This window comes from Streptomyces sp. NPDC093089, from assembly GCF_044754405.1.
Classification (GTDB): domain Bacteria; phylum Actinomycetota; class Actinomycetes; order Streptomycetales; family Streptomycetaceae; genus Streptomyces.
Map to the genome: position 1 here is coordinate 395,899 of NZ_JBIVPA010000007.1, position 55,135 is coordinate 451,033.

The following is a 55,135-nucleotide window of genomic DNA, read 5'->3' on the forward strand; positions in this document are numbered from 1 at the left end:
GACGTCCTCGCCCGCCTCGGACTCGCCGCGGCCGCCGCGCAGGACGTCGACGGTGAGGAGGACGGCGACGACGAGCAGGCCGCAGCCGACCACGACCGGGACGGTGGCGGGGCCGACGGGGCCGCGGCCGGTGACGCCCGCGTCGAGGGTGACGGCGTCGGTGAGGACGAGGACGCCGAGGAGGAGGAGCAGGGCGCCGACGCCGAGCTCGGAACGCCCGCGCAGCAGGCTCTTGAGCGTGGCGGTCACAGGCCGAGCTCCTTCAGGACGGAGCCGACCCGCCGGTCCTGCTCCGTGAGGAAGGCACCGAACTCCGCGCCGGGCAGGAAGGCGTCGTTCCAGCCGTGGGTCTTCAGCGACTCGCGCCACTGCGGGGAGTCGTGCAGCTCCGTCACCAGGCCGACGAGCTTCTCCCGCTCGGCGTCGGACAGGCCGGGCGGGGCGACGACGCCCCGCCAGTTGGTGAACTCGGTGTCGAGGCCCGCCTCGCGGAGCGTGGGGGCGTCGAGGCCGGGGACCCGCTGCGGGCCGGTGACGGCGAGGAGGCGCAGCTCCCCCGCCTTGATCTGGTCCAGGTACTCGCCGACGCCGGAGACGCCGAAGCCGACCTTGTTGCCGAGGATGGAGGCGAGGAGCTCGCCGCCGCCGTCGAAGGGCACGTAGTTGACGTCCTTCGGCGCGATCCCGGCGGCCTGCGCCATCAGCATCGGCGCGAGGTGGTCCGGCCCGCCGGGCGAGGAACCGCCCCCGACGGGCACCTTGCCGGGATCCTTCTTCCAGGCCGCGAGCAGCTCCTGGATCGTCCCGTACGGGGAGTCCTTGCCGACCACGACGATGTCCTGCTCCTCGGTGAGCCGGGCGATCGGGGTGGTGTCGGCGAGGGTCCTGGGCGTCTTGTTGGTGTGGACGGCGCCGACGACACCGAGGCCCATGGACATGGCGAGGCGGCCGTCGCCGCGCTCGCCGACGAGCCGGGTGAGCCCGACGGTGCCGCCCGCGCCGGGCAGGTTGAAGACCTCGATGTCGCCGGTGAGGCCCGCCTCCTCGGCGTTCTTCGCCGCGGTGCGGGCGGTGATGTCGTATCCGCCGCCGGGCGTGTTGGGGACCATGAAACGCAGGCCGGGTATCTGCGTGCCGGTGTCGGAGCCGCTGCCCTGGCCGAGCAGCGGGGGACCCACCAGCACGAGCAGTGCCGCCCCGAGGAGGGCGAAGGGGGTGCGCAACCGCACGGGAGCCGCCTCTCAGGTAGAGGGATGAAGGGTGTGAGGTGGCCCACATGTTGCCGGTACGTGAAGAAGCTGTCTCTCTTCCGCAATCAACGGACGTTGTGGTCCTTGTGGTCGGGACCTAGCGTGTCCGCGTGACGAATGTGCTGGTCGTGGACGACGACTTCATGGTCGCCAAGCTGCACTGCCGCTACGTCTCGGCCGTGCCCGGCTTCCGCGTGTCCGGCGTCGCCCACACCGGCGCCCAGGCCCTCCGCGCCGCCGACGACCTCCGCCCCGACCTCGTCCTCCTCGACGTCTTCCTCCCCGACATGGACGGCGTCCAGGTCCTGCGCGAGCTGCGCGCCGCCGGCCACGCCGTCGACGCCCTCTTCATCACCGCGGCCCGCGACGCCGGCACCATCCGCTCAGCCCTCCGCGCCGGAGCCCTCCACTACCTGATCAAGCCCTTCAGCCAGACCGCCCTCCACGAGCAGCTCCGCCACGTCGCCTCCCTCCGCACCCGCCTCGACGTCCTCGACGAAGCCCGCCAGGAGGACGTCGACCACATCTTCGGCACCCGCCCCCGCGCCTCCCGCGAACTCCCCAAAGGCCTCGCCGCCCCCACCGCCGACCTCGTCGACTCCGTCCTCCGCGCCCACCCGGAAGGCCTCTCCGCCACCGAATGCGCCGAAGCCGGCTCCCTCTCCCGCGTCAGCGCCCGCCGCTACCTCGAATACTTCGCCCAAACCGGCCGCGCGGAAATCACCCTCCGCTACGGCGGCACAGGCCGCCCGGAACGCCGCTACCGCCACCTGGGCTGACGCATACGCGCGACGGCTCCGTCCCCTGTTCCTGAGGGGTCGCTTACCCCCGCCTTAACGGGGTCCTAAGGATCGCCGTCTCCCGCTCTTCGAGGGCTTTTTCGCGGGTTCGGGGGGCTAGCTTCCATGGCAGCCCGCTGGACGCATCCTTGTGAAGGAGCTGTTTTTCATGACTTCTCGTCGTATGGCCGCTGTGCTGACCGCATCTGCGGTAGTAGGTCTGTCGGGGCTGGGATCGGGGGCGGCGTTTGCGCATGGGTCGATGACGGATCCGGTGAGTCGGGTGGCGGCTTGTTATGCGGAGGGGCCGGAGGCGCCGAGGTCGGCGGCGTGCAAGGCGGCGGTGGGGGTGGGGGGGACGCAGCCGTTCTACGACTGGAACGGGGTGAACATCGCGAACGCGGCGGGGAAGCACCGGGAGTTGATCCCGGACGGGAAGCTGTGCAGCGCGGGGAACGAGAAGTACCGGGGGCTGGACCTGGCGCGGGCGGACTGGCCGGCGAGCAGGTTGACGGCCGGGGCGCACACGTTCCGGTACAAGGGGACGGCGCCGCACAAGGGGTCGTTCGCGTTGTACGTGACGAAGGACGGGTACGACCCGTCGAAGCCGTTGAAGTGGTCGGACCTGGAGGAGAGGCCGTTCGCGACGGTGACCGATCCGGGGATGGAGAACGGCGACTACGTGTTCCGGGGGACGGTGCCGGAGAAGTCCGGGCGGCATCTGATCTATTCGGTGTGGCAGCGGTCGGACTCGCCCGAGGCGTTCTACACGTGCTCGGACGTGGTGTTCGGGAAGGACGGCGGCGGTACGGCTCCGGCGCCGACGGCGTCCGTGCCGAGCGAGGAGGGCCGGGAGGAGTCCTCGGTCGAGCACGGCGGGCACGGGGACGATGACGCGGCCACGGGCGCGGGGGAGGCGGCGACCACCGCGCCCGCGCAGGAGCCCTCCTCCAGCACGCCCTCGCAGGAGCCCTCATCCACCACGTCCTCCCCCAACGCGCCCGCGCCCGCGGCCGGTTCGGGTTCCGGTGTGGAGCTGGCCGAGACCGGGGGTGACGGCGCCACGCCGTATCTGGCGGTGGGTGGCGCCGCCGGCCTCGCGGTGGGTGCGGTGGTGCTGTTCGGGGCGGGCCGGCGGCGCCGGGCGGAGCGGTAGGGGTCAGCCGAGCACCGAGAGGCAGGTGGTCGGGGTGGCGTGGGCGGGGTCGAGGGCGTTGGCGACTTCGTGGAAGGTGACGCGGTCGACCGTGCCGATGGCGACGTGCTCGGAGAGGTCGAGGGCGCACTTGTCCTGGATGAGGACGTTGGTGACGTTCGGGCCGCTCAGGAACTGGGAGCGCCACGGGGTGACGACCTGGTCGTACTGGCTCGCGATGACGTGGTAGCGGACGCCGGGGACGGTGTCGCCGCCTTCGTTGAGCTTGGTGATGAAGGCGGAGCCGGCGATCTGGTCGGCGAGGCCGGGGGTCGTGGAGCTGATGAAGTCCTCGGCGCCGGGGAAGTACGGCAGGAGCTTGGTGAGGCCGAGGAGGGTGGTGCCGTGGTTGTCGGGGGCGATGCCGACGAGCGCGTTCACCTTCTCGGCCCCGCCGAGGAACTTGAGGTACCAGCGGGGCATCATGCCGCCCTGCGAGTGGCCGACGAGGTCGGCTTCGGGGGCGCCGGTGGCTGCGAGGACCCGGTCGACGTAGGTGTCGAGCTGGCCGGCGGAGGCGGCGATGGGGCCGAGGCCGTTGAAGAACGGCACGCCGGGCAGCTGACCGTAGTCGAGGGAGAAGACGCAGTAGCCGCGGTTGACCAGGTAGGGCGCGAGGCCGAGCCAGTTGTCGACGGAGTTGCCGAAGGTGCCGTGGACGAGGACGACCGGGCGCGGGTGGGCCGCGGAGGGCTTGCAGGAGAAGTCGTTCCAGCCACGGCTGGGGGCGGCGGCCTCCGTCTGGGCCGAGGCGGACGCGGTGGGAGCGAGGGTGGCGGCGGCGGTCAGCAGGAGGACGGACAGCGCTCTGACGGCGTGCGTCCAGGGCTTCCGGGGACTCCGGGGCTTCTCTGACGTGCGAGGTGTGCGGGACGTTCGGGGCAGCATCGGGCGATCTCCTTGCGGCTCAAGGGGATGGTGGGGGTGCTGTGCCCTGCGGTCCGGACCACAAGTGGGGATGCGCGGTGGGGATGCGCTTCAGCCAAGCTACGCACGGGTAGCCTCGGCTGGGAAGTTACGCGTCGGTAAAAAGTGGGGTGTCGCCGCCAGGCGACCTGACGGCCCGCCAGCAAGCTCGGCAGCACCGCCCGTCGGCCGGACTTCGCCCGCGCCCGGCCCGCCGCCGCCGCCTCGATGCGGCGGGCCTTCTCGCCCGCCGGGTCCAGGAACAAGCCCGCGCCGGGTCCAGGAACAAGCCGGCGACGGGTCCAGGGACACCTGACGGCGGGTCCAGGGACGCCTGACGGGCGGCCCCTTCGGCATCGAACTCGTACGCACGTCCCCACCCCCGGACTCGGCGCAGCTCACCTTCGAGCACCTGTGCGATAACTCGTTCGGGCCCTTCCCACCTGCGGAAACACCGCGCTCCCCCGAGCCTGGGGGGCATGAGTTTCGTTGATGAACTGAAAAGCGCCGTCACCCCGCGAGCCGCCCTGCTCGTGGTCGGCGTCTTCGCCCTCCAGCTCCTGTTCATCACGTCCTACGTCGGGGCGCTGCACAATCCGAAACCGGTGGACGTCCCCTTCGGCGTGGTCGCCCCTCAGCAGCAGATCGCCACCGCGCTGAACGACCGGTTGGGGAAGCTGCCCGGGGACCCCCTCGACCCGCGCGTGGTCGCGGACGAGGCGGAGGCGCGCGACCAGATCATGAACCGGGAGATCGACGGGGCGCTGATCGTCGACCCCCGGGGGCGCACCGACACCCTGCTCGTCGCATCCGGTGGCGGCAAGGTGCTCTCCGCGACGCTGGAGGCGATGATCACGAAGCTGGAGGCGGCCAACCAGCGCCTGGTTCGGACCGTCGACCTGGCGCCGTCCTCCTCCCAGGACTTCAACGGGCTCTCCGCCTTCTACCTGGTCATCGGCTGGTGCGTCGGCGGCTACATCTGTGCCGCGATCCTGGCGATCAGCGCGGGCTCGCGGCCGGCCAACCGGGAGCGGGCGCTGATCCGGCTCGGGGCGCTCGCGCTCTACGCGGCGCTCGGCGGCCTCGGCGGCGCGATCATCGTCGGCCCGATCCTCGGCGCCCTGCCCGGCAGCGTCGCGGCGCTGTGGGGCCTGGGCACCCTGGTGGTCTTCGCCGTCGGCGCCGCCACCCTCGCCCTCCAGTCCGTCTTCGGGATCGTCGGCATCGGGCTGGCGATCCTGCTCATCGTGATCGCCGGCAACCCCAGCGCGGGCGGCGCCTTCCCGCTGCCGATGCTGCCGCCGTTCTGGCGGGCGATCGGCCCGTACCTGCCACCGGGCGCGGGCACCTGGGCGGCCCGCTCGATCGCGTACTTCAAGGGCAACGACATGACCGCCTCGATGGTGATCCTGTCGGTGTGGGCGATCGTCGGCACGGCCGTCACCCTGGTGCTGTCCTCGGTGAAGCGGCATCCGAAGGCGGAGCGGATCGCCAGGGAGGCGGGCGAGCCCCGGGCGTAGCGGACGCGGTGCCCCCGGCGCGGTGCAGACTCCCGGCCCGCAGACTCCCGGCCCGGTGAAGGCCCCCGCCGCGCGGGCGGGGGCCTTCACCGGGCCGGGGTCTACGCGCCGTAGTACGCCCGGGTCATCAGTTCCTTCATCTCGTCGATCATCGGCATCCGCGGGTTGGCGGGCGCGCACTGGTCGGCGTAGGCGTTCATCGCCTGCTGCGGCAGGGCCGCCAGGAAGGCCGCCTCGTCGACGCCCTCCTCCCGGAAGGAGGCCGGGATGCCGCACCGGGTGCGGAGTTCCTCGACCGCCCGGGCGTAGGACTCCACGCCCTCCTCGGGGGTCGCGGCCGGCAGGCCGAGCATCCGCGCGATCTCCTGGTAGCGCTCCGGGGCCCGGTAGACCTCGGCCTTGGGCCACGGCACGGCCTTGTGGGTGACGGTGCCGTTGGGCCGGACGACGTGCGGGAGCAGCAGCGCGTTGGTGCGGCCGTGGGCGACGCGGAAGGTGTTGCCGGGGGTGTGGGCCATGGCGTGGACCAGGCCGAGGAAGGCGTTGGCGAAGGCCATGCCGGCGATGGTGGACGCGTTGTGCATCTTCTCGCGGGCCTCGGGGGCCGCGGCGCCCTCCGTCACGCAGGTCTCCAGGTTCTCGAGGACCAGCTTGATCGCCTGGAGGCACTGGCCGTCGGTGGAGTCGTCGGCGTAGGCCGAGACGTACGCCTCGGTGGCGTGGGTCAGGGCGTCGAAGCCGGAGTCGGCGGTGACCGTGGCCGGGAGGTCCATCGGCAGCACCGGGTCGACGATGGCGACGTCCGGGGTGAGCGCGTAGTCGGCGAGCGGGTACTTCTGCGCGGCCTCGGGATCGGAGACGACCGCGAAGGGGGTGACCTCGCTGCCGGTGCCCGAGGTGGTCGGGATCGCGACCAGTTTCGCCTTCTCCCCGAGCTTCGGGAAGCGGTAGGCGCGCTTGCGGATGTCGAAGGACTTCTCCTTGGTGTCCGCGAACTCGACCTCGGGCCGCTCGTACATCAGCCACATGACCTTCGCCGCGTCCATCGGGGAGCCGCCGCCGAGGGCGATGATCGTGTCCGGCCGGAAGTCCCGCATGGCGGCGGCGCCGGCCCGGACGGTGGCGGCGCGGACGATCCTGGCGGCCTCGGCCGAGCGCTTCTGCGCGGAGGGGTGGAAGGCGAAGACGATCGGGTTGCGGGTCTTGAGGGCGATGAGCGCCTTGAAGACCGTGGTCGAGGTGGGGTTGGTGACGGGGGTCATCGCGCAGACGACGCCGACGGGCTCGGCGATCTCGGTGATGCCGTTCAGTTCGTCGCGGCGGATGACTCCGGCGGTCTTCAGGCCGGCCATCGAGTGGGTGACGTGCTCGCAGGCGAAGAGGTTCTTGACGGCCTTGTCCTCGAAGAGGCCGCGCCCGGTCTCCTCGACGGCGAGCTTCGCCAGGTCGCCGCGCCCGGTCTCCTCGACGGCGAGCTTCGCCAGGTCGCCGTGCGCGCTCAGCGCGGCGAGCGAGGCCTTCCTGACGATGTGGTCGACCTGCTCCTGGTCGAAGGTCTCGAACCGGTCGAGCGCCGCGAGGGCGTCCCGCACCAGTCCGTCCGCCATCTCCTCGGTCTCCATGGCAGGCACTCCTTCTCCGGGTCCCTTTGTCTTCGGTGTCTCCATTCGACACCCGGTGACCTGCGGGAAGGGGGCGGAAGAGGACCTGGAGGAAGGGGGCGGAAGTCCCCTTGCGAGCACCTTCGCAAGGGGACTTCCGGGCCCGGTGCCGCCTAGTACACGCTCACCCCGTAGGCGCTCAGCGCCTCCGTCACGGGCTGGAAGAACGTCGTGCCGCCCGAGGAGCAGTTGCCGCTGCCGCCCGAGGTCAGGCCGATCGCCCGGCTGCCCGAGTGGAGCGGGCCGCCGGAGTCGCCCGGCTCGGCGCAGACGTTGGTCTGGATCATGCCGTAGACGATGTCGCCGCCGCCGTAGTTCACGGTGGCGTTCAGGCCGGTCACCCTGCCGCTGTGGATGCCGGTCGTCGAACCGCGGCGGGTGACGGACATGCCGACGGTGGCGTTGGCGGCGCTGGTGATGTCGACGCCGCCGACCGTGCCGGACTTGGTCACCGAGGTGTTGGTGTAGCGCACGATGCCGTAGTCGTTGGTCGGGAAGCTCGATCCGGCCGTGGAGCCGAGCACCGTCGTGCGGGACGAGTTGGAGTACCAGGTGCCCGCGCCGTCGGTGCAGTGGCCTGCGGTGAGGAAGTAGTAGTTCCCCGCGCCGTCCTTGACGTTGAAGCCCAGCGAGCAGCGCCAGCTGCTCGCGTAGATGGCGTCGCCGCCGGAGATCAGCTTGTTGAACGTGCCGGGGGTGCGCTCGACGCGCAGCGCTCCCGCGTTGGCCCCCGCCTGCTGCTTGATCTTCGCGATCTCGGCCGGGGAGACGGTGGAGTCGACGGTGACGACGACCGTCGAGGTCGCCGGGTCGACGTGCCAGGCGGTGCCGGCCACGTCGGCGGCGAGGACGGCGTCGCCCGCGGCGGCGAGCTGGGCGGCGCCGAAGGTTCCGGCGGGGCCGGCATGGGCGGCGGGGACGGCGAACGCCGCGGCGGCGGCGAGCCCGGTCGCGACGGCGAGCATCCGGATGTTTCGCGTGGGGGTGGTGCGCATGGTCCTCACTTCTCGTTCCTCCAGGGGGGGGATCGGGGGCCCGCAGTGGGGTGTCGGACCCGTGAGGCGCGGCCTGGGGCCGGCGCTGTGGGGGGAGTCTCGGGCCGTACGACTTCACGCCGCAAGGGCGCATTTCAGTCGTACGGCCTTCAACTGACAATCTTTATACGGGAGTTGATCAGTAGAGGCTCACCTTGTACTTGGCGAGGGCCTCGGGCACCGGCTGGTAGAACGTGGTGCCGCCGGTCGAGCAGTTGCCGCTGCCGCCGGAGGTGATGCCGAGCGCCTTGGTGCCGTCGTAGAGCGCGCCGCCGGAGTCGCCCGGCTCGGCGCAGACGTTGGTCTGGATCATGCCGCGCACGGTACCGCCGCCGGAGTAGCGGACGGTGGCGTCGAGCCCGGTGACGGTGCCGCTCCGGGTGCCGGTGGTGGAGCCGGAGCGCTTGACGGCCTCGCCCACGTAGGCGTCGGCCGCGGTGAAGCCGCCGGTGTGGGCGAGCGAGGCGTTGTCGTAGCGGACCAGGGCGTAGTCGTTGCCCGGGAAGCTGGAGCCGATGGTGGCGCCGATCAGCGTGGACTGGGCCGAGTTGGCGTACCAGGTGTTCACCACGTTGCCGCAGTGTCCGGCGGTGAGGAAGTAGTACGTGCTGCCGCTGCGGACGTTGAAGCCGAGCGAGCAGCGGTAGCCGTTGCCGTAGATGGCGTCCCCGGCCGCGAGCAGGGGCTTGAAGACGCCGGGGGCGCGCTGGACGCGGAGTGCCCCGGCGTCGGCGCCGGCCGCCCCGCGGATCCTGGCGATGCCCTCGTCGGTGACGGTGGAGTCGACGGTGACGACGACCCGGCCGGCGGCTCTGTCGACGTACCAGGCGGTGCCGCCGACTCCGGCGGCGTCGACGGCGGCGTCGGCGCGGGTGAGCTGGGCGGCTCCGGCGGGGCCGGGGGCGGGGGCGGCCTGGGCGGCGGGGAGTCCGAGGGCCGTGACGGCGGCGAGGCCTGCGGCGACGGCGAGCAGGCGGGTGCGGGTGTTCCTCACTGTGCTCCTCACTGTTCTCCTTCTGGGAAAAGCGGAGGGGCCCGTGGGTGACGGGCCCGTGAGGCGCCATCAGGTGACGTGTTCCTGACATGCACCGCCAGTGATACTGGCCCTCGTACAGCGGACGCACAAGACCGCAGTACGGACGGATGCCCCCTGCCGTCCCGGCCGGGGGCATCCCTGCGCGAGGAAAGACCCGGTCAGGCGGGGTTCAGCAGCCGCTCCCCGGCCGGCACCGCTGTGTCGAGCGTGTTCCCGGGCGGCGGGAACGGGCAGATGAAGTGGTCGACGAACGCGCACGGCGGCAGCAGCGCCCGGTTGAAGTCCACCGTCACGGAGCCGTCCGGCGCCGGGGCCGCCGGCCGAAGGAAACGGAAGCGGTAGCTGTCCCGGCCGCTGGTGGCGTCCGCGAAGACCGCCCACAGCGTGCCGTCGTCCTCGACGGCCACCTGGAGGACGTGCTCCCCGCCGTGCAGCTCGAACGACAGCTCCCCGGAGAGGCCCAGACCGCGCTCCCGGCCGTCGGCGTTCCTCACCCGTACGCTGCGCGTCGCCTCGTACGGACGGTAGACGCCGGGCACCACCCAGCGCTCGTCGTACGGGGTGGCCTCGATGCCCCGGAAGGCGCGGCGCGCCTCCGCGCCGGGGTCGAAGTCCCGTACCGCCCAAAGCCCTTCGCGTCGCAGCACGACGAGCCGCCGGCCCGCCGCCTCGACCCGGGACTCGTGGATCGGGCCGTGGTCGGCGCCCAGCCGGACCGTGCCGGCGAACGGCTTGCCGTCGACGGTCAGCCCGTCCCCGGCGTCCGCCGTCAGGACCACCTCGTCGCCGCCCTCCCGCCACTCGCCGGGAACGGCCGGAATCCGCCCCTCGGGGAAGTCCGCGAGCCAGTGGGTGCCCGAGAGGGAGAGCGGGCCGTACGAGGAGGAGACCGCGGCCTCCCGCTGCTCGTGCCAGTGCTGCCAGTCCTGCCGTGGATCCGTGCTCATGGTGTTCAACCCTTCCATACGGGCTCGGGAAGCCCGAGGTGCGACCGCAGCGTGGTGCCGGAGTAATCCGTACGGAAGACCCCGCGCTCCTGGAGCAGCGGGACGACCCGGTCGACGAATTCGTCCAGGCCGCCGGGGGTGAGGTGGGGTACGAGGATGAAGCCGTCGGCCGCATCCGTGGCGACGTGCTCCGCGAGCGCCGCCGCGACCGTCGCCGGGGAGCCGACGAAGGACTGCCGGCCGGACGACTCGATGACCGTCTGCCGGATCGACAGCCCCTTCGCCTCCGACAGCGCCCGCCACCTCCTGGCCACCGCCACGGGGTCGGCGACCCGCACCCGACCCTGGGCGAGCGTGGAGTCCGGGTCGGGGTCGATGGCCGGAAGTGGTCCGTCGGGGTCGTAGCCGGACAGGTCGCGGCCCCAGATCTGCTCCAGGGCGAGGATCGCGTTCTGCGGGGAGACCTGCTGCCGGCGGATCTCGGCCGCCCGCTCGTGCGCATCGGCGTCGGTGTCGCCGAGGACGTACGTCACTCCCGGCATGATCTTGACGTCGCCGGGGGCCCGCCCGTACCGGGCGAGCCGCCCCTTGACGTCGGCATAGAACTCCCGGCCCGCCTCCGGGGTGGAGTGCCGGGTGAAGACCACGTCGGCGGACGAGGCGGCGAACTCCCGCCCCTCGGGGGAATCCCCCGCCTGGATGACGACCGGATGCCCCTGCGGGGAGCGCGGGACGGTGAACTTTCCGCCGATCCGGAACTGCGGCCCGCTGTGGGCGAAGGACCGCGGGGCGCCGTCCGGGGACCAGGAGTCCCACAGCTCCCGGGCGGTGGCGAGGAACTCGGCGGCCCGGGTGTACCTGTCGGTCCGGTCCAGGTAGCCGCCGCGCCGGAAGTTCTCCCCGGTGAAGGCGTCCGACGAGGTGACCACGTTCCAGGCGGCCCGGCCCGCGCTCAGGTGGTCGAGCGAGGCCAGCCGCCGGGCCAGGTCGTACGGCTCGTTGAAGGTTGCGTTGACCGTGGCGGCCAGGCCGAGCCGATCGGTGACGGCGGCCAGCGCGTTCAGGACGGTGATCGACTCGGGGCGCCCGACGACGTCCAGGTCGTGGATGCGCCCCGCGTGCTCGCGCAGCCGGAGCCCCTCGGCCAGGAAGAAGAAGTCGAAGAGACCGCGCTCCGCCGTCCTGGCCAGGTGCTCGAACGAGGAGAAGTCGATCTGCGAACCGGACCGGGGATCGGCCCAGACCGTGGTGGAGTTGACGCCCGGGAAGTGCGCGGCGAGATGGATCCGCCGCCCGCCCCGGCTCATGCGGGCGCCCCCGTCGTCGCGTACTGGCTGACCGGGCGGGCGAGGCCCAGGTGGTCGCGGAGGGTGGACCCCTCGTAGGCCGTGCGGAACAGGCCGCGCTCCCGCAGCCGGGCCACCGTCCCCGCCGCGAACCGCTCCAGGTCCCGCCCCGGCACCGCCGGCACGAGGTGGAAGCCGTCGACCGCCCCGCCGCCGTGCCAGCCGGCGATCAGCTCGGCGAGCGCCCCCGGCCCGCCCTCGTACGCGTCGAGGTCCACGGTCAGCGAGAGCAGCACCCGCAGCTGCCCGGGGTCCCGGCCGTGGGCGCGGGCGGACCGGCGCAGCTCGGCGCGGAGGGCGGCGGCCTCCTCGGCGGCGGAGGCCCGGACCAGGACCACGTCGGCGTGGTGGGCCGCGGTGTCCCGGGCGGCCGGGCGGGTGGCGTCGACGACGGTCACCGGGTTGCCCTGCGGGGGCCGGGGGACGATCGAGGGTCCCCTGACCGAGAAGGTCGCGCCCTGGAAGTCCACGTGGTGCAGCTTGCGGCGGTCGACGAACCGGCCGGTCGCCACGTCCCGTATCTCGGCGTCGTCCTCCCAGCTGTCCCACAGCTTGCGCGAGACCTCGGCGACCTCGCCCGCCTCCTGCCAGAGCTCGGCGGTCGGCGGGGCCGGGCGGCGGCCGAACAGCCGGGCCTCGGCGCCGGTCGGGGACACCTCGATCCGCCAGCCCGCCCGGCCCCGGCTCACCCAGTCGAGGGTGGCGACGGCGGCCTGGACGTGGAAGGGCTCGGTGTGGGTGGTGGTCACGGTCGGCACGAGGCCGACGGAGCGGGTCTCGGGCGCGACCCGGGCGAGGACGGCGAGGGCGTCCAGGCCGGGCCGGGCGAAGGAGTCGTCGTGGGTGACGAAGTCGAGCGCGGCGGCCTCGGCGAGCCGGGCGAGCGCGACCGTACGGGCGGCGGTGTCCGGGCCCGGGTCGGGCCGGCCGGGGCCCGGGGCGAGCTCGGCGGCGAGGTGGAGCGGTCGTGTGCTGGTCATGCGGTCTCTCTCGGAGCGGGGTGGAGAGGAACGGGTGGAGAGGAGCGGGTGGAGAGGAGCGGGTGGGTAGCGGGCGCTGGGCAGGGTCCCCGCGGGTACGGGGAAGGCGGGGAGGGTCGGTCAGTTCTCGGTACGGGGCAGGCCGGGCGGGTTGATCTCCGACTTCCGCACGGCCTCGCCGGTGAGCCCCCACCGCTTGAGGACCTGGGCGTAGGTGCCGTTCCCGACGAGGTGGTCGACGGCGGCCGCGTAGGCGGCGACGAGGCCGCTGTCCTTCTTCGTGGTGGCGGCGATCTTGCCCTGGAGTCCGGCGCCGGCGCCGGAGAACTTCCCGACGGCCTCGGTCTGTCCGGCGGAGGCCACGTGGTACGCGACGGTGGGGTTGGGGCCGAGGAAGCCGTCGATGCGGCCGGACTGGAGGGCGAGGTAGTAGTCGGTGGTGTTGTCGTAGTACTTGATGTCGACGCCCTTGCGGCCGGCCTTCTCGTTCTGCCGGGACCAGTCGACGAGGATCTTCTCCTGGTTGGTGCCGGAGCCGACCGCGATCCGCTTGCCCGAGACGTCCTCGGGGCCCTTCACCGTCCAGCCGGAGCCCTTCTTCGCCTCGAAGGCGAGGTCGTCGAGGCGGTAGGTGGCGAAGTCGTACTTGTCCTTGCGCTCCTCGGTGACGGTGACGTTGGAGAAGACGGCGTCGTACTTGCCGCTGTCCAGGCCGACGAAGAGGTTCTCCCAGGACACCGGGTCGAACTCGGGCTTCAGGCCGAGGGTGTCGGCGACGAGGGTGGCGATGTCGAGCTCGACGCCGATCAGCGTCTTGTCGTCAGTGGCGCGGAAGGCGAGCGGCGGGTTGCTCTTGGCGGACACGCCGAGGACGAGGGTGCCTCTCTTGCGGACAGCCTCGGGGAGCTTCCCGGCGATGGCGTCGACCTTGGCGGTGCGGACGCGGTTCTGGTTCGGGCCGATGTTGATGCCGGTGTCCTTCCGGCCCTCCGGCTTGATCTCGTTGACGGCGGCGTCGCCCGAACCGCAGGCGGTGAGGAGCCCGAGGGCGGTGAGCGAGGCGAGGGCGGCGAGCAGGGTGCGGCGGGACGTCATGGCGATGCTCCTTGGATGAGGGGGACGTGCGGGTCGGGAGGGGACAGAGGACCTTGGATGAGGGGGACGTGCGGGGCAGGAGAGGTCAGAGGACCTTGGAGAGGAAGGCGCGGGTGCGTTCGTGGCGCGGGCTGTCGAGCACCTCGGCCGGCGGGCCCTGCTCGACGATCCGGCCCTCGTCCATGAAGACCACGGTGTCGGCGACCTCGCGGGCGAAGCCGATCTCGTGGGTGACGACGATCATGGTGGTGCCGGAGGCGGCCAGGTCCTTGATGACGTCGAGGACCTCGCCGACCAGTTCGGGGTCGAGCGCGGAGGTCGGCTCGTCGAAGAGGAGCAGGCCCGGTTCGAGGGCGAGCGCGCGGGCGATGGCGACCCGCTGCTGCTGTCCGCCGGAGAGCTGCTTGGGGTACGCCTCCGCCTTGTCGGCGAGTCCGACGCGGTCGAGCAGGCTCCGGGCCGCGGCCTCGGCCTCCTTGCGGGGGCGCTTGAGGGCCGAGACGGGGGCCTCGACGATGTTCTCCAGGACGGTGAGGTGCGGGAAGAGGTGGAAGTTCTGGAAGACGAAGCCGATCCGGGTGCGCTGCTTGAGGATCTCGCGCTCGCGCAGCTCGTACAGCTTGTTGCCGGAGCGGCGGTAGCCGACGAGGACGCCGTCGACGCTGACCGTGCCGCCGTCGACCTTCTCCAGGTGGTTGACGGTCCGCAGGAGGGTGGACTTGCCGGAGCCCGAGGGGCCGAGGACGACGGTGACCTCGCCGGCCCGGACGTCGAGGTCGATGCCGCGCAGGACGTGCAGCGGACCGAAGTTCTTGTGGACGCCGCGGATCTCGACCTTGGCGGTGGCAGTGGTGGCGGATCCGGCCGCGGGTTCGGCGGTGGTGACGGAGCTCATCGGACGCTCCCCTTCGCGTAGTGGCGTTCGACGTAGTGCTGGACGACGGAGAGCGCGGTGGTGAGCAGGACGTACCAGGCGGTGGCGACCATCAGGAGCGGGACGACCCGGCCGTTGCGGCCGTAGACGACCTGCACCTGGTAGAAGAGTTCGCCGATCGCCATGACGGAGACGATCGAGGTGCCCTTGAAGAGCGAGATGATCTCGTTGGCGGCGTTGGGCAGGATCGAGCGCATCGCCTGCGGCAGCACGATCCGCCGGACCTGCCGGAGCCGGGGGATGCCGAGGGCGGCCGCAGCCTCCGACTGGCCCTCGTCCACGGCGAGCACGCCGCCCCGGACGATCTCCGCCGCGTACGCCGCCTGGTGCAGGGCGAGCCCGAGGACCGCGGCGCCCATCTCGCCGACCAGGCCCGTCGTGTCGAAGGAGAGGAAGCTCGGCCCGAAGGGGATGCCGATGCTCAACTCCTCGTAGAGGTAGGCGAGGTTGAACCAGAAGAGCAGCTGGACGATGAGCGGGATGGAGCGGAACGCCCAGATGTAGGCGAAGGCCACCGACCGCAGGAACGGGCTGGCCGACAGGCGCATGAAGGCGAGGACGATGCCGATCGCGAAGCCGAGCGCGGTGCCGTGGAAGGTCAGCTGGAGGGTGACCCAGACGGCCTGGAGGATCGTCTCCGTGGTGAAGAAGGCGGCGAAGACGTCCCACTCCCAGCCGGGGTTGGTGACGAGCCCGTGGGCGAACTGCACGAGCAGGACTGCGGTGGCGGCGACGGCGACCCAGCGCCAGGGGTGGCGTACCGGGACGACCACGAGCGCGGCGGGCTCCGGCGGGGCGCCGGGCGGGTCCTTCGCGACGCGTGCGGTGGCGGGCGGATCACTGGTGAGAGACATGGCGGTTCCTCGGAAGGGCGGGACGGGTGGGAGCGGCGCGGGGCGGGGTCGGGTGCCCGGCGGGCGCGGGACACCGTGGACGCGGTGCGGGACCGCGCCCGGCGGTACGGGGCAGGCGCTCGGGACCGCGGGATCGGATGCTCGGCGCCGGGCGGTCAGGCGCTCGGCGGTGTGTGCGCCAGGCGCTCGGCCACGAGGGCGATCAGGCGCTCAGCGGTGCCGGCAACCGACACTCCCGGTCGCGCAGGAAGGTCAGCGCGGCGCGCGCGGTGGCGTCGTTCTGCCCGAAGGCGACCCCTCCGGTGCGGGGCCGGGTGAACGCTCCGCCGGCACGGGCGGTGGTGTGCGGCCCGAGCGCGAAGCGGCGCGGGTGCGGGCGTCCGTCGCGCTCCAGGATCCGGCCGTCGACGGGGTCGACGACGAGGAGGCCGCTCGCGGTGGCCCGGGCCCCGTCCTCGTACAGCGCGCGCAGCAGCGGGCTGCCGGTGAGTTCCAGGGTGGGTTCGGGGAGCCGGGCCTCGACCAGGACGCGGGCCTCGGTCCACTCCCCCGGCACGGCGGCGGACGAGGCGCGGAAGACCCCGCGCTCCTCGTCGGCCTCGACGGTGACCTGGGGGCCGAGGAAGCGCACGATCCCGGCGCGGGACAGGGCGAGGAGCTGCCGCAGCCGGGGTCCGGGCGGGCCGGAGGCGAGGTAGCTGAAGAAGCCGTGCCACCAGCCGCCGGGGTCCATCCGCTTCCCGAGCCGCAGGAGCTGGCCGTAGACGGAGAGCAGTCCGGCGAAGACGGCCGCGTCGGGGCTGTGGGCGGGGTCGTGGCGGCGGTTCAGGTCGCCGGTGATGTGGTCGCGCAGTCCGTGCTGGAGCGCTTCGGCGGACGCGAACCGGATGCCGTCCAGGGGGTGGTCGAGGGCGTCGAGGTCGAGCCGGTCGGCCGGGTCGGGGACGGCGGCGGCGACGACCGCGGCCAGCTCGGCCCCGAGCGGCGGGGCCGCCGCGTACGCCTTCTCGAAGTCGCTCCAGGCGAGCGAGGTCCGCTCGGGGTGGGTGGAGAAGAGCCGGTGGTAGTGGGCCCAGCCGAGCTCCTTGTCGACGAGCGGCCACACGTCGTCGCGGAAGTCGATCGGCCCTGTCCTCCGCAGCAGCGCGTCGGTCTGCTCGGCGCCGAAGAAGCGGGGCAGCGGCGGCCGTTCGCCGTCGAGGACGTAGCCGATCTTGGAGTGGTACGGGACGCCGCGGCGCGATCCGGCGTACAGCACCGGCTCCTTGCCGGAGGGTACGTAGACCAGCGCGTCGCCCTCGCCCTCGTACCGGCCGCCGCGGCCCTCGGTGAGCAGCACCATCAGGTCGACGAAGGCGAGTCCGAGGCCGCGGACCAGGACGGGTTCGCCGGCGGGCAGCGCGGCGAGGTCGGTGTCGGCGGTGAAGTCGGGCGGTAGGTGGGTGAGCCGGTGGCGGGCGGCGAAGGCGGCGAGTTCCCGCTGCTCGCGGTCGGGTTCGGCGTCGAGGTGCCCGACGGTGAGGACGACGAGGTCGGCGAGGAGGGGGCGGGTGCCGTCCGCCGGCCAGACCCGCTGGCGTCCCTCGCGGGGGCCGCCGATCCGCAGGGCGGTGGTGCGGTGCTCGTGGACGGTGACGCCGGCGGGCAGGGCGTCGCGGGCCCGCTCGTACACCCAGCGCAGGTAGGCGCCCTGCTGGGGGCGGGTGGGGAAGGTGCGGCCGTCGATGCCGGCCCATTCGGCGAGGGTGGGGCCGGGCCGGACGGGGCCTTCGAGTGCGACGGTCTCGTCGGTGAACATCGTGACGTCCTCGGCCTGGGAGTTCATCCAGAGCAGCGGGGACTGTTCGGTGCGCCAGATCCGGCCGGGGCCGGGCGGGTGCGGGTCGACGAGGTGGACGTCGAGCGGGCGGTCGCCGTACAGCTCGGGCAGGTTGGCGGCGAGCCGTTCGAGGAAGCCGGTCCCCCGCGGCCCGGCTCCCACGACGACGATCGACGGGCGGAGGCTCATCGGGCACCGGCCGCTCCGCGGGCGTAGTGCCGCTCGACGTAGTGCTGGCCGAGGCCGAGGACCGAGGTGACGGCGACGTACCAGAGCGTGGCGACGAGGAGCAGCGGGATGATCTCGTACGTGCGGTGGTAGACGAGCTGGGTCGAGTAGAGCAGGTCCTGGACGGCGATGACGGAGACGATCGAGGTGCCCTTGAGGGTCCCGATCAGCATGTTCCCCGCCGGCGGGACGATGGCGCGCATGGCCTGCGGCAGCACGATCCGGGAGAGCCTGCGCCACCGGCCGAGTCCGAGGGACTGGGCGGCCTCGGTCTGGCCGCGGTCGACGGAGAGGATGCCGCCGCGCACGACCTCGGCGGCGTAGGCGGCCTCGTGCAGGGTGAGGCCGATGACGGCGACGGCGACCGGGCCGAGGAGGTTGACGGTGTTCACGCCGAGGATCCGCGGGTAGAGCACGCCGATGTTGAACCAGAAGAGCAGCTGGACCAGGATCGGGGTGGACCTGAAGAACCAGACGTATCCCCAACTGACCGCCCGCAGGACGGGGTTGGCGGACAGCCTGAGGACGGCGAGCAGGGTGCCGAGGACGAAGCCCAGGGCCATGACGAGGGCGGTCAGCCACAGGGTCAGGCCCAGTCCGCGCAGGACGGACGCGGAGGTGAAGTACCGGGCGACGACGTCCCACTGGAAGGCCTCGTTGCGGACGACCGAGACGAGACCGAGCGCGAGCAGGACGAGGACGAGGACGGCGGCGGCCCACTGCCCGGCACGGCGGGTGGGGACGACGCGGAGCGGTGGTTCGGCCGGCGGGGCCGTGGAGGGCGTCTTGACGAGGGTCGCGGACATGCGAAGGCTCCGTGGATGCCAGGGAGTGGATCGAACACGGGGGTGCGCCTTCACACGCGTGGTGTGCGGTCCCGGGCCCCTCAGCCCGATCCGCCCTTCGAGGCTATGCGGTCAACACGCCCCGCTGTCAAGGGTGTCCGCACTGTGAGCCGCACGTCTCATCGCGGTTGACGCGGAAGCGGATGCCTGTTCCACTGAGGCCATGCATCCGCAGCAGCTGGTCAAGCGCTCCCACATCGACTTCGGTCGCGTGTGGTCCTCTTCCTGTTGAGCCGACCCCCTGCTCTGCCCCGCCCGCGTGCTGTCCTCCGCGGCGCCTTCACACCCAGGCCCCTCGTGAGCGCCTGAACCCTCCCCTCCCCTCGCTCCGCCCTGCTTCCCCCGCTTCCCCTCCTTTCACCTGCCCTCCCCCTGCCCTGCCGCCCCCTTCCCGGCGCTCCCTCTGCCTTGCCGCGCCGTTCCGGGCGTCCCCCTGCCTTGCCGCGCCGTTCCCCGGCGCCCCTCCCTGTCCTCCTTCGTCCTGAAGGACCGTCATGACCTTCGCGTTGTCCGTGCACCGGACCACGACCACCGATCCCCTGGCGCGCCCGCTCTTCGAGGAGCTGGCGCACGAGTACACGACCCGGTACGGGTCCCCGCACGACCTCGCCACCTATCCGGCGGCGGAGTTCACCCCGCCGCACGGCGCGTTCCTGCTTCTCCTGGAGCAGGGCCGGCCCGTGGCGGGCGGCGCCTACCGCCGCCACGACGAGCACACCGCCGAGCTGAAGCGGATCTGGACGCACTCGGCACACCGCAGGCGCGGGCTCGCCCGCCGCGTCCTCACCGTGCTCGAACGGGAGGCCGCCGTGCGCGGCTACTCCCGGGTCTACCTGACGACCGGCCCGCGCCAGCCGGAGGCCAAGGGCCTCTACCTGGCGAGCGGCTACCGCCCGCTCTTCGACGTGACCGCCGATCCCGAGTCGATCGGCCCGCTGCCGTTCGAGAAGTTCCTGGAGAACCCGAAGCCATGAGTACGCGCACGAGTTCCGGCACCGCACGCACCGCCGTCGCCTTCGCCCTGATCACCGCCGCCGCGCTCGCCCTCACCGCCTGCGCGGGAGGCGATCCGGCGACCTCCCCGGCCGGGGCGTCGGGAGCGCCCGGCGCGGCGAAGGGCGGACTGCCCACCGAGGACGTGGTGTCGGGGGTCCGGAGGAACGACGCGGCGGCGAAGCTGCTCCCCGCCGACGTGCGGCAGCGGGGCAGCCTCACGTTCGCCGCCTCGGTCGCGACCCCGCCGAGCTCCGCCTACCTGCCGGACGGCACGACCGTGGTGGGTGTGGACGCCGACTTCTCGGCCGCCGTGACGAAGGCCCTCGGCCTGGAGCTGGAGCGCGAGGTGGTGGGCTTCGAGGCGATCCTGCCGGCGCTCGGCAGCGGCAAGTACGACGTCGGCACCGGCAACTTCGGCGTGACCGAGGAGCGGCGCAGGACCATCGACTTCGTCACGTACGTCAACGACGGCCAGGGCTTCGCCGCCCAGTCCGACAGCACCCTGAAGGCCGTCACCGACCTCACGCAGCTGTGCGGCCTGAAGGTGGCCGTGAACGCCGGCACCACCTTCGAGCGGACCCTGGAGAAGAACGAGGGCCGGTGCGCGGAGGCGGGCAGGAAGCCGTACGAGGTGAACGTCTACAGCGAGGCCGGCGCCATCTGGATGTCGCTCCGGCAGGGCCGCAGCGATGTCGTGATGAACACCATCAACGGCGTGCGGTACGCGGTGACCCGGCAGCAGAACGTGAAGTTCCTCAACGAGTACCGGCGGCTCGACGTCGGCTTCGCCTTCAGGAAGGGCACCCCGCTGGCCCCCGCCTTCCAGGCCGCGGTCAACGGCCTGAAGGCAGACGGGACGTACGACCGCATCCTGCGGAAGTGGGGCGTCACGGGGTCGGGCATCGCGCGGTCCGAGATCTCCCCTCCGGAGATCCCGGCACCGGCGAAGTAGCGGTACGGGCGTTCCGGCCGGTTCACCGCCGGCGCACAGGCCGTTCCGACGGGGGTAGTCGACGATGCGCGGGCTGTTCCGGTGGGAAGCGCCGACGGCACACGCGGTTCCGGCGGATTGCGCCGACGGTGCGTCAGCAGTTGCAGTCGCAGCCGCAGTCGCAGCAGCAGCCGTCGCCCTCGCAGCAGGACGAGCAGTTGCTGCAGCAGTCGCAGCAGTCGCAGCAGCTGCCGGGGTCGCACTGCTGGCAGAGCCCGTCGCGCCGCTGGCGGCTCCAGGGGTCCTCGAAGGTGCCGCAGCACATCTGGCAGGTGCAGGCCAGGCCGACCCAGAGGGCGCATCCGGCGATCAGCCCGCGCCGGTTCGGCGGCCCGGGCGGGAGCGGCCCGCCGGGGCCGCCGGGGCCTCCGGGGCCGGGTGCGTACGGACCTCCCGGACCGGCGGGGCCGCCGGGGCCGGGTGCGTACGGGTTGCCGGGCACCGGCCCGCCGGGGGTGGCGTACGGGTTCCCCGGCACCGGGCCGTCGCTGTGCGGCGCGCCCTGTCCCGGTGCCCCGTGCGAGCAGCTGGTCGTGCCGAAGGCGCGGTCGACCGAGGTGCGGAGTTCGTGGGCGAGGAGGACGTGGGCGAGCTTGCCGTCGGCGAACTCGGCGTCCTTCAGGGCGAGGCGTATGCCGTGCAGGGCGTCGTCGGCGAGCCGGCGGGCCTCCTCGCGGGAGGTGCCGGTGGCGGTGAGCGGGTTCCAGGCGCCGCTCGCCGCGTCGGCGGCCTGGTCCTCGACGGCGTCGAGGAGGTGGGCGAGGCGGCCGAAGAGGCGGCCGGCCTCGGCGAGCGGCGCCGCGTTGCCCGGGCGGCCCGCGAGGACGGCGGTGTGCGCGAAGGCGGCGGCGGTCGCCGTCTCGGTCGGCTCGGTGACGGTGAGCAGGGGGGTGCCGGGGCCCGCGAGGGTCTCGATGCCGGTCTGGCGGTCGACGGCGTCGACGAGGACGGCGGTGTCGAAGCCGAGCGCGCGGCCGGTCCTGGCCCCGGCCCTGTCCCAGGAGCGGGCGACCCGGCGGGCCGCGGCGGCGACGGGCCTGCGGGCCAACAGGCCGTCCCGGTCGGCGACGTGGTCGCGCACCTTCGCCGAGGCGAGGACCAGCGAGACGGCGGCGGCGAGCCGGGCGCCCTCGCCCCGGGCGACGCGGGCGGTCCGCATGCCGCGCAGCGGGCAGGGGCCCGCGGTGCGGCGGCCGCTCGCGACGGCGCCGGTCTGAGCCTCCGTCAGAACCGAGACGATGAGGCCGTCGTAGTTGGTGACGACCCGGGCGAACTGCCCGTGGTCCGCGCGGAGCGCCAGGCAGAGGCCGCAGAGGTGGGCCATCCACTCGACCTTCAGACCGTCGGTGAGCCGGTGTGCGCAGGGCCTGACGATTCCGAACAAGAGAGTCCCCCGTGGACTGTGCGACGTGCGGCCGAGCGGCCGAGCGGCATCGTAGCGAGCGGGGCCGTTCACCCGTACGCGCCCACCATCACCCGTCCAGCCCGACTTTCATATTTTCAGCAACATGGCCCTCCATCAGGGCCCACATACCGCAAGATTCCTGACGAATCGCCAGGAAAAGACCCTCACGTTCTGCACCAGTACCGTCACGAATCCCCTGCGCGGCGCCTATCCACTTGGCGCGCGATCTGCATCATGGACGACGATGGGTACTGCGGAACCACAAGTGACCGCGCTGAAAGGAGGCGTCCATGGGATCGGTGCGCAAGGCGAGTGCCTGGCTGGGACTCGTCGAGGACAACGACGAGCGTTACTACGACGACGAGTACGCCGACGGTGCCGAGAGCGGCGACGCCTGGGTGACGGACCCCCGGGTCCGGGTCGCCACGGACACCGCCGAGGAGCGGGGCCGCCGGATCGCCACCGTCTCCCCGGACGGCTTCCGGGACGCCCGGAGCATCGGCGAGCTCTTCCGGGACGGCGTTCCGGTGATCGTGAACCTGACCGCGATGGAGGGCAACGACGCGAAGCGCGTGGTCGACTTCGCCGCCGGTCTCGCCTTCGGCCTGCGCGGCTCGATCGAGCGGGTGGCGACGCGGGTCTTCCTGCTGACCCCCGCAGACACCCAGATCGTCACCGGCGAGTCGGGCCGGCGCCGGCAGGACGGCTTCTTCAACCAGAGCTGACCGGGCCCGCCGGCCCGGCGCCGCCCCTCCCGGGCGATCGGGTCAGTGCGCCGGGCGCCCCGAGCCGGCGGGCTCGATCGCTTCCCGGGTCGCGGGCACCCGCGGCTCGGACGATTCCAGGCACTCGGACCGCTCCGAGGCCCCGACGGACACCACGTCCGCCACCCCGGCGGGACCGGACGTCCCGCGGAGCCCCGCCGCAGCGGAGTCCGCGGTCCCGGCGAGTTCCGCGGCCAGGCCCCCGCGCTCCGGGGCCACCCCCGCGCTCGCGGCCTCCGGCGCCCCGAGGGCGTCGACGGCATCCGCGTCCGGGTCCAGCGGGCACTCCATCACCCGCGGCAGCCGCCGGGCCATGAACGCGCCCACGAGGAGCAGTGCGGCGCTCACGCAGAGCGTGATGTGCAGGCCGTTCACGAAGGAGTGGCGGGCCGCCTGGTGCAGGGCGTCGCCGGCCGTGCCGCCGAGCTGGTCGGCCACCTTGTAGGCCTCGCCGAGGGAGTTCGCCGCGGCCCGGCTCGCCTCCGCGGGCACCCCGGGGACCCCCGCGAGCCCGGGGGCGTAGGCCGCGTTCATCACACTGCCGAGCAGGGCGATGCCCATGCCGGCGCCGAGCTGGTACGAGGTCTCGCCGATCGCCGCCGCGCCGCCCGCGCTCTGCGGCGGGGCCTCGCTGAGCATCGACTCGTACGCCGAGAAGAGTGTGGTCTGCAGGCCGAAGCCGAGCAGCACGAAGCCCACCGTGAGCAGCAGCGGCCGGTCGTCCTGTCCCATCAGGGTGAGCAGCAGCACGGCGGCGGCGGTGAGGACGAAGCCCCAGCCGACCATCCGGCGCGGCCCGATCCTGCGCAGGGTGTACGAGCCGGTGGCGCCGGCGGCCATGGCCGCGAAGGTGAGCGGGAGGAGCCGGAGGCCGGTCTCCAGGGGGCTGAGTCCGAGGACCAGCTGGAGGTACTGGACGGCGATGAGCTCCAGGCCGACCAGCGCCAGCATGCCGATGACGATGCAGCCGACCGAGGTGGTGAAGGCGGCCCGGGAGAACAGCCGCAGGTCGATCAGCGGGTGCGGGCGGCGCTTCTGCCGCCGTACGAAGAGGACGAGGAGCGCGGCGCCGACGAGCAGCGGTCCCGCGGTCGGGAGGGCGAGCAGCGGGTCGCCCGCCCCCGCGCGCTTGACGCCGAGGACGCAGCCGAGGACGCCGGCCGCGGCCATGAGCGCGCCGAGGACGTCCCAGGGGCCGTCGGAGCCGCCCCGGGACTCGGGGAGGAGCCGGCGGCCGAGCGGCAGGATGAGTGCCATCAGCGGGATGTTGATGAGGAAGACGGAGCCCCACCAGTAGTTCTCGACGAGGAAGCCGCCGAGCACCGGTCCGGTGGCGGCGCCGATCGCGGCGACCGCGGTCCAGATGCCGATGGCGGTGGCGCGCTCCCGCCGGTCGGGGAAGACCGTCCGGAGGATGGAGAGCGTCGCGGGCATGATCATCGCGCCGCCGACGCCGAGCAGCGCGCGGGCCGCGATGAGGACCGAGGGGTCGGTGGCGAGGGCGGCGACGGCCGAGGCGATGCCGAAGAGGGCGTAGCCGAGGAGGAGCACCCTCCGTCGTCCGACCCGGTCCCCGAGCGTGCCGAAGAGGATCAGCAGTGAGGCGCAGATCAGCGGATAGGCGTCGACGATCCACAGCAGCGCGGTGGAGCTGGGGCGGAGGTCCTCGGTGAGCGAGGGGACGGCGACGTGGAGGATGGTCGCGTCGAGGGCGACCAGCAGGAGGCTGACGCAGAGGACGACGAGGACGACCCAGCGGTTGGTGCCCCTGCCGGTTGGTGCGGCACGGAGTCCTTGGGCCGTTTTCGTCCACGACATGTACGTACCTCCCAGTGCAGCTCTCGCGCTCGGCGGGCCTCGGACCAGGGCTTATGCCCCTGGGGCGGCCCGGCATCGACGGGCGAGTGAGCCGTCAGCGTACGCGAGTTCAAGCCCCGAGCGCGTGGTGCAGCTCTCACCCCGGCGGGCCTCGGGGTGTGGCGTACGCCACTCCGGACGGCCCGCGCGTCGCATGGAATTCCGTACGGACGCCTGTTTGGGGAAATTCCGTCGCGTTCAAACACCCTTCCGGAATCGCCCCCTACGACAATAGGGAGGAAGGTCATCTGATTTACCGACGGACGTCTGGAATAGACCACCCACTGAGACCTACTCCACATCACATGGTCATCACGAAGGCACCGGAACGACCGGGTCTGCTTCTCACTCCCTGTAACGTCGATTGGGTGCGTACCGACATCTTTGCCCGGCTGGACCGGGAGCCGGAACCGCCGAAGATAGAGGTCCCGCGGATGACCCGCACGCGTCTCGCCCTCTTCGGCGGGACGTCGGCGTTCTATCTCGCCATCGTCGTGGCCGTGTTGCTGTCGACCTGGCTGGTGACCCTCGACTGGAAGATCATGCTCTTCCGGCCCTACCAGCAGTGGCCCGAGATCCACGGATTCCTCGACTACTACGTCGTCCTCGGTCAGCGCGGCCCCACGGCCGTCATGGTGGCCGCGTGGCTGGGCTGGCGCTCCTGGCGCCAGCACACCCTGCGGCCGCTGCTGTGTCTCGGCGCCGCCCTCCTGCTGCTGAACGTCTCGGTGGGCGCGGTCAAACTCGGACTCGGCCGTCTCGGCCCCCACTACGCGACCCAGGTCGGCTCAGCCGAGCTGTTCGCCGGCGGCGACATATTCCCCTCGGGTCACACCGCCAACGCGGTCGTGACCTGGGGCATCCTCGCCTACCTGGCGACCACCCCGCGGGCCCGTCGCTACCTGTCCGCGCTGTCCGCGGTGGTCGCGCTCGGCGTGGGCCTCACCACCGTCTACCTGGGCACGCACTGGCTGAGCGACGTCCTGCTCGGCTGGGCCGCCGGACTCCTCATCCTGCTCGCGCTGCCGTGGTGCGAGCCGTTCCTCGCCGTGGTGGAGTCCTGGATCCTCGCCGCGCGGGACCGCGCCCTGGAGCGGCTGCGGGAGCGCCGCCGTCTCGTGCCGTCGCTGCCCGTGGCCTCCGGAGGTCCGCGCCCAGGGTTCTTCCCGCCGCGCCCCTCCGGGACCGACGAGCCGGCCCGCGAGCCGGTCCGCGAGCCCGTGGGGGTGGCCGGCGGCCGGCGCGCCCCGGCGACCCGCGGCTGACGCCCCACGCCGTACGAGAAGGGCCCCGGCCACATCGGCCGGGGCCCTTCCGTGTGCGGTGAGGTGCCGTCAGCCGAGCCAGCAGCGGGTGACGGACCCGTCCTCGACCTCGAAGTTGATCCGCCCGGACAGGTACTCCATGGTGATGATCGAGCCGGGCGGCAGGGCCCTGACGACCCTCCAGCCGCGCGCCCTGGCGAGCTGCTCGGCGCCTTCCGCGTCGAGGCCCACATAGGACTCGGGAGCGTCGCGGGGCGGTTCGGGAGTGCGTGATGTGGGTGACATGGACCTCACGTTAGTCCCTCGGCGGTCACGCTTGTGTCACAAGTTCTCGACATATGTTTGACACGCCGGGCGTCACCCGAAGGGGCCATTTCCAGCCGTTTCTCCGGCAATTCCGAAGACCGTCCGACAGTTCCCGTGAAGCCCGTGGAAGCGGCCGATCGGGCAGGATCAATTCCCCGTTCCCGCGTTCCCGCGTCGAATTGCGGCGGCGACGCGCACGCGAGCCGCCCACTGTTCCCTTACAGAATGCTTACGCTGACCGAACGCCCGGAGACGCGGAGCCGGGAGGACGGCGAGCCGGAGGCAGCGATGGGCAACGGGACAGCGACCGCGACCGCCGAATCGACCCGGCAGCGGCACGGCCGCATCCTGATCGACTGGGCCACCACGACCGACCACAAGAAAATCGGCCACCTCTATCTGGCCACCGCGTTCCTGTTCTTCCTCCTGGCCGGGCTCATGGCGATGCTGATGCGGGCCGAGCTCGCCCGCCCCGGACTCCAGTTCGTCTCGAGCCAGGAGTTCAACCAGGCGTTCACCCTGCACGGCACGATCATGCTGCTGCTCTTCGCCACGCCCACGTTCGCCGGCTTCGCCAACGAACTCGTGCCGCTCCAGATCGGCGCGCCCGACGTGGCCTTCCCGCGGCTGAACATGTTCTCGTACTGGCTGTTCCTCTTCGGCGGCCTGATGGTGGTCGGCTCGCTGCTCACGCCGACCGGCCCGGCCGCCTTCGGCTGGACCGCGTACGCCCCCCTCAACAGCCTGGAGCGCTCCCCCGGCCCCGGCGTCGACCTGTGGATCATGGGCCTGGCGCTCTCCGGTTTCGGCACCATCCTGACCTCGGTCAACTTCCTCGCGACCATCGTCGGGATGCGGGCGCCGGGCATGACCATGTTCCGGATGCCGATCTTCACCTGGAACGTCCTGTTCACCGCGGTCCTGGTGATCGTCGCGTTCCCGGTGCTCGCGGCGGCGCTGCTCGTCCTGGAGGCCGACCGCCGACTCGGCTCCGTGGTCTTCCAGCCCGAGAACGGCGGAGCGCTGCTGTGGCAGCACCTCTTCTGGTTCTTCGGCCATCCCGAGGTCTACATCATCGCGCTGCCGTTCTTCGGGATCGTCAGCGAGATCATCCCGGTCTTCGCCCGCAAGCCGATCTTCGGCTACACGACGCTGGTCGCCGCCACCATGGCGATCACCGGCCTCTCGGTGGTGGTCTGGGCCCACCACATGTTCGTGACGGGCGCGGTGCTGCTGCCGTTCTTCTCGATGCTCTCGTTCCTCATCGCGGTGCCGACCGGCGTGAAGTTCTTCAACTGGACCGGAACGATGCTGCGGGGCTCGCTCTCCTTCGAGACCCCCATGCTGTGGTCCGTCGGCTTCCTCGTCTCGTTCCTCTTCGGCGGCCTGACCGGGGTGATCCTCGCCTCGCCGCCGATGGACTTCGCCGTCACCGACTCGTACTTCGTCGTCGCCCACTTCCACTACACGGTCTTCGGCACGGTGGTCTTCGCGACCTTCGCCGGCTTCTCCTTCTGGTGGCCGAAGTTCACCGGCCGGATGCTCGACGAGCGGCTCGGGAAGATGCACTTCTGGACCCTCTTCGTCGGCTTCCACCTGACCTTCCTGGTGCAGCACTGGCTCGGCGCGGAGGGCATGCCCCGGCGGTACGCCGACTACCTGGCCGCGGACGGCTTCACGACCCTCAACACCCTGTCGACGATCGGCGCCTTCCTGCTCGGCGTCTCCACCCTGCCGTTCCTCTACAACGTCTGGCGGACCTGGCGGTACGGCGCGAAGGTCGACGTCGACGACCCGTGGGGCTTCGGGCGCTCCCTGGAGTGGGCGACCTCCTGCCCGCCGCCGCGGCACAACTTCGACGCCGTGCCGAGGATCCGCTCCGAGGCGCCCGCCTTCGACCTGCACCACCCGGAGTTCGCCGACTACGAGCGGATGCGGCTCACGAGCCCCCCGCCGACCCGCGTCCCGTCCGGTCCAGAGCGCGGGACAACCGGTCCCTGAGCGCGCGGACCCGGTCCGTGAGCTCCGGCGGCTCCACCACCTCGAACTCGAGGCCCATCATCGACACGTGGACCACCATCACGTCCAGGTTGTGCGCCCCCGTCCGCAGCAGGCAGCTCCCCTCGCCCTCGGCCTCCAGGGTGCCGTCCATCGGGCCGACGACCGAGGCGGCCTCGGTGAGCGGCACCAGCAGCCGGACCGTGGCCTCCGCCGCGTACGCGGTGCTCGACACGCCCTTCGAGACGTAGGCGGCCAGGTCGTCGGCCGGCGGCTCGCGGGGCGGGAAGCGGGGGCCGTGCGGCGGCGTCGGCTCGACCCGGTCGACCCGGAACGTACGCCAGTCGTCCCGGTCCACGTCCCAGGCCACCAGGTACCAGCGCCGCTCCGTGCACACCAGGCGGTGCGGTTCGACGGTCCTGCGGGTGGCCGCACCGCCGTGGTCGCGGTAGGCGAAGCGGAGCCGCTCGCCGTCCCGGCAGGCGTTGGCCAGCTCGGTGAGGACCGCCGGGTCGACCCGTTCCCTCGGGGTGCGCATCATCGGCACCGTGAAGGCGTTGAGCGCCGAGATCCGGCGCCGCAGCCGGCCCGGCAGGACCTGCTCCAGCTTGGCCAGGGCACGTACGGAGCTCTCGCCGATGCCCTCGACGCCCTGCCCCGCGGCGGCGCGCAGACCGACCGCGACCGCCACCGCCTCCTCGTCGTCGAGGAGCAGCGGCGGCAGCTCGGCCCCGGCCCCGAGCTGGTAGCCGCCGCCGGTGCCGGGGCTGGCGTGCACGGGGTAGCCGAGCTCCCGCAGCCGGTCGACGTCCCGCCGGACGGTGCGCGCGGTCACCCCGAGCCGCTCGGCGAGATCGGGTCCCGACCACTCCCGGTGGGCCTGGAGCAGCGAGAGCAGACGCAGCAGTCGTGCGGAGGTCTCCAACATGTCCCCGAGTCTGCCAGCCCTCGCGGACAGTTACGGTCCGCGTCGAACGGCCCCGGGGGCGGTCCTCCCCGTCAGCGGAAGCGGCGCACGATCCGGCCGGCCCGGGCCTTCTGCGCGTAGACGGCGTCGACGACCCGGCCCACCGCGCGGTGGATCGCCGCCCGTCCCGCGGAGTGGGTGCGCCGGCTCGCGCCCCGGGCGACGAGCTCCGTCCAGAGCGCCTCGTGCCGGGCCGCGATCCGGCCCGGGTCGAAGCGCTCGGAGGCGGCGAGCGCGGCCCGCGCGGTCTTGGCGCGCAGCTCCTCGTCCTCGACGAGACCGCGCAGCGCCCGCGCGAACGCGGCGACGTCGTCGACCGGCACCAGCCGCCCGTCGACCCCGTCCTCGATGATCTCGCGGGGTCCGTGCGGGCAGTCGGTGGAGACCACCGGGAGGCCGCAGCGCATCGCCTCCACGATCGTCATGCCGAAGGACTCCCGCTGGGAGGTCACCGCGGCGATCGAGCCCTTGGCCCACTCCGGTTCCATGGAGGTCACCGATCCCATCAGGAAGGCCTGTCCGCCGAGGCCGCGCTCCTCGATGCGGCGGGCCAGCGGACCCTTGAGGTCCTGGACGGCGTCGCCGGTGCCGTAGATCCGCAGCTTCCAGTCGGGGTGGTCGGCGGCCACCTCGGCGAAGGCGTCGATCAGCACGTCGTACCGCTTGACGTGGGTCAGCCGCCCGGCCGCGACGACGGCCTTCGCCGCGGGGTCGGCGGGCGGGACCGTGGGCGCGGGCACGCTGTTGGGCACGGACTCGACGCGCACGCCGCGCAGGCCGAGCTTCCGGTAGGCGCGGGCGTCGGCCTCGGTGACGGTCGTGACGGCGTCGAGGAGCCCGTACTCGTGGGCGATGTCGCGGCGGAGCCGGTAGGTGTGGCCGTCCAGGATCAGGTGCTCCTGCCCGATGAGGACCGGCCCCCGCCGGGCCTGCCGGGCGAGGTGCACGTTGAGCCCGGGCCGGGTGGCGACGAGGACGTCGGCCTCGACCCCGCCCAGGTGCTCCCCGATCCGGGCGTCGGTCAGCGCGCTGTACTGCTTCCAGCGTCCGTCGCCGCGCGGGAAGACCACGGCGGGGCGGTGGAAGTCGGGGTGGTCGCCGTCGTATCCGGGGCTGTCCTTGCGCAGGTCGACGAGGTGGCGCAGCGTCACCCCGGAGGGCAGGCCCAGGAGTGGGCGGTCGCGGTGGCGGAACACCGAGACGATCTCGACCTCGTGGCGGTCCGCCAGCTCCTCGGCGAGGGTGAACGTGGTCCGGATCGTGCCGCCGTAGTGGTAGCCGTTGTGAAGCAGAAAGGAAATACGCATGGCGCTGCCGGTTCCCCCCGGTCAGTCATTTCGTTCGGTCGCCCGTGACTGTACTGCCGGAGCGCGGGGGCGGGTTCTCACGGGCGGTAGCCGAGCTGGGGCACGGTCGCGCAGTTCCGCGTCATCTCGCCCTGGCTCACCCAGCCCCGGCCGTCCTCCCAACGCGCCACGGACAGGCAGGTGTCGCGGGTGGCGGGTGGCCGCTCCAGGTGCTCGAAGCGGACGGGGAGCAGCAGTCCCCGCGCCGTGTACGGCTCCGGGCGGTTGACGAACTCCTCGACGCACGCGCGCGTGAGGCCGTCCCCGGCGAGGCAGGAGCGGGCCGCGTCGGTGAACCACATGGCCGCCGCCCATCCCTCCAACTGCCACTGGGAGAGCGGCCGTCGCCCCATGGCCTCGCGGAACTCGCGGACGGCGGGGTGTCCGGTGTCCTCGTAGTTGCGGCTGGCGCCCGTCACCCACAGGGCGTTGCGGCAGCCGGGGGCGCGGGCGTAGTCGCGGGCGACGGTCGAGGACCAGTTCTGCACGTTGGTGACCTTGGCGTCGACCCGTACCCCGAGCTTCTCCATCGCCTCGCAGAGCCGCACGTTGCCGTGGGTGTCCATCGCGTCGAAGAGGACGTCGACGTGCCGGTCCCGCAGATCGGCGGCGACCGCGCGGAAGTTGGGCAGGGCGAAGTCCACCTGCTCGTCGACGACCCGGTAGCCCTCGGCGCGCAGCCCGTCCGCGACAAGCCGGGCGTACGCGGTGGACGCGGCCTGGTTGTACGAGACGACGGCGGCGGTCCTGGCGCCCTTCTCCTTCTCGAACCAGCGGTAGACCTCGGTGCCGCCGTACAGCGTCCCGTCCCAGCCGGGTTTCCCGCCGGTGCGTGGCGCGGAGCTGCCGTAGATCCCGTAGAGGTGCGGATACGTGTCGTACGCGGGGGTCAGGGGCTGCCCGCCGATGTCGGGGACGCCGGCCCGGGCGACGAGCGGCGCGCCCGCGTAGTCCAGGGCGGTGGTGGCGACGAGGGCGAAGACCTTGCGCTCGTCGAGCAGCCGGTGCACGCACGCGTTGTCGCCGACGCCGCTGCCGCCGTCGTCGCAGGTCTCGACCTCGATCCGGCGCCCGTCGAGGCCGCCGCGCGCGTTCAGGGCGTCGAAGTAGGCGCGGGCTCCGTCGCGCGGGCCGGTGAACGCCTCGCCGCCGACGGGGCTGGTGGCGCTCGTGATGATCCCGACGCGGAGCGGCTCACCGCCGGAGGGGGTGGCGGTGGGCCGCGTCTCGAAGGCGCGTTCCGGGAGCCGGCTGCCGCACCCCGCCAGGAGGGCCAGCAGTGCGGCCAGGAGCAGCGCCGCGACGGCTTCAGCAGCCCGGAACGGTGACACCGCTCAGCTCGACCAGGCCGCACAGGGTCTTCACGGAGACCTTCCAGGTGCCGTCCTGGAGGATCGAGGTGCCCTGGGAGCCGGACAGGGCCGGGTTCCCGCCGACCAGCAGGTCGTAGGTGACGTTCGCGTCGGTGGCGGAGGTGAACGCGATCCCGGTGACCTTCGCCGAGGTCAGGGCCGCGTTCCTGTCGCCGGCGAAGGCGGCGAGGACCGGCCGCATCTGCTCCCCGTTCTCCAGGAGCGCCGCCTTCTCGGCCACGGGCGTCTTCGGGTCGAAGAACGCCGTCCAGTTCTTGGTGATCTCCCCCTTGGCGGCGACCGGGTCGTCGGGTCCGACGGCCGCGGAGGACGGCGAGGGCGGCGCGGACGACATCCCTCCGTCGTATCCGCCGTTCCCGTCGTCGGAGCAGCTCGCGAGGGCGGGGGTGAGCACCAGGACGGCGGCGGCCGCGAGGGCCGCGAGGCGGGGGCGTCCACCGCGTCGTACGAGAACCATCTGGCTCACCACCGGGTGTCGCTCCGCACCGTAGGACTGATGCTTCCAGAGTGGGACGGATCGGGGCATAGTGCAAGGAAAGGGCGGACCGCTCGGGGCATGGCGCGAGACGAGGGAGGCCCCCGTGCCGACATCCCGGACCCTGCTGTGGATCGGCCTCACCGCGGCCGCCGCCGGCGCGGTCCTGTGCGTCCTCGGCTGGTACGGGATCTCCGGCGAACGGTTCGCCGAACGGCAGCTGCCCTACCTGGCCTCGTGCACGGTCCCCGGGGCGGCCCTGATCGTGGCCGGCGCGGTCCTCGCCGCGGCGGCGGCGCTGCTCCCCGCACGCTCCGTGGAACCGGCCCCGCCCGACCCGGAGGAGCCTCCCCCGCCCTCCTCGGACGGCCCGCCGCTCCGGGTGCCCGGCGGGACCCTCGCACACCGCCCGGACTGCCCCCTGGTGGCGGGCCGGGCGGAGGCGACGGAGGCGGGGGCCGCGGAACTCGCCCCCTGCCCGGTGTGTGAACCGTGGCCTCCCTGACGTACGAGCTGACGCTCGCCGGCCTCGCGATCGGCAGCGCCGCCGCGCTCACCGGCATCGGCCTCGTCGTCACCCACCGGGCGACGGGGGTGCTCAACCTCGCCCACGGCGCCGTGGCCATGATCTGCGCCTACGTCCTGCGGCAGCTGGTGGTCGAGTGGGGCTGGCCGCTGCCCCTCGGAGCCCTGGTCACCCTCCTCGTGATCGCCCCCGGCATCGGACTCGTCCTGGACCGCGGAGTGTTCCGGCCCCTCGCCCTCCTCGGCTCGAACCCGGCCCGGACCCTGGTCGCCTCCATCGGCGTCTTCGTCCTCCTCGTGGGCACGGCGGTGCTCCTGTGGGGCCCCGGCGCCCGGGACGACGCCCCGGTGCTGCTCGGCGACGACCCGTGGGCGCAGCTCGGGGCGGCGGTGGCGCTCGCCTGCCTGGTGGGGGCGGTGACCCGGTGGACCGGCTTCGGCCGTGAGCTGCGGGCGGTGGTCGACAACCGGCCGCTCGCGGTCCTCTCGGGGATCGACGCCGACCGGGTCGCTGCGGCGGGCTGGGCCTTCGGCTCGTGCACGGCGGGGCTCACCGGAGTGCTCCTCGCCCCCTACGTACGGCTCGACCCGTACGGGATGCCGCTGCTCGTCATCGAGGTGATCGCGGTCGCGGTGATCGCCCGGATGCGGTCGCTGCCCGTCGCGGTGGGGTCGGCGCTCGCCATCGGCGTCGCCCAGGCCCAGCTGACCCGGCTGCACCCGGAGGGCTGGGCCGGACCGCTCGTCCAGGCCGTCGGCGCGAACCTGTTCGTGGTGGTGCTCCTGGTGGCGGCGCTCGTCCTGCCCGGCATCGGCGGCAAGGGCCGGGACGTGCTGCCGCCCCCGGTGCCCGGGGCGCGCGTGCCGGGCGGCCTGTGGTGCGTGGTGGGCGTCCTGTTCCTCCTCCCCCTCGGCTTCGCCGGCTCCGACCTCCGGACGGCCGTCCAGGTCCCCGCGCTCGCCGTGATCCTGCTGTCCCTCGTCGTGGTGGCGGGCCGGGGCGGCCAGATCGCGCTCGGCCAGGCGGCGTACGCGGGCCTCGGTGCCCTGTTCACCGCCCTGCTCGCCACCGGTGGGATGCCGGCCCCGGCCGCCCTGGCGCTCGCGGTGCCGATGGTGGCCGTGGTGGGCCTGGTCACCGGTCGGCCGGCGATCCGGCGGCACGGCCTCGCCCTGGCGCTCGCGACCCTCGCCGTCGGGGTGGCCGTCAGCCGCTTCGTCCTCACCCAGCCGTACGCGACGGCCGGCCTCTCCCTCGACCGCCCCGCGGGCCTCTCCGACGACCGCGCCTTCTACGCCGTGGAGCTGGTCGTCCTCGCCTGCTGCCTGGCCCTGGTGGCCGCCCTGCGCCGGGGCCGCACCGGCCGCGCCCTCGCCGCCCTCCGGGACCACGAGCCGGGCGCGGAGGCGGCGGGCGTCCCCGTGCCCGGCCTCAAACTCCTCGCCTTCGGCCTCGGCGCCGCGCTCGCCGCGCTCGGCGGCGGACTCCTCGGCATGGGCCTGCGCGCCTTCGACCCCGAGGCGTACGACCCCGTCCGCGGCCTCCTGTGGTTCGCCGCCGTCCTCGTCCTCGGCGCCGACAGCCTCCTCACGCCGCTCGCCGCCGCCGCGCTCCTCGTCACCCTCGACGCCGGCCCCCACGCCGGCGTCGCCGCCGCCGCCATCGGCCTCCTCGCCACCCTGACGGGCCGCATCCCGCCCCTGACGGCCCTGCTGCCGTCCGGCCCGCCGTCGCGGCGACGCCCACGGCCCCCTGCGGCGGGCCCCCGAACGGCCGGCGGTCGCCCCGCGGACACCCGACCCGCCGGAGCCGAGCCGGCCGGAGCTCACCCGGCCGGCTCCGGACCGGCCGGCGCCCCACCGGCCGCCGCAGGCACCGCACCCGCCGCGACCGGAGCCGTCGTCGCCCGCACGCGCCCCGTCGGCGACGCGGTCGAGCCGCCCGCGACCAGAGCCGCCCGCGCCCGCACACGGCCGGCCGACGCCGGCGCCGGACCACCCCCGGGAAGGGCCGTCCCCGCTCACACGCGACCAGTCGGCGACGACGCGGCACCACCCTCGACCCATGCCGTTCCCGCCCGCACACAACCAACCGACGACGACGCCGGACCACCCCCGGAACGGGCCGCCCCCCGCACGGCCGGTGCGGTGGGCGAGCCCGGTTCCGGCGGGGGTCCGCCGCGCTCGCCCGCGCCCGCGCCGCGGCTCCGCGCGCACGACCTCACCCTCACGTACCCCGGAGGGACCACCGCCCTCTCCCACGTCACGCTCGACCTCGCGCCGGCGCGCGTGACCGCGCTCGTCGGGCCCAACGGCGCCGGCAAGAGCACCCTCTTCGACTGCCTCGCGGGGACCCTGCGGCCCCGCGAGGGCCGGATCACCCTCGACGGCACCGACATCACGGCCCGCTCCGCCCACGCGAGGACCCGTCTCGGCATCGCCAGGACGTTCCAGCGGCTGGCCGTCTTCCCGTCGCTCACCGTGGAGGAGAACGTGCGCCTCGGCGAGGAGCGGGGCCGGGTGCGCGGGGGCTCGGCGGCGGTGGAGCGGAGCCTGCGGCTGGCCGGACTCGCCGGGGCCGTACGGCACCGGGCGGCGGCGGACCTGCCCACCGGGACCCTGCGCCGGGTGGAACTGGCCCGCGCCCTCGCCGGGCAGCCGCACACGCTCCTCCTCGACGAACCGGCCGCCGGGCTCGACGCCGCCGAGACGGCCGCCCTCGCCCGGCTCCTGGCCGCCCTCGCGGCGGACGGCCTGACGGTCCTGGTCGTCGAGCACGACCCGGACCTCGTCCGGGGGATCGCCCACACGGTGCACACCATGGAGGGGGGCCGGATCCTGTCGTGAGCGTCGAGATCGCGCTGCGCGCCGCCCGCGTCCGCTACGGCCCCCTGGAGGCCCTGCACGGACTGGACCTGCCGGTGCCGGCCGGGACCGTGACCGTGCTCCTGGGCCGCAACGGCGCGGGGCGGACGACCGCGCTGCGCGCCCTGGCCGGCACGGTGCGACTCTCCGCCGGCCGGGTGCTCTGGCGGGACGTCGACGTGACGCGGCTCCCGGCCCACGAGCGGGCCCGCCGCGGGCTGTGCCTCGTACCGGACCTGCGGGCGGTGTACGAGGGACTCACGGTCGCCGACAACCTCGCGCTGACGACGCCCGGCCGCACCTCGGCCGACCCCGCCCCGTACCCCGAACTCCTCCCCCTGCTGTCCCGCACCGCCGGCACCCTCTCGGGCGGGGAGCGCCGGATGCTGGCGCTCTCCCGCGCCCTGCTCGCACCCGCACGCGTGGTGCTGGTCGACGAGCCGTCCCTCGGCCTGGCCGGGCCGATCGCGGCCCGGACGTACCGGCTGCTCGCGGCGCTCGCCGTACGGGACGGCGCGGCCGTGGTCCTGGCCGAGCAGCGGGTACCGGACGGCCTTCCGCCGGGCACGGTCGTCCACGAGCTGCGGCGCGGCTCCCTGGTGTGGAGCGGGGAGCCGGCCGAGCGGGCCTGACGACGGCGCCGGGGGCGTCAGAGCGGGGCGATCCGCAGCATGGTGCCGACGACGATCCGGTTCGGATCGGGACCGATCAGGTTCCGGTTCGCCGCGTACAGCGCCTGCCAGCCGCCCTTGATCGCGAACCGGCGGGCGATCGAGCCGAGCGTGTCGCCGACCTGCACGGTGTGGACGCGCCCGCTCAGCCCGTAGCGCTTGGAGCAGACGGGCCAGGCGCCCCACCCCTGGGTGCGGAGCACCTCCTCCGCAACGGCGATCTGCTGCGGCCGCGTCGCCAGGTCGGCGCGGGGGGCGTACCGCAGCCCGCCGTGCTCCACCCAGGTCGGCTGCCAGAACTGGAGGCCGCCGTAGAAGCCGTTGCCGGTGTTGATGTTCCAGCGCCCGCTGGACTCGCACTCGGCGACGCATCCCCACGGCCACTGGTCCTTGGCGCAGGCGTACGAGGGCAGCGAAGCGGCCCCCCTGAGCGCGTCCGACGCCGCGAGGAGCGCGGCGGACGCCTCCCGCGCCGCGTCGGGCACCTCCCGGAGCCCCTCGGGCACGTCCCTGAGCACGTCCGGCACGTCCCGGAGCCCCTCGGGCCCGTCCTCGACGGCACCGGGCGCGTCCCGGACCACACCGGCACCGGCCGCGACCGCACCGGCCCGGCCCCCGACCGCGTCGACCGCGTCCCGGGCCCGGGCGGGTGCCGGGGCCAGCGTCAGGAGCGCGGCCGCGGACGCCGCCACGAGGGAACCGGCCGTCCAAAATCGGATCTTCGACATCGGGGCAGGCTAGGCAGCCGTCCGGCGCGCCCGGCCCGTGCCGCGCGGAACACTGTTCACACCCCACCCGGTCGGAGTCACCGGAGCCGCGAGGACCGCCGCGCACCCGCCGGTGGCAAGTTGCCCGGCTTCCGCGCGTGACCCCGGCAGAGCCTGACCCGTTGAACTCGTCATGAGACGCCCGGGAACGGCCCGGCGTCCCCCCGTACCGAGTCCAGGGAGCCCCCCGTGCCGCGCATGCTCGACGTCAGCGAGGACGTACGCGCCGAGATCGGCGACGAAGAAGCGGACCGGCTGCTCGCCGGCGACAACGCCCCGGGCAGCTACGACTGCACCTCCTGCCGCACCCCCGGCGACTCCGAGCAGGAGCGCACCAGCACGGTGCTGTTCGTCGGCGACGAGACCGCGGTCCTCGCGTTCGCCCACGCCAGCTGCATTCCGTCGCAGGTCGTCCGGGTCGCCGAGGAGCAGCTCCAGGGCGCCGTCGCCTCCATCACGGCCTCGGACACCGCCGACGCGCTGAACGCCGCCCACCCCGAGCAGGCCGTGCTCGGGGTCACCAGCGGTCTCGTCCTGATCGACGGCGAGCTGCACCCGGCGCTGGTCGTGGAGCCGACCGCGCCGGTGGCCCGCCCGGGTTCGGACGGCCTCACCGACGAGTTCCTGCCGCTCCTGGCCGACCAGGGCTTCCAGCAGGTGATGGACCTCCACGAGAAGCCCGCCGTGCTGCCGGGCTGGTCGGTCCTCGTCGCCATGGGCCAGCTGCACTCCGTGCTCCAGCCGGGTCCCGGCGGCGCCGGGCAGGCGGCCTGGTGGCAGGCGCACCAGCCGCTCCAGGTCACCGACGGCTGGCGGGCCGCCGCCAACAAGTCGCACACCGTGCTGGTCTTCGCCGCCCCCGTCGGCTCGATCGGCCAGCAGCCCCGCGAGGACCTGCTGCGCGACGCCCTGGAGAAGGCGGCCGCGAACGGCCGCCTGGTGGCCGCCGCGATGCCGCTGGCCGGTACCTGATGGAGGACGGCCGGCCGGCCATAGAGCGGGCGCGGGTCCCCGGCACACCGGCCGGACCGGCGGACGCCGGTCCGGCGGCGGGGTCCGGGGGCCCGATCGTGCCGCGCCCCCGGCGGACGCCCCTTTCGGAGAGTCGCCCGCATCCGACGGGCGGCGGGGTCGTTGGCACGTACGTGCACGCATACGACCCCTTCCCCCAGCCGTATCCGAGTCAGATCCCGGCCATGCGCCCCGCGCAGGACGTCACGGCGGGCGCTTCGCCCACGCCGATCTACGACGCCCTGTACTCGGAGTACCGCAGGTCGTTCCGCACGCTGCCGGGTGACCGCAGCGGCGAGGAGGAGCTGACCTTCCGGGCCTTCGGCACCGGCGGGTACGGGCAGGGGCACCGGCACGCGTCGGCGCACCCGACGGCGTGGTCGGCGCAGCATCCGCAGCCGCACACCCCCGGGCCCGCGCGGGCGGCCCTGCCACCCGCCCCCCGCAGGGGTCTGTAGGGGCTGGACCGGGTAACGGCGGAGGGCCGGGGCTTCTCGAAGCCCCGGCCCTCCGCCGTGTCACCCCACGGGTGCCACCCTGCTACTTCTTGCGGCCGCGCTTCTCGCGCACCCGGACCGAGATGTGGATCGGGGTGCCCTCGAAGCCGAACTCCTCGCGCAGACGGCGCTCGATGAAGCGGCGGTAGCCGGCCTCGAGGAAGCCCGAGGCGAACAGCACGAAGCGCGGCGGCTTGGTGCCGGCCTGCGTGCCGAAGAGGATGCGGGGCTGCTTGCCGCCGCGCACCGGGTGCGGGTGGGCCGCGACGATCTCGCCGAGGAACGCGTTCAGCCGGCCGGTGGGGACACGGGTCTCCCAGCCCGCGAGGGCGGTCTCGATGGCCGGAACCAGCTTCTCCATGTGGCGGCCGGTCTTGGCGGAGACGTTGACCCGGGGCGCCCAGGCGACCTGCTGCATCTCGGTCTCGATCTCGCGCTCGAGGTAGTAGCGGCGCTCCTCGTCGAGCTCGTCCCACTTGTTGTAGGCGATGACGATGGCGCGGCCCGACTCGACCGCCGTCGTGATGATGCGCTGGTCCTGGACCGAGATGTTGTCGGTGGTGTCGATGAGGATGACGGCCACCTCCGCCTTCTCGATGGCGGCGGCGGTCCGCAGCGAGGCGTAGTAGTCCGCGCCGGCCTGCAGGTGGACCTTCTTGCGGATGCCGGCCGTGTCGACGAACTTCCACGTCACGCCGCCGAGCTCGATGAGCTCGTCGACCGGGTCGCGGGTGGTGCCGGCCAGCTCGTTGACGACCACGCGGTCCTCGCCGGCCACCTTGTTCAGCAGGGAGGACTTGCCGACGTTCGGGCGGCCGATGAGGGCGATGCGGCGGGGGCCGCCCACCGCGTTGCCGAAGCGCTGCTCGGGGGCCTCGGGCAGCTTCCGCAGGACCTCGTCGAGGAGGTCGCCGGTGCCGCGGCCGTGCAGCGAGGAGACCGGGAACGGCTCGCCGAGGCCCAGCGACCACAGCATCGCGGCGTCGGCCTCGCCGGACTGGCCGTCGACCTTGTTCGCGGCCAGGACGACCGGCTTGCCCGCACGGCGGAGCAGCTTGACGACCGCCTCGTCGGTGTCGGTGGCGCCGACGGTGGCGTCCACCACGAACAGGCAGGCGTCGGCGGCCTCGATGGCGTACTCGGCCTGGGCGGCGACGGAGGCGTCGATGCCGAGGACGTCCTGCTCCCAGCCGCCGGTGTCGACGACCTTGAAACGGCGGCCGGCCCACTCGGCCTCGTAGGTGACGCGGTCGCGGGTGACGCCCGGCTTGTCCTCGACGACGGCCTCGCGGCGGCCGATGATGCGGTTCACCAGGGTCGACTTGCCGACGTTCGGGCGGCCGACGACGGCGAGGACGGGGAGCGGGCCGTGCCCGGCCTCCTCGATCGCGCCCTCGACCTCGTCGATGTCGAAGCCCTCTTCCGCGGCGAGCTCCATGAACTCCGCGTACTCGGCGTCGCCAAGTGCCCCGTGGTCGTGCTGGTCGTTCATGAAGTCCGTTCCTTGATCATTCGTGGTCGGTGGGTCCCCGGGCCGCGGGGCCCACTACTGAAAGTCTCGCTCAGCGCCCGGTGAGGCGCCTGGCGTTTTCCAGGTGGGCGGTGAGCCGGTCCTGGATGCGTACGGTGGCCTCGTCGAGCGCCTTGCGGGTACGGCGGCCGGAGCCGTCGCCCGCCTCGAAGGCGTCGCCGAAGACGACGTCGACGCGGCCGCGCAGCGGAGGCAGTGCCTTGACCAACCGTCCCTGGCGCTCGGTGCTTCCCAGGACGGCGACCGGGACGATCGGCGCGCCGCTGCGGACGGCGAAGTAGGCGAGGCCGGCGCGCAGCGACGCGAAGTCGCCGTCACCGCGGGTGCCCTCGGGGAAGATACCGAGGACGCCGCCCTGCTCCAGGACGCCGAGCGCGTCGCCTATCGCCTTGCGGTCGGTGCTCTCCCGGTCGACCTTGAGCTGGCCGATGCCCTCCAGGAAGCTGCCGAGCGGGCCGACGAACGCCTCCTTCTTGATCAGGAAGTGCACGGGTCGCGGAGCGGTGCCCATGAGCATGGGGCCGTCGATGTTGTGCGCGTGGTTGACGGAGAGGATGGCGGGACCGGAGGCCGGCACCCGCCAGGCGCCGAGGACGCGCGGCTTCCAGAAGCCGTACATCAGCCCGATGCCGATGCGACGGCCGACGGCGGCGCCCTTCTCGGAGGGCAGGGTCACTTGACGGCCGCCCGCTTCTCGTCCACGAGCGTCACGACGCACTCGATGACCTGGTCCAGCGTGAGGTCGGTGGTGTCGACCTCCACCGCGTCGTCCGCCTTCGCCAACGGCGACGTCTTGCGGCTGGAGTCCGCCGCGTCCCGCTTGATCAGCGCTTCCTTCGTCGCGTGCACGTCGACGCCCTTGAGCTCGCCCGAACGGCGCGCGGCACGGGCCTCCGGCGACGCCGTGAGGAAGATCTTCAGGTCGGCGTCGGGCAGCACCGTGGTGCCGATGTCCCGGCCCTCCACGACGATGCCCAGCTCCGCGCCCTTGGCGATGCTCCGCTGGAGCTCCGTGATCAGCGACCGCACCTCGGGAACGGCGCTCACCGCGCTGACCTTCGACGTGACCTCTTCGGTACGGATCGGGCCGGCCGCGTCCGCGCCGTCCACGGTGATCGTCGGCCGCGCCGGGTCCGTACCGGACACGATGACCGGCTTCCCCGCCGCGTTCGCCACGGCCTCCGCGTCGTGGACGTCCACCCCGTTGCTGATCATCCACCACGTGATCGCCCGGTACTGCGCACCGGTGTCCAGGTAGCTCAGCCCCAGCTTGGCGGCGACCGCCTTCGAAGTGCTCGACTTGCCCGTGCCGGAGGGCCCGTCGATGGCGACGATCACGGATTCCACGGTGGGAGTACCTTCCTGGGGTCTGCGGCGGGTCCCGGCGGTCTTGCCATGGCCCCCCACAAGGTTACCGACTCCCCAACCCCCTTCCGGCCCCGCCCGCCCTCCGCCCCTGCCCGGCCCGACGCGACCCCCACCCCACACGGACCCGCGCCCCGCACGACCGGGCCCGCGCCCCGCCACGTCGGCCCGCACCCCGCCTCGCAGACCCGCGCCTCGCCGGCCCACACCCCGCCTCGCCACGCCGGCCCGCACCTCGCCTCGCAGACACGCGCCTCGCCACGCCGGCGGGCGCCCGCGTGCCCGCCGCACCCACGTACCCGCCGCCCCGGGGTGGGACCCACCCGCACACGTGCCAGCCGCCCCCGCGTACCTGCCGCCCACCGCCGTGTGGGCAATCGTCCCGCTGGGGCGGGACGGGTGGGCACACGGGACGGCGCCCTCGGCGGCGCCTCCGCCCCTTGCGCCTGGACCCGCACCGATACGGCGGCGCACAACGGGGTGCGGGTTCGGGAGCGAAAGCCTGGGCCCGGCAACGGGCACCGTCCGTTGTGCCCACCCTCCCCCAGACTCCGTCAGACTCCGTCCGGGGGGACCCGCACGCCCATGGCGGACGAGTGCCCACAACGGGGTGGGCCCGGCCGGGCGGCGGGGCTGGTGCCCGCAACGGGGTGCGCGCCGCCCGGCGGGGCGAATGACCGCAGCGGGCAGGGGCCCGAGGGCGGGCCCGCAGCGGAGGTGCCGGGTGGGCACCGCCGCGGCGGGCGGGGGCGCGGCCATGGGGTGCGGGGCCCGGAGGGGTCAGGTGGTGCGGGGCCCCGGAGGGGTCAGGTGGTGCGGAGGGACCAGCCGCGTTCTTGGAGGGCGGAGGCGAGGACGACCGCCGCCGCGGGCTCGACCATGAGTTGGACGAGACCCGCCTGCTGTCCGGTCGCGTGCTCGATGCGGACGTCCTCGATGTTGACCCCCGCTCGCCCGGCATCGGCGAAGATGCGGGCGAGCTCGCCGGGCTGGTCGCTGATGAGGACGGCGACGGTCTCGTAGACGGCGGGGGCGGCGCCGTGCTTGCCGGGGACGCGGGCCCGGCCGGCGTTGCCGCGCCGGAGGACGTCCTCGACTCCCGCGGCGCCGTCGCGGCGCTTGTCCTCGTCGACGGACTGGAGGGAGCGGAGGGCGCGGACGGTCTCGTCGAGGTCGGCGGCGACGCCGGAGAGGACGTCGGCGACGGGGCCGGGGTTGGCGGAGAGGATGTCGATCCACATGCGCGGGTCGGAGGCGGCGATGCGGGTGACGTCGCGGATGCCCTGGCCGCAGAGGCGTACGGCGGATTCGTCGGCCTCCTGGAGGCGCGCGGCGACCATGGAGGACACCAGCTGCGGGGTGTGGGAGACGAGGGCGACGGCCCGGTCGTGGGCGTCGGCGTCCATGACGACGGGGACGGCCCGGCAGAGGGCGACGAGTTCGAGGGCGAGGTTGAGGACCTCGGTGTCGGTGTCGCGGGTGGGGGTGAGGACCCACGGCCGGCCCTCGAAGAGGTCGGGGGTCGCGGCGAGCGGGCCGGACCGCTCCTTGCCGGACATGGGGTGCGTACCGATGTAGGAGGTGAGGTCGAGGCCCAGGGCCTCCAGCTCGCGCTTCGGTCCGCCCTTGACGCTGGCCACGTCGAGGTAGCCGCGGGCGAGCCCGGCGGTCATGGCCTCGGCGAGGGTGGCGGCGACGTGGGCCGGGGGCACGGCGACGATGGCGAGGTCGACGGGGCCTTCGGGCGCCTCGTCGGTGCCGGCGCCGAGCGCGGCGGCGGTGCTGGCGCGCGCGGGGTCGTGGTCGCGGAGGTGGACGGTGACGCCCCGGCCCGCGAGGGCGATGGCGGCGGAGGTGCCGATCAGTCCGGTGCCGATGACGAGGGCTGTTCTCACTGGGCGATGTCCTTGCGCAGGGCGGCCGCGGCGCCGAGGTAGACGTGCGCGATCGCGGACTTGGGCAGGTCGGTCTCGACGTGGGCGAGGAGCCGGACGACCCTCGGCATCGCCCCGTCGATGTCGAGCTCCTGTGCGCAGATCAGGGGGACGTCGACGATCCCGACGTGGCGGGCCGCGGCGGCGGGGAAGTCGCTGTGCAGGTCGGGCGTGGCCGTGAACCAGATGCTGATGAGGTCGTCGTGGGTGAGCCCGTTGCGCGTGAGGACGGCGTTGAGCAGCTCTTCGACCTGCTCGCGCATGTGCCCGGCCTCGTCCCGTTCGAGCTGGACGGCTCCTCGGACCGCTCGTACCGCCACGTCGTGCTCCTTCGCCTGCGTCAAGTGCTCCGTTCAGCCTAGTCAGCGGTGGGGACGGCGCGTCGCGGCGCCCGCCCTCCGAGACGTAGGGGGCGGAGGGCGGGCGCCGGGTAGGTGCGGGTGCCGGCCGGCCGCCGGGTCAGAGCCGCTGCTGCCGGATGATGTCCTCCAGGGAGCCGCCCTGGGGCAGCGAGCCGTTCGGGGTCAGCTTGTCGACGGCCTGCGGCAGGGACCTGGCGATCTCGTCGGCGGCTTCCTGCGGGCTGACCCCGGCTTCCGCCGCGGCCTTCCGGAGGGTGTCGTCGGGCAGGGCTTCGGCGATCTGGTCGCCGCTGACGGGCTGGTTGTCGCCGGTGCCGATCCAGGACTGGGCCTGGTCGGCGAGGCCGGACCCGGCGAGCATGTCGAGGAGGCCGCCGAGCGGGTTCGAGCCGTTTCCGCCTCCGCCGCCGCTCCCGCCGCCCGCGAGGGCGCCGAGCAGGGAGCCGAGGAGGCCGCCGGCGTCACCGGTGCCTCCGGCGCCCTGTCCGCCGCCTCCGAGGAGGCCGCCGAGGAGACTGCCGAGGTCGTTTCCCGCCATGGTCCTGCCTTTCGTCCGGTACGGAACACGCCCAATGTCACCTGAACCGGGGTGTTCCGCCACCCGGTGTACACGCCGGTGACGCACCACCCGGGAAGGACGGCGGGCTCGGCGGATCGGCGGATCGGCGGATCGGCGGATCGGCGGATCGGCGGATCGGCGGGATAGAACTGTCGGATGCTGCTGCACGTCGTACCGCTGGCCGACTGGTCCGCCGCCCCCGAGGCGCCCGATGCCCCCTACGCCCCGCCGTCGCTCGCCGCCGAGGGCTTCGTCCACTGCTCCGCGGACGAGGCCTCGGCCCTGGCGGTCGCGGACGCGCGCTACCGGGCCGTGCCCGGCCCGCTCCTGGTGCTCGTGATCGACGAGGCCCGGCTGGGCGGGGAGGTCCGCTGGGAGGGCTCGGGGGACGTGCTGTTCCCGCATGTCTACGGGCCGGTGGAGCGGGCGGCGGTGACGTCGGTCCTCGAGGTGCGGCGGGACACGGACGGCCGTGCGAGGGAGCTGCGCCCCCGCGCGTAGGCGTGTTGCGGGCCCGGGCGGCGGTCCGGCGCCAAGCTGGCCCGTATGACTTCACCCGCCACGAAACGCCGTACCGTCCTCTTCGCCGCCGCGGCCCTGACGACGGGCTGCGGCTCGGACGGCGGGGGCGACGGCGGCACGAGCACCGGTGCCCCGGCGACGCCGTCCGGTCCGGCCGCCACCGCCACGGAGTCGGCACCGGCCGCCACGGAGTCCGCGCCGGCCGCGACGAGCACGACGGGCGGGGCCGGGCCGGCGTTGGCGAAGACGTCGGACATCCCGGTCGGCGGGGGCACGGTCTTCAGCGCCGAGAAGGTCGTCGTCACCCAGCCCGAGGCGGGTGAGTTCAAGGCGTTCTCCGCGGTCTGCACGCATCAGGGCTGCCTGGTGAACAAAGTCGCGGACGGCACCATCGACTGCCCCTGCCACGGTTCGAAGTACCGCATCGCCGACGGTTCGGTGGCGGCGGGACCGGCTCCCCGTCCGCTGCCCGCCGAGCAGATTATTGTCTCGGGGGAAACGATCACCCTCGCGTAACCTGCCCGGCATGACTCCGGACGAGCTGGTGCGCGAGCACACGATCTACTCCTGCGTGATGGGCTCGCGCGCCTTCGGCCTCGCGACCGAGGGCAGCGACACCGACGTCCGGGGCGTCTATCTCGCCCCGACGCCGCTGTTCTGGCACTTCGAGAAGCCGCCCGCCCACGTGGAGGGGCCGGGCGAGGAGCAGTTCAGCTGGGAGCTGGAGCGCTTCTGCGAGCTCGCCCTGCGCAACAACCCGAACGTGCTGGAGTGCCTCCACTCCCCCGTCGTCGAGTACGTCGACGACCTCGGCCGCGAACTCCTCTCGCTGCGCACCGCCTTCCTCTCCCGCCGGGCCCACCAGACGTTCGTCCGCTACGCGGGCGGCCAGCGCCGCAAGCTCGACGCGGACGTCCGGCAGTACGGCCACCCCCGCTGGAAGCACGCCATGCACCTGCTCAGGCTCCTGACCAGCTGCCGCGACCTCCTGCGCACCGGCGAGCTCCGCATCGGCGTCGGGGAGGAGCGCGACCGCCTCCTCGCGGTCAAGCGCGGCGAGGTGCCCTGGTCCGAGGTCGAGTCCTGGATGAACCGCCTCCAGGACGAGGCCGACCGCGCCCACGACTCGACCCCGCTCCCGGACGCCCCCGACCACGCGCGCGTGCAGGACTTCCTGATCCGCGCCCGCCGGGCGTCGGCCCTCGCCGAGCTCTAGGACCCGTCCGGGGACCGCCCGCCCCGCTTCCCGGGCAGGGACCCAATCCTTTCCAGGCAGGGACCTAGCGGTTGCTCAGCCGCGCCCGTACGACGAGGTCGTGGAGCGCGTCCTGGACGGGAGCGGCCTCCGGGAGCGCCGAGGCCGCCTGGGCCTCGTCCAGGAGCCCGTGCAGGACCTCCGTCTCGGCGCGTACGTCCGCGACGGCCGCCTCCGCGCGCCCGTGCTCGGCCTCGGCCTTCGCCGCGACGAGGTCGGCCAGTCGGGCGGGCGCCTCGGCCACCTCGCCGGCGAGGGTCGGCAGATGGGCCTGGACCTCGCCCGAGCGCATCAGGTGGATGCCGGTGAGCAGCGCCCGGTAGGTGTAGAGCAGCGGCTTGAGTTCGCCGCTGCTCTCGAAGAGCCGCCACTGCGTCCCGGCGAAGCCCCGGTAGTGGTGGGCGTGGTGGCGGGTGAGCACCCGGGGCACGAGGGAGACCAGCTCCGCGTGGGTGTCCGTGGTGTGGGCCACGAGCGGGGAGGTGAGCTGCTCCAGGACGTAGCCGTTGCGGCGCAGCATCAGCCGGGCGAACTTCCGCAGGTCGTGGGTGACGAGGTCCATCTCGACGCCGTCCCGGTCCCACATCCTGCTGCGGGTCTCCTCCGGCTCGCGGAGGCCGATGAGGGCGTCCACGGGCAGCAGGTGCGCGCCGCGCAGGTCCACGTCCGAGTCGCGGGACGGGAAGCCGTAGAGGTGCGCGCCGGAGACCGTCGCGAAGAGCAGCGGGTCGGGCTGTTCGGCGACGACGGCCGAGAGGTCCGGGTCCAGGGTGAGCGTCATGGGTCAAGCGTCCCAGAGCGCGCCGAAGGTCAGCAGGTCGCTCCGGTACTCGACGCTCTCCGCCCACTCCTTGGGCCATGCGTCGGCGCCGAGGTGGGCGCCGGCGAAGGCGCCCGCGAGGGCGGCGATCGAGTCGGAGTCTCCGCGGGTGCAGGCGGCCCGGCGCAGGGCGGTGAGGGGCTCGTCGGGGAAGAGCAGGAAGCAGAGCAGCCCGGTCGCGAGGGCCTCCTCGGCGATCCAGCCGTCGCCGGTGTACTCGCAGGGGTCGAGCTCCGGGTCGGCCGTGCGCTGGACGGTGTCGAGGCGTTCCAGGACCGCCAGGCACTCGTCCCAGCCGCGCTCGGCGAAGTGGAGGGCGGACGGGTCCTGGGAGCGGGTCCAGAGGTCGCCGAGCCACTGCTCGTGGTAGCGGGAGCGGTTCTCGTACGCGTACGAGCGCAGCTGTCCGACGAGGCCGGCCGGGTCCACGCCCTGGGCGAGGAGGTACACGGCGCGGGCGGTGAGGTCGGAGGCGGCGAGCGCGGTCGGGTGACCGTGGGTCAGCGCCGACTGGAGCTGCGCGGCGCCGGCCCGCTGCTCCTCGCCGAGCCCGGGGACGAGGCCGATGGGGGTGACCCGCATGTTGGCGCCGCAGCCCTTGGAGTGGATCTGGCTGGCGTCCTGCCAGAGCCGGTCGCCGTCGAGGAGCGCGCAGGCGGTCAGGCAGGTGTTGCCGGGCGCCCGGTTGTTCTCCGGGTCGTGGTACCAGGCGACGAACTCGTCGCGGACGGGCCCGGCGAGCGCGTGCGGGGAGAGCACCTCCCGGTCCATGGCCGTGCGGATGCCGCGGGCGAAGGCGAGGGCCATCTGGGTGTCGTCGGTGACGTACGCCGTGCCGTTCCCGAGGGGCAGGGCCATCTCCCGCCAGGGTCCGGCCTTGGCGAGGATCGACGGCACGTCGTTGAACTCGGTCGGGAATCCCAGCGCGTCGCCGAGCGCCAGCCCGATCAGGGAGCCGGTCGCGGCCTGCTTGGTCGTGGTGCGTGCGAGGTTCACGTGGATCGTCCTTCCGGTCGCAGGAGGGGCGGGTGGAGGGTGGTGGCGTCGCCCGCCCGGTAGAGGGCGGCCGGTTTCCCCCGTCCGCCGGTGAGGCGCGGAGGTCCTTCCACGGCCTGGACGAAGCCGGGCGTGGCGAGGACCTTGCGCCGGAAGTTGGGGCGGTCGAGTTCGACGCCCCAGACCGTCTCGTAGACCTGCCGGAGCTCGCCGAGGGTGAACTCGGGCGGGCAGAAGGCGGTGGCGAGGCAGGTGTACTCCAGCTTGGCGCCGACCCGTTCGTGGGCGTCGGCGAGGATCCGGTCGTGGTCGAAGGCGAGCGGGCCGTGCGTCCCGTACGGAATCCAGCGGGCCTGTGCCGCGTCGCCGCCGCCGCGCGGTTCCGGCGGGTCGGGCACGAGGGCGGTGAAGGCGACGGAGACGACCCGCATCCTCGGGTCGCGGTCCGGGTCGCTGTAGGTGCGAAGCTGTTCGAGGTGGAGGCCGGCGACGGTGGTGCCGGAGAGTCCGGTCTCCTCGGCGAGTTCGCGGCGGGCGGCGAGTTCGGCGGACTCGCGGGGCAGCACGAAGCCGCCGGGCAGGGCCCAGGATCCGGCGTACGGGGCCGTGCCGCGCTCGACGAGGAGGACGTGGAGGCGCTCCTCGCGGACGGTGAGGACGGCGAGGTCGACGGTGACGGCGAACGGCTCGAAGGCGCGGGGGTCGTACCCCTCGGGTGCCCGGGGCCCGGTCATCGGCGCTCCGGGAGGGGGTCGGCGAGGCGGCTGCCCTCGGCGAGGAGGTCGTCGACGGCGGCGACGGCGGTCGCGAGCCGCTCCTCGTGGGGGCCGGTGAGGACGGCGGTGCGGCGGCCGGTGTGGGCGAGCTGGGTGAGGAAGCGGGCGGTCATCCAGGGCCGCAGGTGCTCCCCGTCGCGCAGGCCGTCGTCCTCGAAGTCGACGCCCCGGTGGTCGGTGAGCAGCCAGAGGTGCTGCCGGCCGCGGGCGGCGATCTCGCCGGTGTCGGGGCTGGTGGTGCCCATGTACCGCTCGTGCCAGATGGTGGTGGCGAAGGCGTCGGTGTCGCAGAAGAGGACGGGCGAGCCGTCGCGGGCGGCCTCCTCCTCCAGTTCGGCCTGGCGCTGGGCGATGACGGGGAAGTCGGAGGAGCGGAAGGCGACGTCGGACCAGGTGGCGCCGGGCCGTTCGGCGCGGAGTTCGGCGAGTTTGAGTTCGCTGTACTCGCGCCCGTACTCCGGTACGTACCGGGTGCGGGCCCAGACGCCGCCGCGCCGCCGGTAGTGGTCGGCGAGCGCGAGGGCCAGGGTGGTGGTGCCGGTGGACTCGGCGCCGAGGACGACGATCCGGCGTGTGAGGGCGGCCCGTACGGGCGGTTCCAGGAAGTCCCAGCAGCCGGCGGGGTCCGCGCGGACGGCGGTGCCGGAGACGGGGAAGCGGGTGCGCTCGGGGTCGACGAGGACGGACTCGGCGCCGAAGCGGCGGCCGAGCTCCTCCCCGTACGGCTCGGAGGTGAAGACCGCGTCGACGCGCTCGGGCACGGCGGCCCGGAAGACGGCCATGTGGGCGGCCCACACGTCGGGGTCGTGGAGGTCGACGGGGACGTCGTCGACGGCGCCCACGACGAGGACGTCGGGGTGGACCTCGCGCATCCAGGCGACCCGGTCCTCCAGCGGGAGGCTCTCCACGGAGGAGGCGCAGACGAGGACGGTGAGGCGCTCGCAGCGGTCGCGCGCGGTGCGGACGAGGTGGTGGTGGCCGGCGTGCGGCGGATAGAACTTGCCGAGGACGAGGCCGTGGCCGTAGCGCTTCACGCCGTCGCTCCCACGGGTCGTCCGGCGCCGGCGAGGTCCCGGGTCCAGCCGCGCAGGCCGATGACGCAGAGGGTCATGAAGCCGACGTACAGCAGGGAGGTCAGGTAGAGCTCCTTGTGGGCGTACAGCGGTACGTAGACGACGTCGGCGGCGATCCACAGCCACCAGGACTCCACCAGCTTGCGGCACTGGCCGTAGGTGGCCGCCAGGGAGAGCACGGTCGTGAGGGCGTCCCAGAAGGGGACGGTCGAGTCGGTGGCGCGGTGGAGCAGGAGGGTGAGGGCGAGGGTCCCCACCACCCCCGCCGCGAGCAGCCACGTCCACTCGGTGCGCGTGGTGCGGCGCACCGGGAGGGCGTCGGAGCCTGGTCCACCCCCGTGGGTCCAGGTCCACCAGCCGTACACGGCGAGGGTGATGAAGACGATCTGGAGGCCGGCGTCGGCGTAGAGCCCGGCCTGTGCGAACAGCAGGACGAAGAAGAGGTTGTTGGCGATGCCGAGGGGCCAGTTGGCCACGTGCTGGCGGGCGACGAGCCAGACGCACAGCGCGCCACTGCCGAATCCCAGCACCTCGGTCCAGCTGACCGGGGTGTCGAGGACGGTGAAGAGCGGCTGCTGCAGGGGTTCGAGGATGTTCGCGAGGCTCACGCCCGCCTCCTTAAGAGTCATGTTGACTATAAAGGCGGACGGACCGCTGCCACAAGGCCCTTCGCACGACGAAGCCCGGGGCGACAAAGGCCCTTCGCACGACGAAGCCCGCGGCCGCCGGGGCGGTCGCGGGCTTCGTCGGGTACGGCGGGGAGCCTTACATGCCGACTTCCTTCATCAGCATGCCGACCTCGGTGTTGGTGAGGCGGCGCAGCCAGCCCGACTTCTGGTCGCCCAGGGAGATCGGGCCGAAGGCGGTGCGGACCAGCTTCTCGACCGGGAAGCCGGCCTCGGCCAGCATGCGGCGCACGATGTGCTTGCGGCCTTCGTGGAGGGTGACCTCGACCAGGTAGTTCTTGCCGGTCTGCTCGACCACGCGGAAGTGGTCGGCGCGGGCGTAGCCGTCCTCCAGCTGGATGCCGTCCTTGAGCCGCCTGCCGACCTCGCGGGGCAGCGGGCCGGTGATGGCGGCCAGGTAGGTCTTCTTCACGCCGTACTTCGGGTGCGTGAGGCGGTGGGCCAGCTCACCGTGGTTGGTGAGCAGGATGATGCCCTCGGTCTCCGTGTCGAGCCGGCCGACGTGGAACAGCCGGGTCTCGCGGTTGGTGACGTAGTCGCCGAGGCACTGGCGGCCGTCCGGGTCCTCCATGGTGGAGACGACGCCGGCCGGCTTGTTCAGCGCGAAGAACAGGTGGGACTGGGTGGCGACGGTCAGGCCGTCCACCTTGATCTCGTCCTTCTCCGGGTCGACGCGCTTGCCCTGCTCCAGGACGATCTCGCCGTTGACCTCGACGCGGGCCTGCTCGATCAGCTCCTCGCAGGCGCGGCGGGAACCCATGCCGGCACGGGCGAGGACCTTCTGCAGGCGCTCGCCCTCCTGCTCGGCGCCGGGGAAGGTCTTGGGGGTCTTGATCTGGGGCCGGTTCTCGTACCGCTCCCGGTTGCGCTGCTCGATCTTGGCGTCGAGCTCGCGCGAGCGGGCCGGGGACTGCCGCTGCCCGTGCGGGCCGCGACGGGGCGGGGTGCCGCCCTGCGGGGCCTTGGGGCCGCCCTTGGCGCCACCGCGGGCCGCGGCGCCGCGGCCCTTCTTCGGGGCCTCGGAGGGGCCGCCCACGTCGTAGGAGCGCTCCTCGGGGCGCGGCCGGCGCGGGTTGCTGGGGCGCCGGTCGTCGCGGCCGCCGCCACCACCCTGGTAACCGCCACCGGAGCCGCCCTGGTAGCCGCCACCGCCGCCGCCGCTGCCGCCCCGGTAACCGCCGCCACCGGAGCCGCTGCCGCCGGAGCCACCGCGGTAGCCGCCGCCACCGGAGCCGCTGCCACCGGAGCCCCGGTAACCGCCGCCACCGCCGGAGCCGCTGCCACCACGGCCGCCGCCGCTGCTGCCGCCGCGGCCGCCGCTGTTGCCACCACGGCTCCCGCCGTTGTTTCCGCTGCTGTTCCTGCCGCTGCTGCTTCGCATCAAACTTCCGTCTTGTCGTCGTCCTCACGATCCGGTGCATCCGGATCGAACGAAGGAACCCCTTCCAGCGAGTCCGGCTCGACCGCCTCCGCCTCGGGGAGGAAGGGCGCGAGCTCGGGGAGTTCGTCCAGGCCCCGCAGGCCCATCCGCTCCAGGAAGTAGTTCGTCGTCCTGTACAGGATCGCACCTGTTTCGGGTTCCGCGCCCGCCTCCTCCACCAGACCGCGCTGGAGGAGGGTCCGCATCACGCCGTCGCAGTTGACCCCGCGGACCGCGGAGACCCGGGAACGGCTGACCGGCTGGCGGTACGCGACGACCGCGAGGGTCTCCAGGGCCGCCTGGGTGAGCCGCGCCTGCTGCCCGTCCAGCACGAAGGCCTCGACGGCCGCGGCGTGGGCCGGGCGGGAGTAGTACCGCCAGCCGCCGGCCACCCTCCGCAGCTCGAAGCCGCGCCCCTGGACGGTGTACTCGTCGGCCAGCTCCTGCAGGGCGTCGGCCACCTCGCGCGGGGTGCGCTCCAGGACCTTGGCGAGGTGGGCCTCGGTGGCGGGCTCGTCGACGACCATGAGGACGGCTTCGAGGGCGGGCTTGAGGTCGCTCACGCGGTGGCCTCCTGGTCGAATTCGTCGGTCACGGCCCCGGACGGGTCCGTCTCCCCGCCGGTCCAGGAGACCGTGAGGTCCCCCAGGGGGGTCTCCTGGTCGAGGGCGACGGCCTTCTCCCGGTAGAGCTCCAGAAGGGCGAGGAAGCGGGCGACGACGGTGAGGGTGTCTCCGGCGTCCTCGATCAGCTCGCGGAAGACCGCCGTCCCCCGCTCCCGCAGCAGCGCGACGACCACGGCGGCCTGCTCACGGACGCTCACCAGCGGGGCGTGGATGTGGTCGACGTACACCTGCGGCTCGGGCTTGGGCCGCATGGCCTTGACCGCCAGCTTCGCGAAGCCCTCGGCGCCGATGGAGATGACCACCTCGGGCAGCAGCTCGGCGTGGTGCGGTTCTAGTCCGACGGTACGGGGATGGCGGCGGCCCTCGGTCTCCCAGCGCTCCTCGAAGATCGCCGCGATGCGCTTGTACGCCCGGTACTGGAGGAGCCGGGCGAACAGCAGGTCGCGGGCCTCCAGGAGCGCGAGGTCCGCCTCGTCCTCCACCTCGGCGGCGGGCAGCAGCCGGGCCGCCTTCAGGTCGAGCAGGGTGGCCGCGACCACGAGGAACTCGGTGGTCTGGTCGAGGTCGCCGTCCGGCCCCAGGGCGCGCAGGTGCGCCATGAACTCGTCGGTCACCTGCGACAGCGCCACCTCGGTGACGTCGAGCCTGTGCTTGGTGATCAGCTGCAGGAGCAGGTCGAACGGCCCCTCGAAGTTCGCCAGCCGCACGGTGAACCGCCCGCCCCCGGCCTCGACGGGCTCGGACTCGGGCACCACTGCGGGCTCGGGCTCGACGACGGGCTCGGGCTCCACGACCGGATCCGGCTCCACGAACGGATCCGGCTCCACGATGGGCTCCGCGGGCACGGACCTCGCGGATACGGGCTCCGCGGACTCGGACTCCGCAGGCACGTGCTCCACGGCCGGTGCGGGGTCCGGCGCGCCCGGGCCGCGGCCCAGGAGGCGGCGGCGCGGCGGGCGGGACGTTTCGTCAGGGGCGTGGTGCATGGGATCCAGGGAGAACGGGGAGGCGCGGCAGCCCGCAGGCTACCGTCAGCGGCCGCGCAGACGGCGCACGAGGATGCTCGCGTCGCCGCGGGACTCCAGGTCCGCCAGGACGACCGCGACGGCCTCCCGGACGATCCTGCCCCGGTCGACGGCGAGTCCGTGCTCGCCGCGGAGCACCAGCCGGGCGTGCTCCAGGTCCATCAGCTCCTCGGCGGAGACGTAGACCGTGATCTTCTCGTCGTGGCGCTCGCGGCCGCTGGGCCGCCGGTTCGGGGTACGGCCGCCGCGTCGGCGGGCGGCTGCCGGGGCGGGGACCGCCGCCGTGGGCGCCGCCTTCGGAGCGGGGCCCTCGGGCTCCGCCGTCCGGACCCGCGGTTCGGCCGCCTCGGCGTCGGCGGCAGCGTGCTCCGCGGAGCCCTCGGCCGCCGCCGTGTCGCTCTCGCCCGCCGGGGCCGGGACGGCCCGGCGGGGTGAGGACGACTGGAGCGCCGTCCCCCCGGTCGTACGGAAGAGTTCGTCGGCGCCGGGCAGACTCACTCGGCGTGACACCGGGCGAGCACCTCCCTGGCGAGCTGGCGGTAGGCGGCGGCGCCCACGGAGTTGGACGCGTAGGTGGTGATGGGCTCGCCGGCGACCGTGGTCTCCGGGAAGCGCACGGTCCGCCCGATGACCGTGTGGTACACGTGGTCGTCGAAGGCCTCGACGACGCGCGCGAGGACCTCGCGGCTGTGCACGGTCCGGGAGTCGTACATCGTGGCGAGGATGCCGTCGAGCTCCAGCTCGGGGTTGAGCCGCTCCTGGACCTTCTCGATGGTCTCGGTGAGCAGCGCCACTCCGCGCAGGGCGAAGAACTCGCACTCCAGCGGCACGATGACCTTGTGCGCCGCCGTCAGGGCGTTCACGGTCAGCAGGCCGAGCGAGGGCTGGCAGTCGATCACGATGTAGTCGTAGTCGTTCATCAGCGGCTTCAGGGCGCGCTGGAGCGTGGACTCGCGCGCGACCTCGCTCACCAGCTGGACTTCGGCGGCCGAGAGGTCGATGTTGCTCGGCAGCAGGTCCATGTTGGGCACGGCGGTCTTGAGGAGGACCTCGTCCGCCGACATGCCCCGCTCCATGAGCAGGTTGTAGACGGTGAGGTCGAGCTCCATCGGGTTCACGCCGAGGCCGACCGACAGGGCTCCCTGCGGGTCGAAGTCGACGAGCAGCACCCGTCGTCCGTACTCCGCGAGCGCGGCACCCAGGTTGATGGTCGACGTGGTCTTGCCGACGCCGCCCTTCTGGTTGCACATCGCGATGATCTTCGCGGGTCCGTGGTCGGTCAGGGGACCCGGGATCGGGAAGTACGGCAGGGGCCGTCCGGTGGGGCCGATCCGCTCGCGGCGCTGGCGGGCAGCGTCGGGTGCGAGGGTGGCCGCGTACTCCGGGTCGGGCTCGTACTCGGCGTCGGGGTCGTAGAAGTGCCCCTCGGGCACCTCGTCGTAGGCGGCGAAGTGGGTGGACTCTCGGCCCATCTCGTTGCCGGCCGTGGCGTTCACGTGTAGGCCGTCCATCGTCTTCATCGTGTGGGCTGTCGTCATGGGCTGGTGCGTCGCGAAGGTCCGCACCGCGACGGAGCCGATCGGAGCACCTGGCGCACCGCTCCCGGGAGTAATTGTCGACTCATTCACAAGTCGTCTTACCTCCTTGGATGTCACCAGGAACATTTATCGATAGGTC

The 55,135-nt window shown here is 73.4% G+C and carries 54 protein-coding genes (1 of these 54 cut by a window edge); 16 read left to right on the top strand and 38 right to left on the bottom strand.

The window, feature by feature from the left end:
- Together ACIQFX_RS19055 and ACIQFX_RS19060 are read right to left on the bottom strand one after the other, a co-directional pair.
- Positions 1–249, bottom strand: the start of a protein-coding gene (locus tag ACIQFX_RS19055; RefSeq protein WP_402464485.1) for a tripartite tricarboxylate transporter TctB family protein. Its footprint begins 258 nt before the window's first position; 249 of the gene's 507 nt are visible here — the first part of the coding sequence; its start codon is at positions 247–249; its stop codon lies beyond the left edge, outside the window.
- The gene (locus ACIQFX_RS19060; RefSeq protein WP_402464487.1) at positions 246–1,229 is read right to left on the bottom strand and encodes a Bug family tripartite tricarboxylate transporter substrate binding protein; all 984 of its coding nucleotides are present in this window, start codon (positions 1,227–1,229) and stop codon (positions 246–248) included. Before ACIQFX_RS19060 ends, ACIQFX_RS19055 begins: the two co-directional genes overlap by 4 nt.
- A 131-nt stretch (positions 1,230–1,360) precedes the next feature.
- Here ACIQFX_RS19060 and ACIQFX_RS19065 point away from each other — a divergent pair, with 131 nt between their 5' ends.
- On the top strand, positions 1,361–2,029 hold the full coding sequence (locus ACIQFX_RS19065) for a response regulator (protein ID WP_402464489.1): 669 nt from the start codon (positions 1,361–1,363) through the stop codon (positions 2,027–2,029).
- 169 nt (positions 2,030–2,198) lie between these two features.
- Complete coding sequence (locus tag ACIQFX_RS19070) at positions 2,199–3,185, top strand: lytic polysaccharide monooxygenase (protein ID WP_402464491.1); 987 nt, start codon at positions 2,199–2,201, stop codon at positions 3,183–3,185.
- Positions 3,186–3,188: 3 nt separating this feature from the next.
- Here the strand turns inward: ACIQFX_RS19070 and ACIQFX_RS19075 are convergent, their stop codons facing one another.
- Complete coding sequence (locus ACIQFX_RS19075) at positions 3,189–4,112, bottom strand: esterase/lipase family protein (protein WP_402464493.1); 924 nt, start codon at positions 4,110–4,112, stop codon at positions 3,189–3,191.
- A gap of 497 nt (positions 4,113–4,609) precedes the next feature.
- On the opposite strand from ACIQFX_RS19075, the gene ACIQFX_RS19080 reads away from it, so the two are divergent.
- The gene (locus ACIQFX_RS19080) at positions 4,610–5,650 is read left to right on the top strand and encodes a DUF3533 domain-containing protein (RefSeq protein WP_402464495.1); all 1,041 of its coding nucleotides are present in this window, start codon (positions 4,610–4,612) and stop codon (positions 5,648–5,650) included.
- Positions 5,651–5,751: 101 nt separating this feature from the next.
- Here the strand turns inward: ACIQFX_RS19080 and ACIQFX_RS19085 are convergent, their stop codons facing one another.
- The 11 genes from ACIQFX_RS19085 to ACIQFX_RS19135 form a co-directional block, all read right to left on the bottom strand.
- Entirely contained in the window at positions 5,752–7,272 is a 1,521-nt protein-coding gene (locus ACIQFX_RS19085) for an iron-containing alcohol dehydrogenase (RefSeq protein ID WP_402464497.1), read from the bottom strand.
- 152 nt (positions 7,273–7,424) lie between these two features.
- Complete coding sequence (locus ACIQFX_RS19090) at positions 7,425–8,315, bottom strand: S1 family peptidase (RefSeq protein ID WP_402464499.1); 891 nt, start codon at positions 8,313–8,315, stop codon at positions 7,425–7,427.
- A 169-nt stretch (positions 8,316–8,484) separates the two neighbouring features.
- The gene (locus ACIQFX_RS19095) at positions 8,485–9,351 is read right to left on the bottom strand and encodes a S1 family peptidase (RefSeq protein WP_402464501.1); all 867 of its coding nucleotides are present in this window, start codon (positions 9,349–9,351) and stop codon (positions 8,485–8,487) included.
- 188 nt (positions 9,352–9,539) lie between these two features.
- Positions 9,540–10,328, bottom strand: a complete 789-nt coding sequence (locus ACIQFX_RS19100; protein WP_402464503.1) for a DUF1684 domain-containing protein — start codon at positions 10,326–10,328, stop codon at positions 9,540–9,542.
- 5 nt (positions 10,329–10,333) lie between these two features.
- A complete protein-coding gene (locus tag ACIQFX_RS19105) occupies positions 10,334–11,635 on the bottom strand; it encodes an NtaA/DmoA family FMN-dependent monooxygenase (RefSeq protein WP_402464506.1) in 1,302 nt (433 codons plus the stop codon).
- The gene (locus tag ACIQFX_RS19110; RefSeq protein WP_402464508.1) at positions 11,632–12,654 is read right to left on the bottom strand and encodes an LLM class flavin-dependent oxidoreductase; all 1,023 of its coding nucleotides are present in this window, start codon (positions 12,652–12,654) and stop codon (positions 11,632–11,634) included. Before ACIQFX_RS19110 ends, ACIQFX_RS19105 begins: the two co-directional genes overlap by 4 nt.
- A 120-nt stretch (positions 12,655–12,774) precedes the next feature.
- Positions 12,775–13,749 carry an ABC transporter substrate-binding protein gene (locus ACIQFX_RS19115; RefSeq protein ID WP_402464510.1) on the bottom strand — a complete coding sequence of 325 codons (975 nt, stop codon included), beginning with the start codon at positions 13,747–13,749 and terminating at the stop codon, positions 12,775–12,777.
- A gap of 85 nt (positions 13,750–13,834) precedes the next feature.
- Complete coding sequence (locus ACIQFX_RS19120; RefSeq protein ID WP_402464512.1) at positions 13,835–14,644, bottom strand: amino acid ABC transporter ATP-binding protein; 810 nt, start codon at positions 14,642–14,644, stop codon at positions 13,835–13,837.
- Positions 14,641–15,537, bottom strand: coding sequence for an amino acid ABC transporter permease (locus ACIQFX_RS19125; protein ID WP_402464514.1), 897 nt, complete (start codon positions 15,535–15,537; stop codon positions 14,641–14,643). The genes ACIQFX_RS19120 and ACIQFX_RS19125 overlap by 4 nt, the downstream gene beginning before the upstream one ends.
- Before the next feature lie 202 nt (positions 15,538–15,739).
- Complete coding sequence (locus tag ACIQFX_RS19130) at positions 15,740–17,545, bottom strand: FAD/NAD(P)-binding protein (RefSeq protein WP_402464516.1); 1,806 nt, start codon at positions 17,543–17,545, stop codon at positions 15,740–15,742.
- Positions 17,542–18,390: an amino acid ABC transporter permease gene (locus ACIQFX_RS19135; RefSeq protein WP_402464518.1), complete on the bottom strand. Its 849-nt coding sequence runs from the start codon at positions 18,388–18,390 to the stop codon at positions 17,542–17,544. The genes ACIQFX_RS19130 and ACIQFX_RS19135 overlap by 4 nt, the downstream gene beginning before the upstream one ends.
- A gap of 533 nt (positions 18,391–18,923) precedes the next feature.
- Here ACIQFX_RS19135 and ACIQFX_RS19140 point away from each other — a divergent pair.
- Positions 18,924–19,403 (top strand): GNAT family N-acetyltransferase, encoded by a 480-nt coding sequence (locus tag ACIQFX_RS19140; RefSeq protein ID WP_402464521.1) that lies wholly within the window; start codon positions 18,924–18,926, stop codon positions 19,401–19,403.
- The gene (locus ACIQFX_RS19145) at positions 19,400–20,377 is read left to right on the top strand and encodes an ABC transporter substrate-binding protein (RefSeq protein WP_402464523.1); all 978 of its coding nucleotides are present in this window, start codon (positions 19,400–19,402) and stop codon (positions 20,375–20,377) included. The genes ACIQFX_RS19140 and ACIQFX_RS19145 overlap by 4 nt, the downstream gene beginning before the upstream one ends.
- Positions 20,378–20,510: 133 nt before the next feature.
- Here the strand turns inward: ACIQFX_RS19145 and ACIQFX_RS19150 are convergent, their stop codons facing one another.
- Positions 20,511–21,800 carry a DUF5685 family protein gene (locus tag ACIQFX_RS19150; protein ID WP_402464525.1) on the bottom strand — a complete coding sequence of 430 codons (1,290 nt, stop codon included), beginning with the start codon at positions 21,798–21,800 and terminating at the stop codon, positions 20,511–20,513.
- Between the two features lie 311 nt (positions 21,801–22,111).
- Between ACIQFX_RS19150 and ACIQFX_RS19155 the strand changes: the two genes are divergently transcribed.
- The gene (locus tag ACIQFX_RS19155; RefSeq protein WP_017241572.1) at positions 22,112–22,546 is read left to right on the top strand and encodes a cell division protein SepF; all 435 of its coding nucleotides are present in this window, start codon (positions 22,112–22,114) and stop codon (positions 22,544–22,546) included.
- A 42-nt stretch (positions 22,547–22,588) separates the two neighbouring features.
- Here ACIQFX_RS19155 and ACIQFX_RS19160 read toward each other — a convergent pair whose 3' ends face one another.
- Positions 22,589–24,403, bottom strand: a complete 1,815-nt coding sequence (locus ACIQFX_RS19160; RefSeq protein ID WP_402464527.1) for an MFS transporter — start codon at positions 24,401–24,403, stop codon at positions 22,589–22,591.
- Between the two features lie 473 nt (positions 24,404–24,876).
- Here ACIQFX_RS19160 and ACIQFX_RS19165 point away from each other — a divergent pair, with 473 nt between their 5' ends.
- The gene (locus ACIQFX_RS19165; RefSeq protein ID WP_402464529.1) at positions 24,877–25,707 is read left to right on the top strand and encodes a phosphatase PAP2 family protein; all 831 of its coding nucleotides are present in this window, start codon (positions 24,877–24,879) and stop codon (positions 25,705–25,707) included.
- Between the two features lie 69 nt (positions 25,708–25,776).
- Here the strand turns inward: ACIQFX_RS19165 and ACIQFX_RS19170 are convergent, their stop codons facing one another.
- Positions 25,777–25,992: an I78 family peptidase inhibitor gene (locus tag ACIQFX_RS19170; protein ID WP_402464531.1), complete on the bottom strand. Its 216-nt coding sequence runs from the start codon at positions 25,990–25,992 to the stop codon at positions 25,777–25,779.
- Between the two features lie 309 nt (positions 25,993–26,301).
- Here ACIQFX_RS19170 and ctaD point away from each other — a divergent pair, with 309 nt between their 5' ends.
- The gene (gene ctaD, locus ACIQFX_RS19175; protein ID WP_402464645.1) at positions 26,302–28,014 is read left to right on the top strand and encodes a cytochrome c oxidase subunit I; all 1,713 of its coding nucleotides are present in this window, start codon (positions 26,302–26,304) and stop codon (positions 28,012–28,014) included.
- On the opposite strand, the gene ACIQFX_RS19180 is transcribed toward ctaD, so the two are convergent.
- The 4 genes from ACIQFX_RS19180 to ACIQFX_RS19195 form a co-directional block, all read right to left on the bottom strand.
- Entirely contained in the window at positions 27,953–28,939 is a 987-nt protein-coding gene (locus ACIQFX_RS19180; RefSeq protein WP_402464533.1) for a helix-turn-helix transcriptional regulator, read from the bottom strand. The genes ctaD and ACIQFX_RS19180 overlap by 62 nt on opposite strands.
- 71 nt (positions 28,940–29,010) lie before the next feature.
- Positions 29,011–30,285, bottom strand: coding sequence for a glycosyltransferase (locus ACIQFX_RS19185; RefSeq protein ID WP_402464535.1), 1,275 nt, complete (start codon positions 30,283–30,285; stop codon positions 29,011–29,013).
- A 77-nt stretch (positions 30,286–30,362) separates the two neighbouring features.
- Positions 30,363–31,655 carry an ABC transporter substrate-binding protein gene (locus tag ACIQFX_RS19190; protein ID WP_402464537.1) on the bottom strand — a complete coding sequence of 431 codons (1,293 nt, stop codon included), beginning with the start codon at positions 31,653–31,655 and terminating at the stop codon, positions 30,363–30,365.
- Positions 31,633–32,154 carry a hypothetical protein gene (locus ACIQFX_RS19195; protein ID WP_402464539.1) on the bottom strand — a complete coding sequence of 174 codons (522 nt, stop codon included), beginning with the start codon at positions 32,152–32,154 and terminating at the stop codon, positions 31,633–31,635. The genes ACIQFX_RS19190 and ACIQFX_RS19195 overlap by 23 nt, the downstream gene beginning before the upstream one ends.
- Before the next feature lie 124 nt (positions 32,155–32,278).
- On the opposite strand from ACIQFX_RS19195, the gene ACIQFX_RS19200 reads away from it, so the two are divergent.
- From ACIQFX_RS19200 to ACIQFX_RS19210, 3 genes are read left to right on the top strand one after another with little or no spacing between them, the layout of a single operon-like run.
- Positions 32,279–32,677 (top strand): hypothetical protein, encoded by a 399-nt coding sequence (locus tag ACIQFX_RS19200; protein WP_402464541.1) that lies wholly within the window; start codon positions 32,279–32,281, stop codon positions 32,675–32,677.
- Positions 32,665–35,544, top strand: coding sequence for an ATP-binding cassette domain-containing protein (locus tag ACIQFX_RS19205; RefSeq protein WP_402464543.1), 2,880 nt, complete (start codon positions 32,665–32,667; stop codon positions 35,542–35,544). The genes ACIQFX_RS19200 and ACIQFX_RS19205 overlap by 13 nt, the downstream gene beginning before the upstream one ends.
- On the top strand, positions 35,541–36,194 hold the full coding sequence (locus ACIQFX_RS19210; protein WP_402464545.1) for an ATP-binding cassette domain-containing protein: 654 nt from the start codon (positions 35,541–35,543) through the stop codon (positions 36,192–36,194). The genes ACIQFX_RS19205 and ACIQFX_RS19210 overlap by 4 nt, the downstream gene beginning before the upstream one ends.
- Positions 36,195–36,211: 17 nt before the next feature.
- Here ACIQFX_RS19210 and ACIQFX_RS19215 read toward each other — a convergent pair whose 3' ends face one another.
- Positions 36,212–36,718: a transglycosylase family protein gene (locus ACIQFX_RS19215; protein ID WP_402464647.1), complete on the bottom strand. Its 507-nt coding sequence runs from the start codon at positions 36,716–36,718 to the stop codon at positions 36,212–36,214.
- Between the two features lie 471 nt (positions 36,719–37,189).
- Here ACIQFX_RS19215 and ACIQFX_RS19220 point away from each other — a divergent pair, with 471 nt between their 5' ends.
- Together ACIQFX_RS19220 and ACIQFX_RS19225 are read left to right on the top strand one after the other, a co-directional pair.
- The gene (locus ACIQFX_RS19220) at positions 37,190–37,972 is read left to right on the top strand and encodes a hypothetical protein (RefSeq protein WP_402464547.1); all 783 of its coding nucleotides are present in this window, start codon (positions 37,190–37,192) and stop codon (positions 37,970–37,972) included.
- Between the two features lie 224 nt (positions 37,973–38,196).
- The gene (locus ACIQFX_RS19225; protein WP_402464549.1) at positions 38,197–38,469 is read left to right on the top strand and encodes a hypothetical protein; all 273 of its coding nucleotides are present in this window, start codon (positions 38,197–38,199) and stop codon (positions 38,467–38,469) included.
- A gap of 82 nt (positions 38,470–38,551) precedes the next feature.
- On the opposite strand, the gene der is transcribed toward ACIQFX_RS19225, so the two are convergent.
- The 6 genes from der to ACIQFX_RS19255 all read right to left on the bottom strand — a co-directional run bounded on the left by der (position 38,552) and on the right by ACIQFX_RS19255 (position 44,238).
- Positions 38,552–40,000 carry a ribosome biogenesis GTPase Der gene (der, locus tag ACIQFX_RS19230; RefSeq protein ID WP_402464551.1) on the bottom strand — a complete coding sequence of 483 codons (1,449 nt, stop codon included), beginning with the start codon at positions 39,998–40,000 and terminating at the stop codon, positions 38,552–38,554.
- Between the two features lie 70 nt (positions 40,001–40,070).
- Positions 40,071–40,658 carry a lysophospholipid acyltransferase family protein gene (locus tag ACIQFX_RS19235; RefSeq protein ID WP_402464649.1) on the bottom strand — a complete coding sequence of 196 codons (588 nt, stop codon included), beginning with the start codon at positions 40,656–40,658 and terminating at the stop codon, positions 40,071–40,073.
- Between the two features lie 53 nt (positions 40,659–40,711).
- On the bottom strand, positions 40,712–41,377 hold the full coding sequence (gene cmk / locus ACIQFX_RS19240; protein ID WP_402464650.1) for a (d)CMP kinase: 666 nt from the start codon (positions 41,375–41,377) through the stop codon (positions 40,712–40,714).
- An 833-nt stretch (positions 41,378–42,210) separates the two neighbouring features.
- Complete coding sequence (locus tag ACIQFX_RS19245; protein WP_402464553.1) at positions 42,211–43,299, bottom strand: prephenate dehydrogenase; 1,089 nt, start codon at positions 43,297–43,299, stop codon at positions 42,211–42,213.
- Positions 43,296–43,658 (bottom strand): chorismate mutase, encoded by a 363-nt coding sequence (aroH, locus tag ACIQFX_RS19250; RefSeq protein ID WP_402464555.1) that lies wholly within the window; start codon positions 43,656–43,658, stop codon positions 43,296–43,298. Before aroH ends, ACIQFX_RS19245 begins: the two co-directional genes overlap by 4 nt.
- A gap of 139 nt (positions 43,659–43,797) precedes the next feature.
- Positions 43,798–44,238, bottom strand: a complete 441-nt coding sequence (locus tag ACIQFX_RS19255; RefSeq protein ID WP_402464557.1) for a YidB family protein — start codon at positions 44,236–44,238, stop codon at positions 43,798–43,800.
- Positions 44,239–44,415: 177 nt separating this feature from the next.
- Between ACIQFX_RS19255 and ACIQFX_RS19260 the strand changes: the two genes are divergently transcribed.
- The 3 genes from ACIQFX_RS19260 to ACIQFX_RS19270 are packed head-to-tail and all read left to right on the top strand — an operon-like array spanning position 44,416 to position 45,997.
- On the top strand, positions 44,416–44,760 hold the full coding sequence (locus ACIQFX_RS19260) for a DUF952 domain-containing protein (protein ID WP_402464559.1): 345 nt from the start codon (positions 44,416–44,418) through the stop codon (positions 44,758–44,760).
- A 45-nt stretch (positions 44,761–44,805) separates the two neighbouring features.
- Positions 44,806–45,297: a Rieske (2Fe-2S) protein gene (locus ACIQFX_RS19265; protein WP_402464561.1), complete on the top strand. Its 492-nt coding sequence runs from the start codon at positions 44,806–44,808 to the stop codon at positions 45,295–45,297.
- Between the two features lie 10 nt (positions 45,298–45,307).
- Complete coding sequence (locus tag ACIQFX_RS19270; protein ID WP_402464563.1) at positions 45,308–45,997, top strand: DNA polymerase beta superfamily protein; 690 nt, start codon at positions 45,308–45,310, stop codon at positions 45,995–45,997.
- Positions 45,998–46,061: 64 nt separating this feature from the next.
- On the opposite strand, the gene ACIQFX_RS19275 is transcribed toward ACIQFX_RS19270, so the two are convergent.
- The 10 genes from ACIQFX_RS19275 to ACIQFX_RS19320 form a co-directional block, all read right to left on the bottom strand.
- Entirely contained in the window at positions 46,062–46,817 is a 756-nt protein-coding gene (locus ACIQFX_RS19275; RefSeq protein ID WP_402464565.1) for a DNA polymerase beta superfamily protein, read from the bottom strand.
- A 3-nt stretch (positions 46,818–46,820) separates the two neighbouring features.
- Complete coding sequence (locus tag ACIQFX_RS19280; RefSeq protein ID WP_402464567.1) at positions 46,821–47,852, bottom strand: ADP-ribosylglycohydrolase family protein; 1,032 nt, start codon at positions 47,850–47,852, stop codon at positions 46,821–46,823.
- A complete protein-coding gene (locus ACIQFX_RS19285) occupies positions 47,849–48,586 on the bottom strand; it encodes an NUDIX hydrolase (RefSeq protein ID WP_402464569.1) in 738 nt (245 codons plus the stop codon). The genes ACIQFX_RS19280 and ACIQFX_RS19285 overlap by 4 nt, the downstream gene beginning before the upstream one ends.
- Positions 48,583–49,662, bottom strand: coding sequence for an AAA family ATPase (locus ACIQFX_RS19290; RefSeq protein ID WP_402464571.1), 1,080 nt, complete (start codon positions 49,660–49,662; stop codon positions 48,583–48,585). The genes ACIQFX_RS19285 and ACIQFX_RS19290 overlap by 4 nt, the downstream gene beginning before the upstream one ends.
- Positions 49,659–50,309 carry a nicotinamide riboside transporter PnuC gene (gene pnuC / locus ACIQFX_RS19295; protein ID WP_402464573.1) on the bottom strand — a complete coding sequence of 217 codons (651 nt, stop codon included), beginning with the start codon at positions 50,307–50,309 and terminating at the stop codon, positions 49,659–49,661. The genes ACIQFX_RS19290 and pnuC overlap by 4 nt, the downstream gene beginning before the upstream one ends.
- A 157-nt stretch (positions 50,310–50,466) precedes the next feature.
- Positions 50,467–51,768: a pseudouridine synthase gene (locus tag ACIQFX_RS19300; RefSeq protein ID WP_402464575.1), complete on the bottom strand. Its 1,302-nt coding sequence runs from the start codon at positions 51,766–51,768 to the stop codon at positions 50,467–50,469.
- Complete coding sequence (gene scpB, locus ACIQFX_RS19305) at positions 51,768–52,370, bottom strand: SMC-Scp complex subunit ScpB (protein WP_402464577.1); 603 nt, start codon at positions 52,368–52,370, stop codon at positions 51,768–51,770. The genes ACIQFX_RS19300 and scpB overlap by 1 nt, the downstream gene beginning before the upstream one ends.
- On the bottom strand, positions 52,367–53,419 hold the full coding sequence (locus ACIQFX_RS19310; RefSeq protein ID WP_402464579.1) for a segregation and condensation protein A: 1,053 nt from the start codon (positions 53,417–53,419) through the stop codon (positions 52,367–52,369). Before ACIQFX_RS19310 ends, scpB begins: the two co-directional genes overlap by 4 nt.
- A gap of 45 nt (positions 53,420–53,464) precedes the next feature.
- On the bottom strand, positions 53,465–53,968 hold the full coding sequence (locus tag ACIQFX_RS19315) for a hypothetical protein (protein WP_402464581.1): 504 nt from the start codon (positions 53,966–53,968) through the stop codon (positions 53,465–53,467).
- Positions 53,953–54,978, bottom strand: coding sequence for a ParA family protein (locus ACIQFX_RS19320; protein ID WP_030212665.1), 1,026 nt, complete (start codon positions 54,976–54,978; stop codon positions 53,953–53,955). Before ACIQFX_RS19320 ends, ACIQFX_RS19315 begins: the two co-directional genes overlap by 16 nt.
- Between the last annotated feature and the right edge of the window lie 157 nt (positions 54,979–55,135).

What these genes read in the sequence shown, in the direction of transcription:
- ACIQFX_RS19140 (WP_402464521.1), top strand. Translation starts at nt 18,924, where the DNA reads ATGACCTTCGCGTTGTCCGTGCACCGGACCACGACCACCGATCCCCTG.
- ACIQFX_RS19105 (WP_402464506.1), bottom strand. Translation starts at nt 11,635, where the DNA reads ATGAGCCGGGGCGGGCGGCGGATCCATCTCGCCGCGCACTTCCCGGGC.
- ACIQFX_RS19100 (WP_402464503.1), bottom strand. Translation starts at nt 10,328, where the DNA reads ATGAGCACGGATCCACGGCAGGACTGGCAGCACTGGCACGAGCAGCGG.
- ACIQFX_RS19255 (WP_402464557.1), bottom strand. Translation starts at nt 44,238, where the DNA reads ATGGCGGGAAACGACCTCGGCAGTCTCCTCGGCGGCCTCCTCGGAGGC.
- ACIQFX_RS19135 (WP_402464518.1), bottom strand. Translation starts at nt 18,390, where the DNA reads ATGTCCGCGACCCTCGTCAAGACGCCCTCCACGGCCCCGCCGGCCGAA.
- ACIQFX_RS19155 (WP_017241572.1), top strand. Translation starts at nt 22,112, where the DNA reads ATGGGATCGGTGCGCAAGGCGAGTGCCTGGCTGGGACTCGTCGAGGAC.
- ACIQFX_RS19265 (WP_402464561.1), top strand. Translation starts at nt 44,806, where the DNA reads ATGACTTCACCCGCCACGAAACGCCGTACCGTCCTCTTCGCCGCCGCG.
- ctaD (WP_402464645.1), top strand. Translation starts at nt 26,302, where the DNA reads ATGGGCAACGGGACAGCGACCGCGACCGCCGAATCGACCCGGCAGCGG.
- der (WP_402464551.1), bottom strand. Translation starts at nt 40,000, where the DNA reads ATGAACGACCAGCACGACCACGGGGCACTTGGCGACGCCGAGTACGCG.
- ACIQFX_RS19120 (WP_402464512.1), bottom strand. Translation starts at nt 14,644, where the DNA reads ATGAGCTCCGTCACCACCGCCGAACCCGCGGCCGGATCCGCCACCACT.
- ACIQFX_RS19270 (WP_402464563.1), top strand. Translation starts at nt 45,308, where the DNA reads ATGACTCCGGACGAGCTGGTGCGCGAGCACACGATCTACTCCTGCGTG.
- ACIQFX_RS19320 (WP_030212665.1), bottom strand. Translation starts at nt 54,978, where the DNA reads ATGAAGACGATGGACGGCCTACACGTGAACGCCACGGCCGGCAACGAG.
- ACIQFX_RS19070 (WP_402464491.1), top strand. Translation starts at nt 2,199, where the DNA reads ATGACTTCTCGTCGTATGGCCGCTGTGCTGACCGCATCTGCGGTAGTA.
- ACIQFX_RS19310 (WP_402464579.1), bottom strand. Translation starts at nt 53,419, where the DNA reads ATGCACCACGCCCCTGACGAAACGTCCCGCCCGCCGCGCCGCCGCCTC.
- ACIQFX_RS19275 (WP_402464565.1), bottom strand. Translation starts at nt 46,817, where the DNA reads ATGACGCTCACCCTGGACCCGGACCTCTCGGCCGTCGTCGCCGAACAG.
- ACIQFX_RS19125 (WP_402464514.1), bottom strand. Translation starts at nt 15,537, where the DNA reads ATGTCTCTCACCAGTGATCCGCCCGCCACCGCACGCGTCGCGAAGGAC.
- ACIQFX_RS19160 (WP_402464527.1), bottom strand. Translation starts at nt 24,403, where the DNA reads ATGTCGTGGACGAAAACGGCCCAAGGACTCCGTGCCGCACCAACCGGC.
- ACIQFX_RS19080 (WP_402464495.1), top strand. Translation starts at nt 4,610, where the DNA reads ATGAGTTTCGTTGATGAACTGAAAAGCGCCGTCACCCCGCGAGCCGCC.
- ACIQFX_RS19145 (WP_402464523.1), top strand. Translation starts at nt 19,400, where the DNA reads ATGAGTACGCGCACGAGTTCCGGCACCGCACGCACCGCCGTCGCCTTC.
- ACIQFX_RS19185 (WP_402464535.1), bottom strand. Translation starts at nt 30,285, where the DNA reads ATGCGTATTTCCTTTCTGCTTCACAACGGCTACCACTACGGCGGCACG.
- ACIQFX_RS19300 (WP_402464575.1), bottom strand. Translation starts at nt 51,768, where the DNA reads ATGCGAAGCAGCAGCGGCAGGAACAGCAGCGGAAACAACGGCGGGAGC.
- ACIQFX_RS19180 (WP_402464533.1), bottom strand. Translation starts at nt 28,939, where the DNA reads ATGTTGGAGACCTCCGCACGACTGCTGCGTCTGCTCTCGCTGCTCCAG.
- ACIQFX_RS19235 (WP_402464649.1), bottom strand. Translation starts at nt 40,658, where the DNA reads ATGTACGGCTTCTGGAAGCCGCGCGTCCTCGGCGCCTGGCGGGTGCCG.
- ACIQFX_RS19170 (WP_402464531.1), bottom strand. Translation starts at nt 25,992, where the DNA reads ATGTCACCCACATCACGCACTCCCGAACCGCCCCGCGACGCTCCCGAG.
- ACIQFX_RS19260 (WP_402464559.1), top strand. Translation starts at nt 44,416, where the DNA reads ATGCTGCTGCACGTCGTACCGCTGGCCGACTGGTCCGCCGCCCCCGAG.
- ACIQFX_RS19110 (WP_402464508.1), bottom strand. Translation starts at nt 12,654, where the DNA reads ATGACCAGCACACGACCGCTCCACCTCGCCGCCGAGCTCGCCCCGGGC.
- ACIQFX_RS19225 (WP_402464549.1), top strand. Translation starts at nt 38,197, where the DNA reads ATGCGCCCCGCGCAGGACGTCACGGCGGGCGCTTCGCCCACGCCGATC.
- ACIQFX_RS19085 (WP_402464497.1), bottom strand. Translation starts at nt 7,272, where the DNA reads ATGGAGACCGAGGAGATGGCGGACGGACTGGTGCGGGACGCCCTCGCG.
- ACIQFX_RS19165 (WP_402464529.1), top strand. Translation starts at nt 24,877, where the DNA reads ATGACCCGCACGCGTCTCGCCCTCTTCGGCGGGACGTCGGCGTTCTAT.
- ACIQFX_RS19130 (WP_402464516.1), bottom strand. Translation starts at nt 17,545, where the DNA reads ATGAGCCTCCGCCCGTCGATCGTCGTCGTGGGAGCCGGGCCGCGGGGG.
- ACIQFX_RS19195 (WP_402464539.1), bottom strand. Translation starts at nt 32,154, where the DNA reads ATGGTTCTCGTACGACGCGGTGGACGCCCCCGCCTCGCGGCCCTCGCG.
- ACIQFX_RS19115 (WP_402464510.1), bottom strand. Translation starts at nt 13,749, where the DNA reads ATGACGTCCCGCCGCACCCTGCTCGCCGCCCTCGCCTCGCTCACCGCC.
- ACIQFX_RS19285 (WP_402464569.1), bottom strand. Translation starts at nt 48,586, where the DNA reads ATGACCGGGCCCCGGGCACCCGAGGGGTACGACCCCCGCGCCTTCGAG.
- ACIQFX_RS19075 (WP_402464493.1), bottom strand. Translation starts at nt 4,112, where the DNA reads ATGCTGCCCCGAACGTCCCGCACACCTCGCACGTCAGAGAAGCCCCGG.